The organism is Bacillus sp. NP247 (assembly GCF_018966865.1).
Lineage (GTDB): Bacteria > Bacillota > Bacilli > Bacillales > Bacillaceae_G > Bacillus_A.
Genome location: NZ_CP076653.1, coordinates 57,672 through 114,813, shown reverse-complemented (window position 1 = coordinate 114,813; position 57,142 = coordinate 57,672). Strand labels below are relative to the sequence as shown.

Sequence of the window (57,142 nt, the reverse complement as noted above, 5' to 3'; positions counted from 1 at the left end):
TTGGATTTTCAGAAAAGGCTTCAGCTCATGGGTATGTAGAATCACCAGCGAGCCGATCCTATTTATGTAAGCAAGGGATAAATGTAAATTGCGGTCCAGTTCAATATGAACCACAAAGTGTAGAAGGAATAGGTGGCTTTCCGCAATTAGGACCTTCTGATGGACAAATTGCAGGTGCTGGTCATTTTCCTGCTTTAGACGCTCAATCAGTAGATAGGTGGAAGAAAGTTACGTTAAACGGCGGGACGAATACATTCAAGTGGAAACTAACGGCTCCTCATAGTACGAAAGAATGGAAATACTACATTACAAAGAAGGATTGGAATCCAAATATGCCTTTAACAAGGTCTAGTTTAGATTTAGTGCCGTTCTATGTGAAAAATGATGGCGGAGTTAGACCGGGGACAACAGTAACGCATGAAGCAAATGTACCAACTGATCGTAGTGGTTACCATCTTATTTTAGCTGTTTGGGAGATCGCGGACACTGGAAATGCGTTTTATCAAGTTATTGATGTGAACCTTGTGAATAATGGTTTAAATTCCAATTTTGCGTTTAACAATGTAGTGCAAGTTCCTACACTATTTTAAATTAAATATACATTTTGATCATCTAATTCATTTTAGATGATTTTTTTATGAAAAATATAGAAGAAAGTACAATTATTTATAAAAAATTCGGCTTTAAATATTGTCATATTTGCTTCTTTAAGATATCCTTTTCATGAAGAGGTGGAAATCATGGAAAAAGTACTAGTTTTCGGGCATAAAAACCCAGATACAGATGCAATTTGTTCTGCGATTGCTTATGCAGAATTGAAAAAAGAATTAGGAATGAATGCTGAGCCTGTACGTTTAGGCGAAATCAGCGGTGAAACTCAATTTGCTTTAGATCATTTTAAAGTAGAAGGACCGCGTTTTGTTGAGACAGTAGCAAACGAAGTGGACAACGTTATTTTAGTTGACCATAATGAGCGTCAACAAAGTGCTAACGATATCGAATCTGTTCGTGTGTTAGAAGTTATTGACCATCACCGTATCGCTAACTTTGAAACAAGCGATCCTATTTACTACCGTTGTGAGCCAGTTGGATGTACAGCTACAATCTTAAACAAAATGTACAAAGAAAATGGCGTTGCAATTCGTAAAGAAGTTGCAGGTTTAATGTTATCTGCAATTATTTCAGATTCTTTACTATTCAAATCTCCAACTTGCACAGAACAAGACGTAGCAGCAGCTCGTGAATTAGCGGAAATCGCTGGTGTAGATGCAGATAGCTACGGCTTAGAAATGTTAAAAGCTGGTGCTGACTTAAGCGGAAAAACAATGGAGCAATTAATCTCTCTTGACGCTAAAGAATTCCAAATGGGTAATGCGAAAGTTGAAATCGCACAAGTAAACGCTGTTGATACAAACGACGTTCTTGTACACCAAGCGGAACTTGAAAAAGTTATCTCTGCAGTAGTAGAAGAAAAAGGTTTAGACCTATTCTTATTCGTTGTAACTGATATCTTAACTAACGATTCTGTCGGTCTTGCGATCGGTAAAGAATCAAACGTTGTTGAGAAAGCATACAACGTAACACTACAAAACAACACAGCTACTTTAAAAGGTGTTGTATCTCGTAAAAAACAAATCGTTCCTGTATTAACAGAAACATTCCAAGCTTAATATTATTGAGTACGGATAAACAGAAAAGACAAGTAGTCGGATTGGCTACTTGTCTTTTTCTATCTATAAAAAACAGAAAATTGAAATTAAAAACAGGGGGATTGTGTATGTTTAATGATTTGGAAACATCGAAAAGTAAATTACAGGCACTTTTCGAGCGGAATATTACTTCTGTTTTAGAATTAGAGAGTTGGCTTTTGGATGAACAGTGTTTAAACGCTGAAATAGAAGAGGAGTTAACTAATAGTTTAATTGCTATATATAGAGATGCAGACGATAGTAATTTACGTGATTTACATATGTATAATCAAAATACAATTCAACCACTTTTAAAAAGATACAATGCAAAATTTGACCAGAAATTTAAAGATTGTCCGTTTGTCGATTTATTAGATGAGCAGAAATATGGATTTATGAAAAAAGCAAGATTGGTGAAAAGTAAAATATTTAATGAAAAGAACATTGCTCTTTCCATTAAAGAGCAAGAGCTTATAACGAAGTATAGAGAAATAATGTCTAACATAGCTATTCATTGGGAAGAAGAACAAAAGACGTATGCATACGTAAAAGCACAGCTAGATAACCCAGATAGAGCTATTCGAGAAAAGGCATGGTATGCTTTATGCGAAGCAAGAAGTGTAGTGAAAATAGAAATAGATTGTATTATGAAGGAACTTGTACAATTACGGAATCAGATAGCGTTAAATGCAGGATTTAATAATTATAGTGAATATGCTTTTAAACAAAAAAATAGAGATTACAGTATTGAAGATTGTTATAAGCTTCATGAATCTATAGAGAAGTATGTTGTACCAATTTGGAAACAGTTAGGAAGTCATTTCAAAAAGAATCTCGGTGTAAAAACGTACCGCCCTTGGGATCTTGCTCCTTGTAATTTGCAAAAAATTCCGTTTGAAAATTCCATTGATTTATTGGGTGGGGTTGAAGAAATGTTACGGAAGACAGATTCGTGCTTTCATGGGGAATTTACTCATATAAGGAAAGCGGGATTAATTGACGTAGAAGAACGAGAAAATAAAGCGCCAGGAGCTGCTTGTTTTACCTTACCTCATAGTAAAGATGTTTTTGTGTATTCTAATTTTAGTCCTTCATTTTATGCAATTAATGCACTAATACATGAAATAGGGCATGCATTACATTTTTATAAACAATTTAACAATGAAAGTAGCATGCAGGAAAGATATCTTCGTGAAGAGGTGGCTGAACTTTATTCCCTTAGTCTTGAGTTACTATTAATGGATAAGCTTAATATTTTTTATAAGCAAGAGGGTGAGTATAAGGAAGTGCAGCAAGTACAATTGTTTCGTACGTTGTCTTTATTAATGTCGTCAGTATCAGGAGATGTATTCCAACACTGGCTCTATACAAATCCAAACCATACACCAGAAGAGCGTGGTAAGAAATATGTTGAACTATGTAAAAGGTATCAATATTCATCGGTCGATATTGCAGGATTAGAGTATGAAATCGGTGCAAGCTGGTTAGAGCCATTTCACTATTTTCAGTTTCCTTTTTATAAAATTGAATATGCAATTGCACAAATAGGAGCAATGCAATTGTTTCAAATTTATCGGGAAGATCCAGAAAAAGCGATTGCTTTCTTTAAAGTGGGAGCGAGTTCAGATTGGAATTTATCTATACAGGAAATATATGAAAATACAGGTGTTAAGTTTGACTTTTCGGAAGAAAGGATAGAAAGTACTGCTAGCGCTATTCTGGATCTGATTAACGAATTAAAATAAGGATAGCCTTTAGCTATCCTTAAAAACGTTTATTCGTAAGACTTTTTCTTGTTTATATAAAATGTAATAATAGCAGCAATAATGAAAATAGGTATTGCGTACGCTTGCGCAACAAACAACTTCCAGCTAACATGATTATAGCCTTGAGACGCTGGAGCAAGTATAGCGATTATGCAAATAATAATATAGAGTACTAGTGCAGGGAGAAGATTCTTCATATGTTCACCTCCTTTTAATAACATCAATACACATATATTTATATAATACATTATAATTTGGGATAAGGGATATGTTTTTTACAGTTTTTTGAATAAAAGGGTTATTTTTAAGTGGAGTAGAAGTGATATATGTAGAATGAAATAGGTGGGGATATAATGGACAATATATTAAATAAAATAAATCAAGATATAAATATGGATTTATTGTATGAACTATGGCCTGGTTTTATGGGGGCTGCATTTGCATTATATAATGATGAACATGTGTATGTATTTCATCATCCTCTATTTTTGAAAGATGATGATGAGTATACCGTATTAAAGTGGGATGAACAATTTAAAGGTGATACATGTATTTTATTCAAAGATTATCCAACTGCAATCGTGAATATGAATAGGTATAAAGACTATGAAAGTTTACTTGCGATTGTGGTGCATGAACTTTTTCATTGCTATCAATATTTGAATAAAGAAAGTAGATTTCCAAATGAGTCTTTAGGATTTCAATATCCTATAACAGAAGAAAATATAGAATTACGAAATAGAGAACGAATTTGTTTATATGATGCTGTTCATTGTAAATCACAAGCTGAGAAAAATAATTATATTAAACAATTTATTGAACTAAGGGAGCAAAGAACTAGTTTTATGAAAGAAGAGTTTATAACATATGAATGTATGGTTGAAAGCATAGAGGGGCCTGCTTGGTATGTTGAAATGAACTCTTACATTGCAGTATGTAAAAGTGATGAAAGCGAAACGTTACGAAAATATAGCGGATTTATTTTAGATACATATGATGCTAATTGTAACATTAGAAGGAGCTGCTATAGCTCAGGAATGCTTTTATGTTTATTATTAGATGAAATCCTTCCTGAATGGAAAACATGCTTCTTTAATAGTGATAAATCGTTATATGCTTTTTTAAAACAAAATATAAATGTGGATTTAAGTTTAAATAATGAAATTGCAATAAGTAAAGAAACGAAGCAAATCTTTCATTTTGTACAAAACGAAAAAAACAAGGATTTCAACCACTTTTATGAGTGGAAAGGGTATCATCTGTATATTATAGGCAATATAAAATTAAATTCGTTTAATCCAATGAAGGTAAATTTAAACGGAAATAAAGCATTACATAAAACTTTTTTAAGTGTAAGTATACGTAATAAAACATATATGATAAATCAGCCTGTTTTATCATCTTTTGAAGAAGATTTTAAAAATATAACACAAGTTCATATTATAATGAATGAAAAGCCGATAGAAACAAATAATGGTTGGAACGTAGTGGGAATTGGAGATATAGAAGCTGAGTATGAAGAAGTAGAGGGTTCTATATTTTTATATTTAAAAAGTTAGAAGTGAGGTAAGAAATATAAATGAAAAGGTTATGCATAATTCCATGTGGAAAAAAGAAGATTTGGGATAAGTATCCGGATTACGGACCGATGGAGGCGAAAGATGTATACATTAGTCCGTTTGGAAGAGCATGTCAGGCGTATGCAACTATGTTTTTCGAGAATCGGGTTATATTATCGGCAAAGCATGGGTTTTTAAGACCAAATGATATTGTACTAGAAAACTATGATCTTGCCTTTGATTCAAAGAGCGATGAGATTATTAGTATTGAACAATTAAAACAACAGATGATTGAAAAAGACTTGCATCAGTTTGATGAAATTGTTTTACTAGCAGGAAAGAAGCATAAGAAAGTAGTGACACAATTATATCCAGAAGAAATTATTACGTATCCGCTAGCTGGGTGTAAAGGAATTGGGTATATGTTGCAGAGGTTGAAGGGGGCTGTGGGGGAAGGGAAGGAGTTATAGGGGGATGGCTGTTAAATGTGATTGGTCACAGTTTAAGGGTCTTTTCGAATTTGTCATTGCGAATTGCTCTAGAGATTAAATATATAAACCTAATGTCTGTAAAGTAAGAAAAAAATTAAGCATGTGTAATGCAGTACCTATCCAATTAGTATGCGAATAACAATTGGGTGGGTACTTTTTATGTATTCCATAATAGGGACAAATGTAAGTACATGGGATAACTAACTTAATTGTGAGTATGCAGTTATCTCAATTAAACCTGTATAAGTATGGGAAGTTAGAAAATAGAATCCAGTTTAAAAGTTAACGGACTATGTTGTTGAAATTTTCATTTGGATTTATAAAAATGAATAACGAAATATATTATTGTATAGATTGGAAATTATTCACTTTATTTTATGTTTTGAAGAAAGGATGTATCCTATAATGCTATTATTGTTACTTTTTCTATTATTAATCGTTCTTGCTTTAGGTTTATGTATAGGATTAATAAAACCACAAAAGGGATTGTTTTGGAAGAATCCTGAGCAGCAAACAAGAAAGGAAGTTCTTAAATTTTATAGTATCACTATATTTGTTTTCATTCTATTCGCGTTCTATTCAATATTTTTTACAATTTCAACTTTCAAAGGGTTCATGCAAATGCTTTGTATTGGTCTATTATTCCTTACGCTCATAGGGTTCTTAGTTGGTTTGTTGTTTCCAAAATGGGCGATTTTTTGGAAAGATGAATATGAACGAACACGTCGACAGGTGAGTACCTATTATGGGGGAGCTTTTGTAATTCTAATGGTTCTTGGTTTTTTCATTGGGAAAATGCCAGGAGACACTGTATCTGCATATCAAAAAGAATTACGAAAAGAAAGTGAAACAGCTTTAGCAAAGCAAGAAGAGAAAAGTATTGAAGAAAAAAAGAAACAACAAGAAGAGTTGCAACAAGAGAAAAAAGAAAAGTTGAAAAGAGAAGAAGAGAATAAAAAAAGAGCTGTAGAAGAGGAAAAGAAAAAAAAAGAAACTGCAGAAAAAAAGAAAAATGAGGAAAAACAAAAAGATTTAGAAGAAAAGAAAAAGAAAGAGGAAGAATTAGCTACAGAAGAAAAATTGAGAAAAGAAGAGGAGAAAAAAGAAAAGAAAGAGCAGAAAGAAAAAGAAAAAAAAGTAACGCCAGTGAAAACGAAAAATGGCTATAATTTTGAAAAAGAAAAGAAAGAGATATTAGATACGATTCAAAAACAAAAAGAATCCATTAAACCAGAAAAAATGGCGAAGCATGATCATTGGTTTACTGGACCGAGTTTTGAAACAAGTGACGACGACACGTTCCTATATTTCGGGAAAATCAAGGACGGAAAACCGCATGGAATTGGAGCGTTATACAAAGAAGGAAACGAAAGCTATGACTTATATTATGCAGGGTATTTTAATAAAGGTTTTTTTGATGATTTTGGATTGCGTTTCAAAAGAACAGAAGAAAGTTATGCACTGAAACAATTTATTTCAAATGGCATCAATCTTCCTCCTTATTTAGCATATGAAGGATACTTCAAAGATGGAGAATACGAGGGAAAAGGAAACGAACATGATCCGGTTTTATTCATTGATGTGATTTCTACTTCCTTAGGAGAGGAAGTGCCAGAACGATCTTACCGTTATTTAGAAAAAAATGATGAAATGTTATCAGCATGGGGAGAGAACGAACATACAGGTGTCGTCTTTACTGAGGAGAAAACTGTCCCTATGGACACATTTGTTTCCCGCACAGGAAATTTTAAAGGCGACGAATTAAATGGCAAAGGAAAAAGTTATAGAGACGAAACCACCCTTACATATGAAGGTGATTTTAAGAATGACGAGTATCACGGTAAGGGTACAAGCTATATAAACGGAAAGAAAGAATATGAGGGTTCGTATGCAAAGGGAAAATACAACGGTAAAGGCACGCTTTATGACAAAGATGGGGAAGTTGTACATTCAGGAAAGTTTGCAGATGGTGTATGGAAAGGAAGTAACTAAAAGAAAAAATGATAAAACCATTCACCTGAAGTGTGTGTGAATATCAATACAGCACAATGTGAGAATCAAAAGCTGATACAACAGTGTTTTTCGCTGAGCTGTGTCAGCTTTTTCTTTGTTGTTTTTCCTTTGTTTATGTAAGAAAGTGTAATACTTATAACACTAGTTTTAAAACTAGAATATAGACTAGCAAACAAGCCTTTTTACGCTTTTAAACATAGAATATGATGAATTCTAATATTGTATTAGGGGGAATCATATTCATGTGTAATAATTGTGGTTGTAGACGTAGAGATTGTAATAGATTTTGGGATGATTTAATGTTTGGTAGATGTAGACGTAAACGTGACTGTGATTGTGATGATTGCCGTCGCAATCGTAAACGTGACGACGATGATGACAAATGCCGTAAGTGGTAATTTTCTTTGAAAGAGTACTTTGAAGTAAAGTACTCTTTTTTGTATGAACCTTTTAAATTCCTTTTTGAACGGATTTCTTTTCAATTCCCCATGAATCTTGTTTTATTATTTTTAAAGCTACATTCGTACCATTAGATTCTGTATAAAAGATGTATCCGTGGTTTGATTTAACGTAAGTTGAAGGCTCACTTGTGCAATCTTGTGAACAAGATTTATTGATGAGCTCAATTAATGATAGTTCGCTCGGATCGGTTTTACTTGCATCTATTACGATATCAAGGCTCGTTTTACGATAACCTTGTAAGTTTACATGAAAAGTGTTTTCAATTTCTCCTGTAATGCTAGTATTCATGACTTCAACTGAATTTTTCTTTTCTTGAAGAAATCCGTTTTCATAAAGTAATTTTGTATATCCAAGCCATGCGATTAAAACTAGCATGAAAAACATACCAGCCATTTTTAGTGTTCGAAGCCGTTTACTAACAATTGTTTCTGAGTATTTCATTCGGTCTAATCCTCCAATGTTTTTAATTTAAATTATGCCTGGGTACATACATTTAGAAGAGGATGAAAGGTAACGAGTTCTTGATTCAAAAAAGAAAACATCAAAAATTAGATGCTTTCTGTTTGAATAATTATTGTTATCTGTTAGTTACTTGTTTCATAAGCGGTCTTATTTCTTTAACAGGTGGTTTTTTATCATAGGCATCAACGTAAGAAAAATAATAATTTAAGTTTCTAAGAAGTCCTTTTCCTATTTTAGCACTTAAGAAGGGGAATACTTGTCCAGTATAATCATCGAGAGATTTACAGTAGTATTTTTCGTCTAAATATATACTGTATTTACATGTTAGTTCTACTAATGAGTTTCCTTCATCATCAAATACTTCTTTAGAATCAATAATGTCTATTAATGCGAATTTTTCATTCAGATACACTTTCTTCTTTTTCTCGTGTTTATTTGTGAGTATAAATACGAGACCAATGGCGTTAATCAAACTATTTCCTCCTATAAAAAACGGATATTAATAAAATATATCGATATACGTTAAATGTAAAGAGGAGAGGTGAAATATGATTGATAGAAAGCTAAATAAGCCGATTTTTTTGAAATCGGCTTATTTTTATCACACATATTCGGCTTAACCAGAGAAGTTAGGCGGGAGATTAACTGTTCGTAAAAGTCCGATTGGTGTGGGCTAATAATTAGTTAGGATGGACAAAATACCCACTGATTAAAATTTCACTTTATTGAAATACTTGCGGAAATTGTTTTACGATTGCATCTGTTATAGTATCAGCCATTTCTAATGCTTCTTTTTCAATTTTATCGTACAGTTTTATGCTTGCCTCATAATCTTTATTTAGGAAGGCAAGTGCTTCCGCTTTCGTAAGCGCTAAATGTTCATAAAACATTTTTCGAAATTCTTCTTTTTCTATATATGGATTGATACTGTTTAGAAACTCAACAATTTCGTCGGCATTAGAATACCATTTTTTTTCTATAGATGAAGCGGCATTTTGATCGCCAGCTTTTGCGGCTTTAACAAGATCAGCAGCGATTGTTAAGTGATCCTTAATTAATGCACTATATTTTTTCACTGCATCTTCACCATAGAATGGTTCAAGTGAAAGTCCCATGTGAATTGCGTTTTGTAGAAGACGTCCAACAGTAGCGTTTACGTCTGGTAAATTAAAGATGATACTTATAATAGCTAATCGTGTCCAAGCGACGTGTTGTTCCCATAAAGAACGCATATATCCTTTTAAAAAATTTTCGTTTTTACTAATCCGGTAACTTCGTACGAATGAATCAAAGCTGGCATTAGTGATGTGGTAAGGGGAGTAATATGATTGCCAATAAGTATACATAAATAGTTACACTCCTTTGAACATGTATACTTCACAATATGATAAACGTTATTTTTAAGTTACGTGTCCAAGAGTTTTTTTGAGAGTTGGAAAAGGAGAAAGCTGAAGGTTGAAGGGGAATAAAAACATGATTATGATATATATGAATCAAAAGAATTTTAAATTAATAGAGGTCCTGCAAGGGAAATTGCAGGACCTCTAAAGGGTATTGCCGAGATGTCGGACTCGACTACGTAATATTAACATAAAATTCTTTCAAAATAACCTGGTAAATGTGTCCAAATGAGAAGGGTGCTTTTTAATAAAGTTAAAGGGATCTGCCTCCCGCGGCAGATCCCTTTAACTAGATAATGTTGATGAGCAAAAACTCATCTGGAGTACTTTTATAGTAACAAAGGAAATTCACTTTGTGTATTGAGAAAAAATGAATTGCTTGTATGAATGTAACTGATTTATATTTTACTTTTTGGAATTATTATCATTTGTGGAGAGCGGAATAGGGTTCTAAAATGGAGGAGAAACTTGTAAGTCAGAATGGAATACATTGCAATATACAATTATAAAAAAGACCTGCTAATTTAAACAGGTCAACATAAGGGATTTATCCAACAGATTATAATATAAGGTAACAACTGTAATGTAGTAAGTCTATACGTTTTATGTTGAGAAAATTTGTATGAATGATATATTTTTGGCACATGTATTAACGTCTAAAGATTTGAGAAAGGAAATTAAAAAGCTTTCTATATGAAACTAAGGGTTGATACTTATAAAATGATTCATATTTCCACGCATCATTATTAGAAAATTGGAGTTTTTCATTTGACTCTTTAGGCTTGATAGAACTATTGTAACTACGTTTCATAATTTAACCTCCTAAATTCACATGTATACGATTAGTAATATTCTATGAAGGTAAATAAAATGAATATATATTGAAATTCTTTCTTTATGGGTACTAGATTTGTGTTTTAAATGTTGTAAAGCATAGAAAGTAACTTAAAACAGCGATATTAATTAATATCCAAAATGAAGAGAAGCTTAGAATAATGAAAAAGCATGCTATTAAGTTTAAAGAGAGTACTTTGTTAAAGAGTTCAGGTATTAGTTTGTATGCAGCGAAAACCTCACAAATCGCATATCACAAAAACAAGTGGATTTCCCCAGCTTTACAAGAATTATTAACAATTGTACGTGATCATGCAAAAGGATGGTGAGAATCAGTTTGAGGATAGATTATATAACTCTGTCATTCAGCACTTTCATGACGCAAAAGTGATGATATAATAGGAATAGATGAAAGATAAAGAAAAGCAGGTGACTCTTTTTTGTTTACAAAAGCACAAGAACTTTTAGCGTCTTATTTCGGTTATTCGTCATTCCGAAGAGGACAAGATGAAACAATTAAAAATGTATTAGATGGGAAAGATACAGTTTGTATTATGCCAACGGGCGGTGGTAAGTCAATTTGCTATCAAATTCCCGCATTAGTATTCGAAGGAACGACATTAGTTATATCACCTTTGATTTCACTTATGAAAGATCAAGTAGATACATTAATACAAAACGGTATTTCCGCTACATATATTAATAGTTCTATTTCTATTACAGAAGCGAATCAACGAATTCAATTGGCGAAACAAGGACATTACAAATTGCTTTACGTGGCGCCTGAGCGTCTTGATTCTATGGAGTTTGTTGACCAACTTATCGATATGAAAATTCCAATGATTGCGATTGATGAGGCGCACTGTATTTCGCAGTGGGGTCATGATTTCCGTCCAAGTTATTTGCATATACATCGCATATTAGATTATCTTCCAGAAAAACCGCTCGTTTTAGCTTTAACGGCAACGGCAACACCACAAGTACGTGATGATATTTGTAGCACGCTTGAAATTAATCAAGAAAATACAATTATGACAACGTTCGAGCGCGAGAACTTATCATTTTCAGTAATTAAAGGACAGGATCGTAATGCGTATTTAGCAGATTATATTCGTCAAAATCAGAAGGAATCTGGGATTATATATGCAGCTACAAGAAAAGTAGTCGATCAGTTATATGAAGATCTAGGGAAAGCAGGAGTTTCGGTATCGAAATATCATGCAGGTATGAGCGATCACGATCGAAATGAACAGCAAGAACTCTTTTTACGAGATGAAATCAGTGTGATGGTAGCGACATCTGCGTTCGGGATGGGGATTGATAAATCGAATATTCGCTACGTTATTCATTATCAACTTCCGAAAAATATGGAAAGTTACTATCAAGAGGCGGGACGTGCTGGTCGTGATGGGTTAGATAGTGAATGTATTTTGTTATATTCTTCTCAAGATGTGCAAGTGCAACGCTTTTTAATTGATCAATCAACTGGAGAATCACGTTTTTCAAATGAACTAGAAAAATTGCAAAATATGACCGATTACTGTCATACAGAACAATGTTTACAATCATTTATTTTGCAATACTTTGGAGAAGAGCCGAAGGAAGATTGCGGCCGTTGTGGTAATTGTACGGACGACCGTGAAAGTATTGATGTAACGAGAGAATCACAAATGGTTCTATCTTGTATGATCAGGACAAACCAACGATTCGGAAAACAAATGATTGCACAAGTATTAACTGGATCGAAAAATAAGAAAGTCATTGAATTTAATTTTCATACTTTGCCAACGTATGGTCTTTTATCAAACCGTAGTGTAAAAGAAGTCAATGAGTTTATTGAGTTTTTAATTTCAGACGAGTTGATTGCAGTTGAACATGGTACATATCCGACATTAAAAGTAACGGAAAAAGGGAAAGAAGCACTACTTGGTAAAGTGAATGTTTTACGCAAAGAACGAGTAGAAACGAGACAAATTGTTCAAGACCATCCTTTATTTGAAGTGCTTCGTGAAGTGCGTAAAGAAATTGCGCAAGGAGAAGGTGTACCACCGTTTGTTATTTTCTCTGACCAAACGTTAAAAGATATGTGTGCAAAAATGCCACAAAGTGACTCCGAACTCCTAACTGTAAAAGGAATCGGAGAACACAAGCTTGTGAAGTACGGGTCTCACTTCTTACAAGCAGTTCAGCACTTCATTGAGGATAATCCAAACTATGCTGAAACAATTAAGACAGAAGTTGTTTCAGAGCGTAAAAAATCAGGAAAAGCTTCAGCGAATTCTCATATAGAAACGTATGAAATGTATAAACAAGGCATTGATCTAAATGAGATTGCGAAAGATAGAGGTCTATCAAGACAAACGATTGAAAACCACTTAATCCGCTCTTTTGAAGATGGTATGGAAGTAGAGTGGCAAAGCTTTGTTCCAACAGAGTATGAAGCTCTTATTGAAACTGCCGTACAAAATGCAGAAGGTGGTTTGAAATCTATTAAAGAACAGCTTCCAGGTGAAGTGAGTTACTTTATGATTCGGGCATATTTACAAATTAGAAAGTAGAGAGCAATAAAAAGGGGATAGGGATATATGTATCATGTTTTCGTGTATGGCACGTTAAGAAAAGAGCAAACGAATGCTCATTATATGCGAGGTGCAACATGCATCGCAGACGGAGCATGGACGTATGGCAAATTATTTGATACAAACGAAGGGTATCCTGCAATGGTTTGTTCAAACGAGGAAAAAGTATATGGGGAAGTTTATGAAGTAAATAGTGATGTTCTACAAAAATTAGATGAGCTTGAAGAATATACAGGTAATGCAGAGAGTGATTTATATGACCGGATAACGCAAACAGTATATTTTACTGATAAAGAAATACATGCGTATGTGTATGTTGCTCAGGATAAAAAGATGTTAAAGAAAGTTATTGATTCTGGGGATTGGCTCGTGTACAAAAAAGTATAATAAAAGCAGCTAAGGATAAATTGGTAAGCAGATAATGGAATAATTCATTATCTGCTATTTATTTTGTTTTCAGTTGAAATTCTCAAACCAATAGAGAATAAATTACGTTTGAATATTCTGTTTAATTTGGTAATATAGAAATGTAGGCGATAAATAAGGGGGATTTTTAATGGGTATCAGAAATTTAGTTTCTAACCTGTAGTAGAAAAAACTATTACAGGAGGAGAATAATAATGAACGAATTAAATGTGAAGGAATTTTACAAAAAACAATTTGAACTGTCGAATTATGATGTAAATACAGAAAGCTGGATAGAGCAGGTTGCTAAAGAGGTGCAAGAACAAGTTGGATATCCGTTTCAAACGATGTTGGAACTTGGTGCAGGGAATGGTGGATTTGCACGAGCGATGTCTAAGTTACATGTGAGAATGACAACTGTTGAACTTGTATCAGAGCTGGTTTCCTTTGCAAAAGAACATTCTAGTAGTGATATTGCCATTTATTGTGGAGATTTTTATCAAATTAACTTTGAGGAAAAATTTGAGGTGGTTAGTTATTTGGATGGATTTGGTGTAGGAACAGATGATGAGCAATTGTTTCTACTAAAACGGATTAAAGATTGGATGAAGGATGAAGGATGAAGGATGTGCACTTATTGATATTTATCAACCTTTGTATTGGAAAAAGGTAAGTGGACAAGAAATGTCATTAAGTTCAGCTATGCGAAAATATGAATATGATAGTATAAATGAAAGAATGTTAGATCATTGGTGGAATCCTAATAAACCTAATGAGATTGTGACACAGTCTTTACGTTGTTATACAGTAGAAGAGATTAGTGATTTATGTGCTAAAGCAGGTTTAAGTATTGTAGGATTCTTCCCAGGCGGAGCATTTGATTTTGAAAAATGGAAATATAAAGAACTAGCAAGTTTAAATGAATGTTTGTCATATCGAATTAAAATAAAGAAGAGTAGAGATTAATCTCTACTCTTCTTTATTTTAGAAAATTCTTACTTAAACTATTGACTTTATGAATGGATTTTTAATACAATTGTATCTCGACTGAAAAAATTGGAACGGACAGGAGGGAATCATCAAATGAGTAACATATTTGAAGAAGAATTACAGAAAATGAAAGATATTTTATGTACGATGGATGAGCAATTAGAGCAAATTGAAAAAATCCCAGTTTATTATGGAGAAGATTTTAAAGAGCAAATTCTTGAAAGTATGAGGGAGTCTAATAGGCAAAACTTACGTATCGGTGTGCAAGAGCCATACTTTGGAAGATTAGACTTCCAGGAGGATGGAAAAGAAGATGTTATGCCGATTTACATCGGTAAAGTAGGGGTTTCAGATAAAGATACGATGAAACCGATGGTCATTGATTGGCGAGCACCTGTCGCTAGTATGTTTTATTCATTTACTGGTGGAGAAGAATTAGCATTTTATCATTCACCAGACGGATTAGTAGAAGGCGATGTTTATTTAAAACGAAACATTTCCATTCGACAGAGAGAACTAGAACGTGTTGTTGATACATATGTAAAAGGAAATGAAGATGTCTCGCATGCTGATGATTTTCTTCTATATCGATTAGGTGAGAATAAAGATAATAAATTAAAAGATATCGTTTCGACTATACAATCGGAGCAAAATGATATTATTCGTGCGGAAAGAAACTTACCATTATTAATTCAAGGGGTTGCAGGGAGCGGAAAAACAACGATCGCTTTACATCGCCTTGCTTTTTTAATTTATGAATATCGTGAACAACTTGAAGCGGAGAGAATGATCGTATTCGCTCCAAACAGTTTGTTTTTAGACTATATTTCAAGTGTACTTCCTGAGTTAGGGGTAGGAAATATTAGTCAAACAACGTTTCCAGATTGGGCATTACGTACGTTAGATGGTTCGGTGAAACTAAAGCAGACAGAAGAAAAATTGAAAGAAGCTTTTTCAATTAATCGCGATGAAAAAAAGGTTATGCTTGGCAAATTAAAAGGCACGCTGGAATTTAAGTCGTTTATTGAAGAAAGAATGATTCAATTTGAAAAAGATTTAGTGCCGACAAAAGATTTTGAGGCATGGGATAAAGCAGTTATTCCAGTGGAAGACGTTAAAAAATGGATGCAAGTTGAATATAAACATTATCCATTAAAGAAAAGAAGAGAACGTTTAGTCGGCCGAATGAAGCGCTGGATTGAAATTGAACTTAAAAAGTTTGGAGAAACGAACGAGAAAAAGTTACTAAAAAAAGAAGCAACAAAGAGATTAAACACATATATGAATTTTTGGCCAAAAATGAGCCCGCTTTCACTATATAGTTCGATGATGAAGAGTAAAGAAATACTCGAAGTATTACCTGAAGAACTTGTTCAAGAAACAGAAAAGAATTGCCGTAAAAAAGAAGTATATGTAGAAGATTTACCAGCTTTAATTTACATATATCATCGTATAAATGGAATTGAAATCGGACAGAAGTTTCATCATGTCGTTATTGATGAAGCACAAGATTTTTCACCATTCCAAGTGTATGTATTAAAAGAAATTACACTAGGTAATTCTTTCACCATATTAGGTGATTTATCTCAAGCGATTTATGATTATCAAGGAATTGAAGACTGGAATGCTTTTAAGGAAGTATTCCAAGAAACAGGTTATTATGAACTGACGAGAAGTTATCGTTCTACAAAAGAAATTATTGAATTTGCGAATGAAATAATTAAAAATGCAGAGATTCCAGTGGGACTGGCAACACCAGTTTTCCGTAGCGGTGAAGACGTTAAGGTAATCCATGCAGAAGATCAATTCACTGAAATTATGAAGACTTTACAGCACTTGCAAAATGAAGATGTGAAAACAATCGCGGTAATTGGAAGAACAGACGATGAATGCCGTGTTATATATGAGAAGTTAACAAATGCAGGATTAACTGTTAACGTGATTGAAGCAGATCAAAGTAAATACGAAGGTGGTATTTCGGTAGTACCTGTATATTTAGCAAAAGGCTTAGAATTTGACGCAGTACTTCTTATCGATGTTGATGAGGAACATTACAAAAATACAAAACATGATGCGAAGTTATTGTATGTCGGATGTACAAGGTCACTTCATGATTTATGGATTTTCCATAGCGGGGAAGTATCTCCGTTAATTAAGAGATAAAAATTCAAGAGGCTTTTCTAGTAATGAATAGAAAAGCCTCTTATTTTTTTATAAAAATATATAGGAGAAATGATAATGATTACAAAAGTAATAACAAAAAGAAATTGGGAAATCGCAAAAACAACTGGAGAAATTAATGAAGCCTCGCTTAAAGATGAGGGATTTATTCATTGTTCATTATTAGAGCAAGCTTTAAAAGTTGCTGAAAAACATTTCAATCATGAAAAAGATGTTTTATTACTTACAATTGATCCATCCTTGGTAAAAGCAGAAATAAAATATGAACTTGCTTCTAACGGTCAAGAATACCCACATGTATACGGAGTAATTAATGTTGAGGCGATTGTAGATATTGTTCCATTTTCTAAAGAAAAAGGAGAATTTATATTACCAGAGGTGCATAGTTAAAAGTATTATTGGTATTTAAGTTTGTTAGTGAGCTGCCAGAAAATAAGAAAAGCACAAATTATATAGTTTGTGCTTTTCTTATTTTCTGATTTTTATAAAAATAGGTTGTTTTTGTCACAACTATACTGTACGATACATAGTATAAAACATATACTGTATGACATATAGTAATGGGAATGAGGTGGGTAAATGGATACTTTATTAAATTCATTAATTACTGAGCTAAGGAGAGGGACATTGACATTAGCGGTTTTAAGCCAATTAAGAACGCCGCAGTATGGATATTCACTTGTCCAATTATTGGAGCAATCAGGGATTACAATTGATCAAAGTACTTTATATCCACTACTTCGTCGATTAGAAAAGCAGGAGCTAGTGACGAGTAGTTGGGATAAAACGGAGAGTAGGCCTCGTAAGTATTATGTTTTAAGTGAATATGGATTAGAGATATTTTTGCAATTGAAAAAGGAATGGATAAAGGATTCGAAAGAACTTTATAACCTATTAAAGGAGGAGGACGAGAATGAGTTTGATTGATATGTACGTCCAAGAAGTTTCGAAGAGATTACCTGAAAAAAATCGTGAAGATATTACGCTTGAGCTACGGTCGACAATAGAGGATATGTTACCTAATGATTATAATGAGGAAGATGTAAAGAGCGTTCTCGAAAAATTGGGGAGTCCGGTCTCATTGGCTAATGGGTATTTGGATAGACCGATGCATTTAATTGGACCACGTTATTTTGATGTATATACGACGTTATTAAAAATGATTATACCAATTGCAGCTGTTATCGCACTCATTGCAATGGTTGCAGAAAATTTTATAGGCTATAGTGGTGATCAAGCAGTATTAGATGTTATTTTAAAATTGATAGGTAAAGGCATTGGGGAAATTGTCGAAGTAGGCCTTCATGTATTTTTCTGGTTGACACTTGTATTTGCTATTTTAGAAAGAACAGATAAAGACAAAGGTACCCAACCGTTGACGACAAGTTTAAAAAAATGGACTCCTGATGATTTGAAAAATATCTCGTATGTACCAAAGAAAAAGGCGATCTCGAAGTTTGAAGTTTTTGGAGGTTTAATGTGGACAGCAATATGGGCTACACTGTATCTTTATGCGAATCATCTTGTAGGCGTATATAATGGTACGGAAAACGGACTGAAGTTTATCGCGCCAACGTTTAATCAAGATGTTTTACTTCAATATTGGCCAATTATTTTGCTTATGATCGTTTTCGAAATGGGTATATCACTTTATAAGTTAGTACAAGGACAATGGACGAAAAGATTGGCAATTGGGAATGCTATTCTTCAAGTAGCTGGAACAATAGTATTCATTGTAATTGTAGTAAATCCGCATTTATTTAACGAAGGATTTATTACGTATGTGGCAAATGTGTTTACTATTTCCCCAGAGGGATTTAAAACGTGGTTAGTTGGCGGTGGAATTATCATTTATACGTTGTCCGCTGCGATTAATATATTTGATGGTTTCCGAAAAGCTAGTATTTGTATGTGGAAATGAATCAGAAATTCCGATAATATGAAACCATTTAGAAGATAACCATTATGAAAGGAAGAAAACAATGATAAGGGAAGCAACGAAAAAAGATTTAGCATATATTTTAGATATTTATAATGATGCAATACTTTATACAACAGCTGTATATGCGTATAAACCTGTAACCCTTGAAAATAGAATAGATTGGTATGAACAAAAAAAGGCTGATGGCTATCCAATTTTCGTATACGAACTAGATAATAAAGTAGTAGGATTTGCGACATTCGGCCCATTTAGAGCGTGGCCTGCCTACAAATATTCAATTGAACATTCTGTGTATGTTGATAAGGAATATAGAAAAAATGGTATTGGGTCCTCTTTGATGGAAGAATTAATCACATTTGCAAAAGAAAGAGAATATATGACCTTAATTGCTGGAATTGATGCGGAAAATGAGAAAAGTATTGCCTTGCATCAAAATTATGGATTTGTTCATGCCGGAACAATACAAAAAGCTGGTTATAAGTTTAATAGATGGCTGGATTTAGCCTTTTATCAATTGGAGCTTAACGGGCCTGAAAATCCTATAGAAGAATAGAAGTTTTTCGTGGAAATTTATATTTTTAGGTAGCAAGGAGTAATTCATGCTACCTCTTTTTATTGTAGTAACAAATATAACCTGTCAAAAAAGGTTTTTTATATTCTATATTGAATTATTAGAAGGTGATATAACGATGTGAAAAGAGGAATGGAAATGGAAACTGTCATTCGAAAAATGAAAGAGATACAATCTGGTCATGTAGGAGTAGTTATTTATTCTACAAAAAACGAACGTATAGTTGCTTCATATAATGGTGAATTATATATTCCTTTAGCATCGGCAGCCAAAGTAGTAATTGGATTTGTAGCAGCACAAATGGTGAAGGAAAATAAATTTAATTGGAATGATATACTTCATCACATTAAATTTAATCCACATGAAGATAGTGCACAGTTATATCCACATCTACAAGGAAGAAGTACTTTAACACTTAGTAAAGCAGTAGAAGTGATGATAGCTTGTCACGACAGTTATATTGCTCACTCGGTTGTAAAGCACTGCGGTGGATGGGATGCTGTGAAAATAAATGCCCAAACGTACTTTTCAAAAATTTATATACAAGAGAATGCTAGAGATGAGAAAAATGTTGGAGAATTAAATCAAGTTCTTTCGCTTTTAGTACATATTTTTCAAGGTTATAAATCAGAACCAGCAGTATGGGAACCAATTATTAATGGAATGGTAAGACAACAAAGTGATTATGAAAGTATACCGTATTATCATTTAGCTCATATGACAGGTGGATTGCCCACAGCTACAATAAATATTGGTATAATGGGAATGTTTAATGAACTCCCGTTTCTTTATGTAATTGGAGGAAAAGATTTACCCGAGCGAGTTCATAATATAGAGGTTGATGAAACTATTACAACAGCTTTGAAATACATATACAAAAAATATAGTGAAAGCATGCTAGGAGTGAGCGATTGAAACGAAACTTAAAAACTTCAACAATTATTATTCTAATTGTAACGATTATTGCTCTTGAAGTTGGAATTGCACTATACGATCACACTTTGTCATTAGATACAATTTACTTTGCAGCGATTCTTATTTGTATTGTATTGCTTTTTGGCACACGTGTTTCTGAAGAGAAAGAAAGTACATCGAAACAGAGACGAAGAAAAACGGCTCTTATATTTTGGCCATCTATTTTAATATTAATTACTAGTTTTGCAGTTATAAGTTATGTAAGAATAGGCTATGTCTCTGTACCTGGGATAATTGGTTTTTCGTGCTTTGTTACATATGGTGGATTTGTGTTCATTAGTATTTTAAAGAGACGAAATACAAATTAAATGTAACTTACTAAGTTGAAAGGAAGCAATGTATATGAAACATATAGAGAACGGTACACGCACTGAAGGAGAATACATTAAAAATAAAGTAATTCAATATAATATGTCCATCTTAACAGATGAAGTAAAACAGCCGATGGAACAAGTAAGCTTTGTAGTGAAAGATGAGGAAGGGAAAATCTTTGGCGGCGTTACAGGAACGATGTATTTTTATCATCTTCATATCGATTTTTTATGGGTTGATGAATCGGTTCGTCATGATGGTTATGGAAGTCAACTGATACATAAAATCGAAGACATTGCGAAGGAAAAAGGATGTAGACTCATATTACTAGATTCATTTAGTTTCCAAGCACCAGAATTTTATAAAAAGCACGGCTACCGAGAGTATGGTGTCGTTGAAGATCACCCGAAAGGGCATAGTCAGCACTTTTTAGAAAAGAGATTATAATAATGTTATGTAAACTGTTTGACAGGAGAAAGAAAAATGTACACGTATAAATTTCAACATGAACAACCGATTTGTGAAGGGAAAATAAAGCAGCTTTATGATTCTGTCGGCTGGTGGCCAGAAAGAAAAGAAATCGATATTGAAAAAATGTTAAAGAATAGTATAGCAATTGGAGTATGGGAAGAAAATGAATTAATTGGATTTGCTAGAGTCGTTTCAGATGGTGTTTTTCGAGCGTACATAGAAGATGTTGTCGTACATGAAAGTGTAAGAAATAAAGGTATTGGAGAGAATATGCTTACAATATTACTGGAAGAGATATCTCATATTGATATTGTTAGTCTATTTTGCGGAGAGAAACTAATAAAGTTTTATGGTGAACAGCAATTTAAAGCGACGAAGCAAATTGTGATGCATCGTAATCAAATAGTGGAAGAATAAGAGGTGCCAGAAGAATGAATGCGACGAGAGAGTATTGTTTATCGAAAAGAAAAGCGACAGAAGATTCTCCGGATGGCTGGAGTGCAACATGTATGAGGCTCAATAATAAAATATTTGCGATAGTGAACCATGAAGAAGGTGAAAAAGCTGCAATTACATTAAAATGTGATCCAGAACTCGCATTAAGAATAAGAGAGGATTACCCAGAAACAATAATTCCTGGATATCATATGAACAAAAAGCATTGGAATACAGTGTACATACATAAAGATGTAGGACAAGAACAAATTAATAAGATGATAGATTGGTCGTATGATTTAGTACTACAATCATTTTCAAAGAAAAAGCAGCAAGAGTTATTGGGTTAATATGTATTAGGAGTGGATGTAATGAAAGACTCGATCAAAGATACGTATGATAAATTAGCGAGTACATATAAAGAAAATCTAGATTTGGCAAATCCATATAACAGTTATTATGAAAGACCAGCGATGATGGAGATTATTCCAAAGAAACTAGAAGGGAAGAGAATACTAGATGCTGGATGTGCAGCTGGATGGTATACTTCTCAATTCGTAGGAAAAGGAGCAAACGTTACAGCAATTGACGTAAGTTCTGAAATGGTAAAAGCCGCAAAGGAAAGTACAGGTGATAAAGCAACGTTTCTTTGTCATGACCTTCAAGAAACATTACCATTTGAAGATAACTCTTTTGATATGATTGTAAGTTCGCTTACTCTTCATTACTTGCAAAATTGGAGTAATGTATTTCAAGAATTTCATCGCGTCCTTAAACCAGGTGGTTTATTTGTGTATTCCGTTCATCACCCATTTATGGATTTTACAAAGTTTCCGTGTGAAGATTATTTTAAAACGCAATTGTTAGTAGATACTTGGCGGAAACCCAATATTACAATTGAAGTAAGTTTCTTTAGAAGGTCACTTCAAGATATTATTAATGAAACAACGAGTAATTTTATATTAGAAGAGTTAGTCGAGCCGAAACCGATTGAAAAGATGAAGGAAGTAGATGGAAAATCATATTATTATTTAAACACTAACCCGCATTTCCTTATTATAAAAGCGAAGAATACAAAGTGAAATCGTATATAAATAGCTAGTAAAATGATTATATTTTACTAGCTATTTGCAGTTTTACATTATATATTAGGAGATTTTGAAATGAATACGAAACGAAATAGATTACTATATGCAATGTTTACTATAGTTGTTATTATTTTAGGTCTTAGTTCAAGAAAGTTTGCTTTTGCGTTACCTGATTTATTAAATGATTACTTAGGTGATGCTTTATGGGCGCTAATGATTTTCACGGGATTTGGTTTCTTATTTCCTAAAATAGAAACGAAGAAATTAGCTTTTATTAGTTTGATATTTTGCTACGGGATTGAAATTAGCCAATTGTACCATGCATCTTGGATTGATAATATTCGTGCAACGACTATAGGTGGACTCGTATTAGGTTACGGATTTTTGTGGAGTGATTTAGTTGCTTATACAATTGGTGTGGGAGTAGGAGTGCTTTGTGAATTTATTTTACGGAAGAAATAAGTGAATTTTAAAAGGGGTATTTGTATATGGAGGATATATTAGAAATTGCTAAGTTTTGGTTTCAAAATGAACATGTAACGGCCACAGTAATTCAATCGAAAGTCACGAAGGTTACGTGTAATAATAAAGCGTATATTTTAAAGGAAAAGGGATCGATAAAGCAGCTTCTAGTTGAACTCAATATATTGGAGCAGCTGTATGAAAAAGGAGTTAAGGTACAAAGAGTAGTAAAAACCGAAAGTGATAAAAAGTATGTATTATATAAAGAGAAATATTATTGCTTATATGAGTATGTTGCCGGAAATGTTTTAGAAATAAAAGATACGGACAAACTCATAGGGTTAGCCAGCATAATTGGAGAAGAAATAGCTAATCTGCATCAAGCACTTAATTCGGTGAATAGTGCTAACGAGTTAATAAATAGAGATTTATATAAGGTGGTATATAAATGGGCTTTACCGATTTTAGAAAAGCATGAGCATGTTCATCAGGATGTGATTCGAAAAATGGATCAAATACATACAGCTTTCAAGGAAACGGTGCACTCATTACCGAAACAAATTATTCATCGTGATATGCACTTATCGAATGTTATCTTTCAAGAAAATGAATTTCAAGGGTTTATAGATTTTGAGCTTTTAGAAAGCAATGTAAGAGTATTCGATTTATGCTATTGTTGTACGAGTATTTTGAGTGAGTTATATAGTGATGAAACCCTAAGAGGGAAATGGTTTCAAATCGTAAGCAAAATCTTTGAAGGGTATTATAAGCAAAATATTTTAACGAGGGAAGAACTACAATCCATTTGGTATGTCATGCTTTCTATTCAAGTTATATTTATTACTTATTTTGTTCGGTTATCAGATTTATTAAAGGTGAATGAAGAAATGTTCTTCTGGATTTTTGCTAATAAGAAAGATATTGAAGAATCTATAGAAAGGACCATACTAATATGAAAAAAATAATATTAATAGGTTCTGGCGGTTCAGGAAAATCTACATTAGCTAAGCAGTTAGGAAATAAACTAAATATTAAGGTGCATCATCTTGATGTATTATTTTGGAAACCGAATTGGGAAGGTGTTCCGAAAGAGGAGCAAAGAATAGTTCAAAATAACTTAATTCAAGATGAGAATTGGATTATTGATGGGAATTATGGCGGAACAATGGATATAAGACTGAATGCAGCTGACACAATTATCTTCCTTGATATTCATAGAACGATTTGTGTTTATCGCGCTTTTAAAAGAATTGTACAATATCGAAATAAAACAAGACCGGATATGGGGGCTGGGTGTGAAGAAAGGTTTGACTTACAATTCTTCAAGTGGATATGGGAGTATCCTAAGACGAAAAGACCTTCAATTTTCAAAAGACTAAATCAATTAAGTCAGGATAAAGAAATTATTATTTTAAAATCTTCAAATGAAGTTAAGCGATTTTTAAAAGAAGTGCAGCAAGTATAAACTTATGCACCCAAAGAGTAAATTTTGTTCCATTTTAAAATGGAGGGGATAACATTGAATGAAATCATTCGCTCGATTGATTCTTATATGGTGAAAATTCCAGCAGGAGAAGTAACATTAAGAGATGATCGTATAAAAAAAGAATGGCAAGTTCAAATTAAACCATTTCTTCTTGCAAAGTATGCTGTAACAATGGAAATATATTATGCTATTACAAATAGTACACCAAATAATAATAAAGATAAGCATAAACCAGTTGTAAATATTTCATGGAATGATGCAATCGCTTTTTGTAATTTACTTTCTAAAAAAGCGGGATTAACAGAGTATTATTCTATTAGTGATGACGGCCAAAAAGTTAGTTGTAATTTAGAGTCAAGCGGTTACCGATTACCATCTGAGGCAGAGTGGCAATATACATGCAAAGCAGGTACAACGGGATATACGTATGGGGAACTTCAAAAAATAGCATGGTATAATGAAAATTCAAGTGGACTAATTCATGACGTTGGTAAAAAGGAACCGAATGCATGGGAACTTTACGATATGTTAGGGAACGTTTGGGAATGGTGCTATGATTTGTATGATGAAAAAGTGTACGGATCATACCGAGTTTTTCGTGGCGGTAGTTGGGCTGAAGCAGCTAGAGGTTGCGGTTCTACTTGTCGCCGTCGTAGCCATCCTACATTTCATATAGATGATCTTGGTTTTAGGCTTGCTAGGTCCATTTAGCAGGAAAATGATACAAATAACAAAGAAAGGAGTATGGAGGGTATCCATACTCTAAACAACATAGAAATGATTTAACGTAAGGAGTGTATTTAATGGCTAGAGTTTTATTCATTAACGCTGGATCAGAAGGACATATAAATCCAACATTGAAAGTTTTGGAGGAACTGATTTCCCGCGATGAAGAGGTCGTTTGTTTTTCAATAGAAGCCTTCAGGGAGCGTATTGAGAAGACAGGTGCTACCGTACGAACAATTGATGATCAAAAATTTTTACAAGCTTTTCTTTCCGGTGGCCGAAATTATTTACCAGAAAGAATAAATGGTCTTTTACATACAGCGGAAGTTGTAATACCTAGCGTTCTAGAACAAATAGAAGGTGAACATTTTGATTACATTATTCATGATTCTATGTTTGGCTCGGGCCATTTAATTGCTCAAATTCTAAAGCTTCCAGCAATTAATTCGTGTACATCTTTTGCACAGGATGAAAAATCGTTTACAAGAATGCTAGAACATCTTTCGGAAAATATCCCAGCGGAAGTTCATGATAAAATAAATGATGATTTTCAATACTTAACAAAAGGAATTGCAAAAAAATATGGTGTAGAAATAGCATCACCGTATGAAGTTTTTTGTAATCCAGCACCACTTACTATTGTGTATACAATTAAGAAGTTCCAACCTTTTGGGGATATGTTTGATGAAACATTTAAATTTGTAGGACCATCTATTTCTACACCAATAGTAAAAGATAATTTTGATTTTAATTTAATGAAAGAGAAGAGCCCGATTTATATTTCATTAGGTACTGTTTTTAATGAAGCAATTGATTTTTATAAACTTTGTTTTAAAGCATTCGAAAATAGTGAGCATACAATTGTAATGGCTATTGGGAGTAAAACGCAAATAAGTGATTTGGGGGAGATTCCTAAAAACTTCATTGTGAAAAATTATGTTCCGCAAACTGAATTGCTTACATATACAAAAGTATTTATTACACATGGAGGAATGAATAGCACACATGAAGGCTTATATAACGGAGTTCCGCTCATTGTAATTCCGCAAAGTGCGGACCAGCCAGTAATTGCAAAGCAAGTAGCAGATCTTGGAGCGGGAGTTACATTGCAAATGCAAGGATTAACTGCGGATCAACTAAGTGAAAGTGTAGAGTTAGTGTTAAATGATTTATCGTTTAAGGAAGCAGCTTTGAATATGAAGGAATCTTTCCGGAAAACAGGTGGTTATAAGCAAGCAGTTGATGAAATTTTTAAATTTACAGGTCGTTATTAAAACTATACATGTGAAAGGGTGTCTATATTAAATGATATAGACACTTTTATGTTATATGAAGCGAAGAATTGATGAAATGGAAAGAATGAAAATACTAGATGTAAATTTTGCTGATATGACAGCTACACCATTTTTTCAAGTGGAGGCGAAAAATAGAATTAGATTCGATATAGAATTATTTGAGGGTAATTTGAGAGGATTAAGAGGGATTTTGACTGAACTTTTTAAAAGTCCTGATACAATTGATGTTTCATTTATTTCCGGTATATAACATATGGTAAAAGTAAGAGAGTAAATGAAAAAACGAAAATCGGAAGGTTCATAAAAATTAAAAATTAGACAGAAACGCAAGTAGACGTTGATGATCTTGAAAGTACAATCATATTTACTACAATTAAAGGTGTCCATGAAGATGAAGTATATAAGTATTGCAAGCATGTCGTTAATGGTGGTCAGCAAGCTTATCTTTCTTTTTATAACGATACTTATTTGTTGTATATAAGTACAGACGTAATTGATATTATTTCACCAGATACAAGTTTAATAGAAAAATTAAAAATCCAATACTATAAAGAGTATGACAAGTTTTATGAAACTATTTTGAAACATTAGGGATTATTCACAAAATATAAGTAATCTCACGTACCCGATAGAGACATATATTAAATATGGAGAAGGAAGGGTGTTTCAAAAAAATATAATCTCACATCGCTATGCATATCAAGTTGATTAAGAAGTATTTCGAGAAGACTTGGTGCAATCCATCCGCTTATACAAAATGCCTTTATATGGCCTTTTTTTTACAAGATTTATAATTTCTATTGCGCACTTTTACTTTATAATTTTAAGATGTAGTTATATGTGTTAGTAATAAATTCACTGTTTCTGCACAACTTCTGCACATGTTTAGATAATTTCTATGTCATGATATATTCAGTAAGTGAAATGTATCACAAGGAATGAAATATTTCTTTACTACGGTGTATGCATAACTTACGCATACATCACTACAAGATTGTCTCTTGTTATTCTTTTACATCAAAGCCCACATTACACTACGAAGTATAACAAGAAGGGGACATGAACATGAATAATCGAATTTTAAAACATCTACAGAACATGAAAATGAACAAAAAAAGTCTAGGAGCTGTTGTATTAACAGCTGGAATTATCGGCACGACACTTATTCCTCAAAATGCTTACGCGCACGGTTTTGTTGAAAAGCCTGGTAGCCGTTCCGCTTTATGTAGTCCAACTTATGGTGCACTAAATGTAAACTGTGGAAGTGTTATGTATGAACCACAAAGCTTAGAAGCACCAAAAGGATTCCCGCAAGCTGGCCCAGTTGATGGACAAATCGCTTCTGCAGGCGGAAAATTTGGTGGTATTTTGGATCAACAAACAGCAGATCGTTGGTTTAAAAATACAATCACTGGCGGAGAAAATACGTTTACTTGGAAGTTTACAGCGCCACATTTAACAAGCAAATGGCACTATTACATTACTAAAATAGGCTGGAATCCAAATAAAGCGCTAACAAGAGCGGATTTTGAGCCAATTGGAACTGTACAACATGATGGTTCCGCAGCTTCAAATAATGTAGCACACAAAATCAATGTACCTACGGATCGTAATGGCTACCATGTGATTTTAGCTGTATGGGATGTAGCTGATACAGCAAATGCGTTCTATAATGTAATTGATGTGAATCTCATCAATAATGTGAAACCAGACACAGAAGCGCCAAGTATTCCAAATGGAATTCAGGCGCAAAAAGTAACAGCGAATAGTATAGAACTAACATGGAACACTTCTACGGATAATGTAGGAGTAAAAGGGTATCAAATCTTCCGTAACGGAGAGATGATTGACACAGTACCAGGCACTCATTTTATTGATAAGAAATTACAACCAAGTACAGAATACTCTTATACTGTAAAAGCAATTGACGCAGCCGGCAATCTATCGAAAGAAAGTACAGCGCTTACAGTAAAAACAACAGTTGAGGCTCCTGATGCAGAAGCACCAACACAACCAAAAGGATTACATAGTATGGGGACAACAGCGTCAAGTGTGGATCTTATGTGGAGTCCATCTGATGATAATGTTAGTGTAGACCATTACGATATTTATAGAGAAACAGATGGATCAATGAAAAAAATTGCAACATCCAATACGACTTCTTATATAGATAAAAATTTACTCGCTAATACGACTTATAAATATGTAGTGAAAGCTGTTGATGTAGCTGGAAATGAATCCGTACAAAGTGATATATTCACAATTACTACAAAAACTGAAAGCGCTTCATATGGAGAGTGGGATGCAAAGAAAGCGTATAAAAAGGGTGATAGAGTTCTAAATGAAGGAAAAGTGTATGAAGCAGTACAAAATTATCAAGGAAATGGGGATCCAAACTGGATTTATGCTTTATCCTTATGGAAAGCAGTGTAAGCTTTACCTCAAAATGAAATGAAAGATGATGGGCTTTGATGCAAAAAAAGGAAGCTTGAGAATTAACTTTTCTGCTTATAAAAAAGACGACGTATTCAGCGTCGTCTTTTTGTATTAATCTAGAATATTCATCAAAGAGACTTTCAAACGAATAAGCTACAGATAGGTTACTATACGAATACATAATGTAGAATCATATAGTAACCTTTCTATTATGATAACACTTTCGTCATAAGAATGTGCGGAATTCCATCTTCCATAAATACGTCGGAAGAAGTTTGATATCCTAATTTTTTATAAAATCCTTCAGCTTGTGTTTGCCCGTGTAGTTTTACCTTTGAAGCTTTTTTGTTAAGAGCAATTTCTTCTAACGTTTGAATGATTACTTTACCTAATCCGTATGTACGATAATCTTTTAAAATACAAATGCGCTCTAATTTTCCGATTCCATCAACAAATCGTATACGACCTGTACCTACAGGAAGTTCATTATAATAAACTAATATATGTTTGCATGTCTCGCCAATTTGGTCGTATGTATCGAATTCATCTTCAAGAGGAACACCTTGTTCTTTTACAAATACTTCTTTTCGAATATGAAAGGCAGTTTCTAAATCTGTAAGTTCTGTTATGAGTTTGGATTGCAAATTGTTCAGCCCTTTCTAGTGTGATATGAATGTGTTTTCATAGTATATCATACTGTAATGCTATAAAAGAAAAAACTGACTTGAAAAAGTCAGCCTTTAAAATGATTAATATTCTTTTATACCGTTTTCTGTTCCGATGATCACTTTGCTCGTCATATTGATAAATAATCCTGTTTCAACTACACCGGTAATCATCTTTAACTCTGTATTTGTATCATTTGGATTCAATATTTTGTTTGTAAAAATACAATCAATAATGAAATTACCGTTATCGGTTATAAATGGTCCACCATCTTTCATACGTAAACATGTTTCGCATCCTATAGATTGAACTTTCTTTTCAGTTTGTTTCCAAGAGAAGGGGATGATTTCAATAGGAAGTGGAAAAGTGCCTAAATGTGAAACGATTTTGGATTCATCTGCAATAATTATAAGCTTTTCAGAGGAGGTAGCGACAATTTTTTCGCGAAGTAATGCACCACCGCCACCTTTTATTAATTGTAAATCATTATTGATTTCATCTGCACCATCGATTGTAAAATCGAGTATGTCGATTTCATTTAAAGAGATTAAAGGAATAGCTAGTTGTTTAGCTAATACTTCAGTTTCTTTTGACGTTGGTACAGCTTGAATGGATAAACCTTCTTTTACACGTTGACCTAATTTTTGTATCATCCAGTATACTGTAGAACCTGTACCAAGCCCAATCTTCATTCCATCTTTTACAAAGTTAGCAGCGTATTCACCAGCGAGCTGTTTTAAATTCATCGCTTTACTCCGCTGGACGTGGTCCAGCATCAAGACCTGAATTTTCGACTGTAAGTACCGGACGAACGACTATATCTTTATGTACGCGCATTTGACACGATAAGCGTAAATGATCTTCAATTCCTTTTTCCGTCATCGCATTTTTTTCATTAGTGTTTGCTTCACAAAAATCACCTGCTATAATTTCTACTCTACAAGTTGTGCAACGTGCTTTTCCACCACAACGATGGAGTATGTGTACACCGTTATCTTCAATTGCTAATACTAACTTTGTACCTTCTTTTACAGCAAACGTTCCCGCACCTTCAATTGTTAATTTTGGCAAATTTATTCCTCCTCACGTAAAATTGTACATAACATATTTATGACCGCGAATTATTGAACATAAACATTATTTTTTTATAAGTCCCGTAACTTTTTCGTTTAATCGATCGTTTATTAAGTAAGCGCTGAAAAGGAGTGGTTATTTTGTGCACAAAAGTAACTCAGATTTTAAAGAATCATATCGATATGAATCATTCAAATATAAATTTTTTAACTGAGAACTATGCAGAGTTAAAAAGGTATTGTACCTTTTTAACGAAAAACAAATGGGACGGTGAAGATCTCGTCCAAGAAACAGTTTGTAAAGTTCTTCATAAATACGGTAATAAAGATATTTGTATGACGCTGCTATATAAAATAGCTAGAAATCGTTGGTTAGACCAGATGAAGTCGAAATCAGTTCATGAAAAAATAAAGGAACAAATTATTGTTGAAGAACTACATGAGAAAATTGCTGATTTGCATGAAATGGTAATGAAAGTACTATCTTCATTAAATGTACAGCAATCCGCAATTTTATTATTAAAAGATGTGTTTCAATATAGTATCGCTGATATTGCTAAAGTATGTTCTGTATCGGAAGGTGCAGTGAAAGCCTCTTTATTTCGGAGTAGAAATAGGCTGAAAACTGTAAGCGAAGAAGGGTTTGAAATAGTCGAATTCACAGATGATATTGAAATTGTTGTATCGTCTATTCGTGAAGAAAGGCCGGAATTATTAACAAAGCTTCTTCCAACAATAGATTTTACTAAGTTACCATCTAAACAGCCAGTCTTATTATTTAGTGCGAAAAACCCTTCTTCCTACAGTTGTATGCTGTGCGTAGCATAACAATTATTGGAGGGATTAAAAATGAATACAATTCCATACGTTGTAGAACAAACAAAATTAGGTGAACGTTCCTATGATATATATTCAAGGTTATTAAAAGACCGAATTATTATGATCGGTTCAGAGATTAATGATCAGGTTGCGAGCAGTGTAGTAGCACAATTATTATTTTTAGAAGCGGAAGATGCAGAAAAAGATATATTCCTGTATATCAATAGTCCAGGCGGTTCAACGACAGCAGGATTTGCAATATTAGATACGATGAACCTTATTAAACCAGATGTGCAAACACTTTGTATGGGTTTTGCGGCATCATTTGGTGCGCTTTTACTATTAGCTGGCGCAAAGGGAAAAAGATTTGCGCTCCCTAACAGTGAAATCATGATTCATCAACCTCTCGGCGGTGTAAAAGGGCAAGCAACGGAGATTGAAATTACAGCAAAAAGAATATTAAAGTTAAAACATGATATTAACAAAATCATATCTGATCGAACAGGGCAACCAGTAGAAAAGGTAGCTCATGATACAGAAAGAGATTATTTTATGACGGCAGTAGAAGCGAAGGAATATGGAATTGTTGATGCAGTTATTGAGAAAAAATAACCTGAAACAGGCTAGAGAATATGATAAATTCTCTAGCCTGTTTTTGTCATTCTTTTACCCATTCATCAACTAAAGCTTGATTTTTTTTAATCCATTTTCGCGCGGCTTCTTCCGGATCTTTCGTTTTATTTAGCATGACCATTAAAGTACCTAGTTGTTCATCGTTCATTTTCCATTGATCAAAGTATTTCACAATATCCGGATGATCTTTTTCGAAACCTTTGCGAACGGAGTAATAAATGTCATCTTTTTCACCATATACTTTCTTAGGGTCTTTCAAATATTTCAAGTCAAATTCTGAAAAACCCCAATGCGGATTCCAAAGCGTAACAGCGATTGGTTTCTTTTTCGTATATGCCTTCTTTAGTTCGCTCATCATCGCAGCTTCTGAAGATTGGACAAGTTTTAATTTTATATCATATGCCTTCATTGCTTTATCCGTTAAATTCATAAGGCTACTACCTGGTTCAATCCCAACAATTTTATTATCTAGCTCATCTTTATGTGCGTTTAAATCTTCTATGCTGTTTATGTTTTTCATATAAGAAGGGACGACTAAACCTAGTCCAGTGCCTTCATACCATTTTGATTTTAAGACAATATCATCTTTATAACGAGCATTTAGCGGTTTATCCGTAACAGGCAGCCATACTTCTAAATTTGCATCGACATCACCACGAGCAACACCAGTCCAAATCGCAGCTTTTTCTAAATACATGAGCTCAACTTTATAGCCTTTTTCTTCTAATAAAACTTTCCACATGTTTGCAGTTGCAATATTTTCTTTCCAACTTGTTACACCAAGTTTAATTTTTCCTTTCGAATTTGCATTTGTTGCATTACATGAAGTGAAAATCATAGTAATAAATAATGCAAGGCATATAAGCCATATTTTCTTTTTCATTGAAACCCTCCTAAGAAACGTTTGCCTCTTTAAATAAATGTATAAGTAAGCATTCTTATTATGAACGGAAACGAAAATTTTAAAGAAAGCTTATGAATGTCATTTTTATGTAATATTTCTTTGTAAAATCGCAACACTATGTAAATAGATGGGTAGAAAAGGAGTAGTGACATGGATAATACAAAGGTACGTGTTGAAAATGTAACAAAAGTATTTGGGAAACATCCGCAAAGAGCGCTTACCTTATTAAAAGAAGGAAAAAGCAAATCCGAAATTTTAAAAGAGACAGGAATGAACGTTGGTGTGAAAAAGGCAACGTTTGAAGTATACACCGGAGAAATTTTCGTGATTATGGGTTTATCCGGTAGCGGGAAATCAACGCTAGTTCGAATGCTAAATCAATTAATCAAACCGACAGCGGGGCATATATACATAGATGGTGAAGACATCGCAACGATGGGAAAAGAAGAGTTACGAAGAGTGAGAAGAACGAAGATGAGCATGGTGTTTCAAAAATTCGCTTTATTTCCGCACCGTACAGTGATACAAAACGTTGCGTACGGGTTAGAAATTCAAGGAGTTCCAGTAGAGGAACGAGAAAATAAGGCGTTAGAATCGCTACAGTTAGTAGGGCTAGATCATCATAAAGATAATTACCCAAGTCAACTTAGTGGTGGTATGCAGCAGCGTGTTGGAATCGCAAGGGCACTAACGAATAATCCAGATGTATTACTAATGGACGAGTCATTTAGTGCATTAGATCCACTAATTCGAAAAGAAATGCAAGATGAATTGTTAGAGTTACAAGATAAAATGGAAAAAACAATTATATTTATTACACACGATTTAGATGAAGCTCTTCGAATTGGAGATCGTATCGCATTAATGAAAGATGGAGAAATCGTTCAAATTGGAACGCCGGAAGAAATTATGATGAGCCCTGCCAATGAGTTTGTAGAGAAGTTCGTGGCGGACGTGAATTTAGGAAAAGTAATTACGGCGGAATCTATATTAAAACGACCGGAGACTTTATTAATTGACCGTGGACCTCGTGTAGCACTTCAAATTATGAGGAATGCGGGCGTTTCTACAGTATATGTTGTAAACAAAAAGTATGAGTTTTTAGGTATATTAACCGCAGATGATGCAAGTAAAGCAGTACAAAAACAGTGGCCGATTGCTGACTTATTACTTAATGATATTCCGCACGTTTATTTAGATACTTTACTTGAGGAAACGTATGCAAAAATGGCGGAGATGAAATATCCGTTACCCGTAATTGATGAGAAGAAAAGGTTAAGAGGAATTATTAAACGTGAAAGTGTCATTCAAGCTCTTGCAGGAAACATTGAGGAAGAGGTGAAAGACGATGAGTAGTATACCACGTATCCCATTAGGCGAATGGGTCGATTCATTTGTTGCAAGTTTATATGAGCACTTTGAAGGCTTATTCCGAGGGTTCTCTTATATTATCGGCGGATTCGTCGATTTACTCACTAATTTTTTAACAATAATACCAGCTATATTGATGATTATTATCCTATGTTTCCTCATTTGGTACACAACGAGGAAAGTATCTTTAGTAATTTTTACGCTCATCGGATTATTATTTATTTTAAATATTAACTACTGGGCACAAACGATGCAAACATTAGCACTCGTACTTACGTCTGTTATTATTTCAATTATTGTCGGAATTCCAATTGGCATTTTAGCATCTCAAAATGAACGTTTCTCAAAATTTTTAAAACCGACATTAGATTTTATGCAAACAATGCCAGCATTCGTTTATTTAATACCAGCCATTACGTTTTTTGGTGTAGGCGTTGTTCCTGGTATTATTGCTTCCGTTATTTTTGCAATGCCACCGACAATTCGTTTTACTGATTTAGGAATTAGACAAGTTCCGGAAGATTTAATTGAAGCAGCGAATGCGTTTGGTTCTACCGCATCACAAAAATTATTTAAAGTACAATTACCACTCGCAACTGGAACGATCATGGCTGGTGTGAACCAAAGCATTATGCTGTCGTTGTCGATGGTTGTAACGGCTTCACTTGTAGGAGCGCCAGGACTTGGAGTAGATGTGTACCGTTCTGTTACACAAGTAAATATTGGAATGGGATTTGAAGCGGGACTAGCCATTGTTGTCATTGCAATTATATTGGATCGCATTACACAAGGATTTCATCAAAAAAGAAGATAACAAAAAAACACACTTTATTATACAAAGTGTGTTTTTTTGTTTGAAAAGATTACATACGAACAATAACAGAACCGCCAGCTGGTGCACAAACTTGGTTTTGCTGTTGTTCCATTGATTTTATTAAATGATTGTTTTCTTCGATTAAGGAGATTAACTTAGCTAATTGGCTTTCAAGGCTTGCGATGCGCTGCATCATATATTGAGAATCATGATGCATTGTATTTCTTACTGGATGGGGGGAGTAAGCATATTGTTGATTTATATTTGGATTCCAATGAGGATACATTTGAATCGTTCCTCCTTTAATAAATTAAGAAGCTTTCTTATAGTAAATGCCTATATATATTCAATGGTTACTTGAATTTTTTCATTATAAAAGGAGTATGTACAGAAAATAGAAAAGATTATATGTGAAGTTAAAGTACATTTTTTGGAAATATTCAAGTGAGATAGTGAATATATTAATACATTCAAGTAAATGTATGTTATTTAGGGAGAAAAGATGGGAGGAGATGCAATTTTGGCTAAAAATAATAAAAAAAATGATGCCTTGGCAATAGGTATCGGTATAGGGATTGTAATTGGTGTGTTTCAAGGCTTCTTTACTAATAATTTAGTAATCGGAATTGTGATAGGAATTGTAATTGGGATTGCGTTTTTGAAGAAATAGTGAGTTGTAAATTTATTTAAAAAATCGCCTCGTTAAAAGAATGAATTTTCGGAATATAAATCCTGTTTTTCCTTTTTTTATGATATTATATATAAAAAGGATGGTGATAAATATGTCAACAAACAATCAAGTAGAACGAAACTGCTTTATTTGCGAAAAACATAAAGGAAACATTACAGTTCCAGGTGGAGCTATTTACGAAGATGAACTCGTTTACGTTGGGCATGTCCACTGGGATAGTGAAGAAACATACCTGGGTTATGTAATGATAGATATAAAAAGACATGTACCTGGCCTTGCTGAACTAACAGATGCAGAAGCGAAAATGTTCGGACTTATAACAAGTAGAGTAAGTAAAGCGCTAAAAGAAAGTGAAGGTGCAGAGCATATTTACACTTTTGTTTCAGGGAATGGTGTACCACATATGCATATGCACATCATACCGCGTTATCCAAATACACCCAAAGAGTTTTGGTCACCAACCGAAGTAGCGAAATGGACTGGTGCGCCATATGGCGACGCAGAGAAAATCAAAAAACTATGCGAAAGAATACGAGAGTATATGGTGAATGAGGATGCATACAACAAATAATAGACAATATTCATGGGTTGGAAGTACGAAAATGTGTTTAGACGAAGTTTCAGTAAAACAATATGGTGACATCGTGCTCGGTAAATATGGCGGGAATATAAGCGCCGGAGCAAAAAAGAATGAAGACGGTGCCTTAGTTTGGTCGAATGGTGATTGGGAATTTTCGGTTATATTAGACGGACATAATAGTGTAGAAAGTGTTGATTTAGTAGTAAATACAATCGAAAAAGAATATGAAAATATAAAAGTAATTTTGAATGAACCAATTGATTCAGTATTTCGATCTATTGAAAATCATATACTTACAATTTTTCAATCTTCTTCATTTAAGGAAGAGTGTCAAAGAATTAAAGGTGAAACAGCTTGCTTACTATGTGTAAGAAAAGAAAACTATATATGGTGGCTATCTATTGGAGACTGTTTAGTTTATGTATTTCATGAAGAGTTACATAGGTTAGGACAATATGCATTAAATCAACGTCATTTTTACGAATGGATTGGAAATGTAAATACATTTAATTTACCGGTTCCGTGCTATTCAACAGGAATTCGTGAATTACGTACTGGAAAAAATCGAATTGTAATGGTTACAGATGGAGTATTAGAATGCGGAAAACGTCATTATGAAACACCATTGAATCTATATAATGACATGAATAGAAAAAATATAGAACTTGACGAAAGTGTTCACCATGTATTAGAGCACGTTCATCTTCAATTCGGACGAGATAGTGCTACAATTATTAGTTGGGACGTTGAAAACAAAATACATGCTACGTACCCAAGTGATCAGCCGGTGAAAAGGTAAAGGAGGAGACATCGCTGCTTTTAGTTAAAGGGGTTTTATTAGTATTATGGATCGTATTCTTAGTTTTTTTGGAAAAAGTAGTGAGAAAAAAATTAAATATACCGAAACAAACTGACTGGAATAGTAAATATGTAAACAACGCTCATAAATGGGGTACTAGGGTTCTTATCATTTCTTATATAATTGTAACGATGATATGTGCCACTTTAAATCCCGTTTATATTAGTAATTTACCCCTATTATTTTTAATAACTTTATACTGCTTTCAATCATATATGGAGTGGAAATATGATAAAGAATCGAGGGAATATGTCATTTCTTTAGGAACAGTTCTATTATTAATAATAACAGGAATTATGATTAATCTTTTCTTTTATAGTTATTGGATTTAATCCTATGTGGAATGAATGGGGAGACAAAATGAAAATACCTAAATTACGTGCTGAAGTAATGATTTTAAATGAAGATCATTCTAAAGTACTTGTACAATGTGATTTAAGTGAAACATTTTATCGTTTTCCAGGCGGTTCTATAGAAATTGGTGAAATAGCAAAAGAAGCAATAATGCGAGAATTAATGGAAGAATACGATTTGAAGATCGATGTTCAAGAGTTAGCTGTTGTAAATGAGCATATTTTTGAGTGGAACAACGGAAAAGGACATCATTGCACATTGATACGTAGAGGGACTGTTCAAGAGAGAATTACAAATGAAATAAGACATAAAGAACATGAGGATATTATTTTAATATGGAAAAGTCTAGAGGCATTAAAGGAGAAGCCCACATTTCCTGAAGGAATCGTAAGTTATTTAGAAGAGGATAACCGTAATGTAGTCCACTTTATTTCAAATAATTAAATGAAGTAATAGGAGGGATGATAATGGGAACTTCTACTTTTTGGATTATAACTATTATTTTTTGTATAGCTGTCTATTTGTTTGATAAGTTTTTAAGAAAAAAATTGAATATGCCAAAGAGTGGTTTTTGGGGATATAAGAAGCATGTAAATAGTTTACATAAAAAATTGGAAATAGAACTACTTTTTATTTATTTAATAACTAGTTTTATTTTTATCTTTAAATTCGAAAGTGTTAATATTGCTTATGTCATTTTCACTTATTTAGGGGGTACGTTAATCTTAAGAGCATTGATGGAATGGAAGTATGATAGAGAATCGAAAGAGTATATATTTTCGATAATTGGAGTATTTACATTTATTTTTATGACTTCGATGCTATTTTACTTCGTTCCACCTGCGACATAATAAAATGATTATTGATGGTACAAATAATGAAATGATGAAGTAAATAATAACCATTTATCTGTTCGATGATAAATGGTTATTATTTACGTTAAAGTTACATCTTCTTAAAACTCCTCAAAACAAGAAACTCCCACAATCTCCAAGGAAGAATCTTCTTCGCAAAAATCATAAATTTTACACCTTTCCCAATTGGGTATCGTAATGTAGTTCGCTTGGATTCTGCAATTTCAACGATTTTATTAGCAACATCTATCGGGTTTCCTAATGTATCGCTTCCGCTATTAATATGTTTTTGAATTTTATCCATATATTCTTTGTAAGGAGAGGTAGTATCAGATTTGTTTTCAGCTAGTTGTTTACCAACTTCCCATATGTTCGTGTTATAAGAACCTGGTTCAATTAAGGAAACATCTATTCCAAAAGGTTTTACTTCTAAGCGAAGCGATTCACTCCAGCCCTCTAATGCATATTTTGAAGAAACGTAAGGTGATAGACCAGGGAATCCAACTTGGCCACTAATGCTGCTTATATTAATGATTTTTCCACTTTTCTGCTCTCTCATATATGGTAAGACAAGTTGAGTGATTGATATAGCTCCGAAAAGATTCGTTTCAAATTGTTTACGATATTCCTCTACTGGAATTTCTTCTACAAAACCACCGTTTGCATATCCAGCATTATTTATGAGAAGGTCTACTCTGTTTAATTCTTTTAAAAATAATTGGAAGCTATGTATAGAATTCTGGTCTGTTATATCTAATTGTTGAACTTGTATATTTTGTTGTAAGTTAATTTTAGTAGCTTGAGATATTAAGTCTACTTGTTTTTCAAGATTTCGCATTGTAGCAATGACTAAATAGTCTTTTTTCGCAAGTTCAAGTGTCGTTAATAGGCCAAATCCACTTGATGCCCCTGTAATAACCGCGATTTTTTTATTCATTGGTCGCTCGCTTTCTTTTTCTTTTATCATAACGAGTTATGGGGATAAAATCTATTTATTGTATAGAGACATTTGTTATAATTGAAAATAGTTATCAATTAAATTTAGTTTTCACATAAAAGGAGTGTGGATTTCATGGAGACTAACGGTTTTCATGATATTTTTCATAAATACTTTCATGGTTTACAAGTTGTAGAGGAAAGACATATGAATATGCCCAAAACAATAGGTAAGGGTGAAATACGAAGATGGACTTCATTTTCAGGAATGGAAATTGTGTTATCAAATTATCAATTTCATAATAATCATCGCATCCAGTTTGCATCTGATGCAGCAATGGTGGAGCTTAATTTTTGTTTGCAAGGATCCGGAGAAGTGCAAATCGGTCATTCTTCGTATGAATTAGTGTCTGGACATAGCTATTTATATTTTATGAATGATTTTGATGTTTTATTTGAATATGAAAAAGAGAACCCTCTATATTCATTAGCGATTGGGATTCCTGTACAATTGTTTAATCATTTCATGATGAATAATGCTATTGAAAAAAGTTTTGATTTTCATTCTATATTAGGAAATCAATCTTTTAAAAAGTTTCAAACCCCCATTGATGCCCTAACATCTAATATTATTAAGGGAATGTTAAAGAATCCTCAAAAGGATCGTATTAATCAACTCGAAATAGAAAGCAAAGCGCTCGAATTGCTTTCTATATACTTTGGGAAAGTATTACTTAATGATCGTGACGCAAATAAAAGGAGTCAATTATCCAAAAAGGATTTGAATAAAATAAAACAAGCTGAAGAAATTTTACTTCAAAGAATGGAGTCACCCCCATCGTTATTAGAATTGGCTAAAATAGTAGGATTAAATGATTATAAATTAAAAATTGGTTTTAAAGAATTATTTGGCACGTCCACATTTGCATATTTAAGAGAACAGCGAATGGAAAGAGCGATGCTTTTATTGCGCTCAGGAACTAGTAATGTGACCGAAACGGCAGTTGCTGTTGGATACAATAATATTAGTCATTTTTCAGAGTCATTTAAAAAGAAATATGGAATGAAACCTTCTGAGATTTTGCGTATGTATTAAAAATCCGTTATACGGTAAACTCCTCCGCCATTTGGTAGTTGTATTTTGTCATAATCATTATAATTACAATCAACATCCAATTGGAAATAACTTTTTATGGAGGAATTTAAATGAAAGAGCGGAATGAAAGTCATTTTTGGCTATTTGTATTAACAGGGATGTTTCTTATTATAACAACGACTGGATTTGCTCGTATGGCATATGGAATTATATTGCCATTTATGAAGGAAGGACTCAGTTTGTCTACAGCTCAATCAGGTATGCTAGGAGCCATACTCTTTTTAGGCTATTTATTAACAGTAGGAACATCTGGAATACTGACCATTCGTTTTGGAGCAAAATCAGTTTTATTAATAGGGAGTTTGCTCGTCGTTATAAGTTTAATAGGATTGGCATTTGTTTCTTCATTTTTGTTAGCTTCTATTTGTATGTTATGTGCTGGAGCAGGTAGTGCTCTTGTATATACACCACTCATGTCAATAACTGTGGGATGGTTTCCAGACAAAAGAGGAACTGTAATGGGACTATTATTAAGCGGTGCTGGCATAGGCATGTTATTTAGTGGAATAATTGTTCCTTATGTAGTATGTATATTTCCAGAGTATAGTTGGCGTGGTGCATGGTTTTTGTTTGGTATTATTACATGTATCGTTGTATTCGTCACTTCAATTGTTTTGAAAAATCCAGGAGTTACTGAAGAGGAGGGGAAAAGGAATAATAAATCATTTTTATGGAAAACAAAAGAATTATATGTTATTGCGTGTATGTATTTTATTGTTGGTTTAGTTTATTTAATCCCGAATATATATCAAACTAGTTTTATGATTGATAGTGGTATTTCGGCATCAATTTCGGGAACTGTTTATGCGATTGCTGGTATGTTTTCAATCGCAGGAGCTCCTGTCTGGGGATTGATTTCGGATCGGATTGGTATAAAGAAGGCATTAAGTATTGCACTTTTATTAGCTGTAATAGGTGATATGATTCCAATTATATTTGGAAATATAACTGGATTTATTATATCAGCAATTATTTGGGGTTCTAGCCTAGGAGGTATCCTTTTATTAATTCAAGTTGCGGCATCAAAGCAAGTATCTCTCAAATATGTCTCAATGGCAATTAGTTTTATATCCGTTTTCTATGCAGTTGGTCAAATGATCGGACCAGGACTTGCGGGATGGATTATTGGAGAAATTGGTTATACAGCAGCGTATGGATTAGGTGCTTTCGGTTTCTTTATGTGTATTTGTATGGGATTGACACTAAAAAGAGGGAATGTTGCAAACTCAGCGTATATAGAGAAGTGAGTATTGTCATGAAATGAATCTTTTTAACGGGGGGAAGCAACGTGTTCCATGTTAAAGACGTATTAGCAGATCAGTTATTAGCAAATGCGAATGATCCCAGTTGGTATATTCCATTTTCAGATGCAGTAAAAGATTTATCTGAGAGAGAAGCTTTCTGGAAACCGAATGAAGAGTGTAATAGTATAGCTGAAATTGTACAACATTTACTGTATTGGAATACGACGTGGCAAACAAGGTATAAAGAATCAAATGTTAATGCCGTGCCGGCTATTGGTGATAATAACAAAAGTTTTATGCTATCAGATAATCAAACATTTGAAGAGTTAAGAGAAAAACTATTAGAGAAACTGTTACAGTGGCAAAGTCTAATAAATGAAGACAAGGTTGAAAGTGATGTAATTGGATTTCCTGTATCTGCGAAGTGGTGGGAAGTATTAGCTAATGTAACGACTCATAATGCGTACCATATTGGTCAAATTATTTACATTCGGAAATTGCAGAAGAGTTTTGATAGTGAATAATGTCATGATTCTCAAATTAGGTGAACAAAAGTGGACAAAACGAGACAGATGTCTCATTTTGTCCACTTTTTTATTATGAAAGAAAAGAGAAAACCTATTAAATTAGGGATTAGAATTTGGCACAGTACTTGCAATGTAAAAGATGAACAAGAAAATAGGAGGGCTGGACATGTTAAAAACAACTGAAAGTAAAGGGAATGAAATTACGAAAGAACAAGCTCGTTGGATGTACGAAAAAATGTTAGAGATTCGTAAGTTTGAAGATAAGGTGCATGAATTGTTCGCGCAAGGCGTTTTGCCAGGTTTCGTTCATTTATACGCAGGTGAAGAAGCGGTAGCGGTTGGTGTATGTGCCCACTTAACGGATAGTGACAGTATTACAAGTACACATAGGGGTCATGGACATTGTATCGCAAAAGGTTGTGATTTAAATGGTATGATGGCTGAGCTTTTCGGGAAAGCGACAGGGTTATGTAAAGGTAAAGGCGGTTCCATGCATATTGCCGATTTAGATAAAGGAATGCTTGGTGCAAATGGGATTGTAGGCGGAGGTTTTCCACTTGCTTGCGGTTCAGCATTAACAGCTAAATATAAAGGAACGAAAGATGTGAGTGTTTGCTTCTTCGGTGACGGAGCAAATAATGAAGGAACATTCCATGAAGGGGTTAATTTAGCAGCGATTTGGAAGTTACCAGTTATTTTTATCGCAGAAAATAACGGTTATGGTGAAGCAACAACATTTGAATATGCGTCAAGTTGTGATTCCATTGCAGATCGGGCGAAAGCTTATAATATTCCAGGTGTTCAAGTAGATGGAAAAGATTTACTTGCAGTGTATAAAGCGGCGGAAGAAGCAGTAGAACGTGCGCGTAATGGTGGTGGTCCAACAATAATTGAATGTATGACATATCGTAATTACGGTCATTTCGAAGGTGAAGCGCAAACGTATAAGACTTCAGAAGAAAAAGAAGAACATTTAAATGAAAAAGATGCGATTGTGAATTTCCGTAAGCATTTAATTCATGAAGCTTTATTAACTGAATCTGAACTTGTGGATATGGAAAAGGCAGTAGATGATGCAGTACAAAAATCAATTGAATTTAGTGAAAATAGTCCATATCCAGAGGATGAAGAATTATTAAAAGATGTATACGTTTCTTACAAATAAGAGGAGGGTGAAAAATAATGACTAGAACAGTAAGTATGTCAACTGCAATCAATGAAGCGATGAAAATATCAATGCGTCGTGATGAAAATGTAATTTTAATCGGAGAAGATGTTGCAGGCGGTGCACAAGTGGATCACTTGCAAGATGATGAAGCATGGGGTGGTGTACTCGGTGTTACGAAAGGACTTGTACAAGAATTTGGTCGAAATCGTATTTTAGATACTCCAATTTCAGAAGCGGGTTATATGGGAGCGGCGATGGCAGCTGCTGCAACAGGTTTACGTCCGATAGCTGAATTAATGTTTAATGATTTTATCGGTAGTTGTCTTGATCAAGTATTAAACCAAGGTGCAAAGTTCCGCTATATGTTCGGTGGTAAAGCGAAAGTGCCAGTTACAGTACGTACGATGCACGGTGCTGGATTTAGCGCAGCGGCACAGCATTCACAAAGTTTATATGCGTTATTTACGAGCATTCCAGGTATAAAAGTTGTCGTTCCTTCCACTCCTTATGACGCAAAAGGCTTATTATTAGCGGCAATTGAAGATGACGACCCAGTAATCTTCTTTGAAGATAAAACACTTTACAATATGAAAGGCGAAGTACCAGAAGGGTACTATACAATACCTTTAGGAAAAGCAGATATTAAACGTGAAGGTTCTGATGTAACAATTGTTGCAATTGGAAAACAAGTTCATACAGCACTTGCAGCTGCAAAGCAATTATCGAAAAAAGGACTTGAGGTAGAAGTAATCGACCCACGTTCTTTGTCACCGCTTGATGAAGATACAATTTTAGCATCTGTTGAAAAAACAAATCGCCTGATTGTTATTGATGAAGCAAACCCAAGATGTAGTATCGCAACAGATATTGCGGCAATTGTAGCGGATAAAGGATTCGATTTGTTAGATGCACCTATTAAGCGAATTACAGCGCCACATACACCAGTACCGTTCTCGCCACCACTTGAAAAGTTATATTTGCCAACGCCGGAGAAAGTAATTGAAATTGTATCAGAAATGATGAGAGACCAATCTTTATTACATGTGTAATGAAACGATGAGAAGGGAGAGAGAACTATGGCTGTAGAAGTTGTAATGCCGAAGTTAGGTATGGCGATGAAAGAAGGTATTATTACGAGCTGGAATATTAAAGCAGGTGATAATGTAGCAAAAGGTGAACTAATTGCTAGTATTAACTCGGAAAAAATCGAAACTGAAATAGAAGCACCAGCTGATGGAACTGTTCTTGATATAGCTGTAAGTGAAGATGAAGGAGTTCCACCTGGTACTGTAATTTGCTACATCGGTAAGCCGAACGAAAAAATAGAAGTCTATGAAAGTACAAATGTTGTAGAAGAAAAAATACCTAATCCAGAACCTAAAAATGTACAACATCCAGAACCATATGCGAAAGAAATAGCAAATCAAAGAATCAAAATTTCACCTGTTGCGAAGAAAATTGCAAAGTCTGAAAATCTGGATATCATGTCATTAGTTGGTACAGGTCCTGGTGGAAGAATTATAAAGGTAGATGTGTTAAAAGCACTTGAAGAAAGAGTGATGATTCCAGAAGTACTTGAACAAGAAGAAAGTAAAGTAATTCCGGTTACTGGTATACGGAAGGCAATTGCAAACCGAATGCATGCAAGCTTGCAAAATAGTGCGCAATTAACATTAACGATGAAAGTAGATGTTACAGATTTAGTGGCTTTACATAAAGAAATAGCGGAAGTTGTACAAAAGCGATACGATAACAAACTAACCATTACGGATATCGTTTCTCGTGCTGTAGTATTAGCGCTTGGGGAGCATAAAGAAATGAACAGCGCGTATATAAATGATGCCATTCATCAATTTGAACATGTTCATTTAGGTATGGCGGTCGCGTTAGAAAAAGGATTAGTCGTTCCAGCTATTCGCTTTGCTAATAATCTATCTTTAGTAGAGTTATCTAAAGAGATTAAAAATGTGGCACAAAAGGCACGAGCAGGCAGTTTAAGTAGTGATGATATGCAAGGGACAACATTTACAATTAGTAATTTAGGTAGCTTCGGTATTGAATATTTTACGCCAGTATTAAATACACCTGAAACTGGTATTTTAGGTGTAGGTGCAATTGAACATGTTCCTGTATATAAAGGGAAAAAATTAAGAAAAGGAAGTATGTTACCTTTAAGTTTAACATTCGATCATCGTGTACTAGACGGTGCACCAGCAGCTGCATTTTTACGCACAATTAAACAATATTTAGAAGAACCTGTAACAATTCTTTTATAAAGAGAAGGTGAGAGAATGAGTAAATTAGTTGTAATTGGAGGCGGCCCAGCTGGTTATGTAGCGGCAATTACCGCGGCTCAAAATGGAAAAGATGTCACTCTTATTGATGAAGCTGATCTTGGCGGTACTTGTTTAAATGTCGGTTGTATGCCTACGAAATCATTGTTAGAAAGTGCTGAAGTATACGATATTGTTAATCATGCGAATCGTTTTGGAGTATTAGTAGATAAGCAGAATATATCAATTGATTGGAAACAAATACAGACGAGAAAATCACAAATTGTTACGCAGCTCGTACAAGGTATACAATATTTGATGAAGAAAAATAAAATAAAAGTTGTACAAGGTAAAGCGAAATTTGAAACGGATCACCGTGTGCGAGTTACACACGGTGATAAAGAAGATGTAGTAGATGGAGAACAGTTCATTATAGCGGCAGGATCAGAACCAACTGAATTACCTTTTGCTCCATTTGATGGGAAGTGGATTTTAAACAGTAGTCATGCAATGTCCCTAGAAAATATACCGAAATCATTATTAATCGTTGGCGGTGGTGTAATAGGTTGCGAGTTTGCAAGCATTTATAGTCGTCTTGGAGCAAAAGTTACGATTGTTGAAACGGCATCGCAATTATTACCTGGTGAAGATGAAGATATCGCACAAATTTTAAGGGAGAAACTAGAAAATGATGGCGTGAAAATATTTACAGGAGCTGCTTTAAAAGGATTAAATAATTATAAGAAGCAGGCTTCATTTGAATATGAAGGAAGTATCCAAGAAGACAATCCGGAATTTGTTCTCGTTTCTGTCGGTCGAAAACCACGTGTACAAGAATTAGATTTAGAAAAAGCAGGCATTCAATTTTCAAATAAAGGAATTTCTGTGAATGAACATATGCAAACAAACAGATCACATATTTACGCAGCGGGTGATGTGATTGGTGGAATACAGCTTGCTCACGTTGCCTTCCATGAAGGAACGACAGCAGCATTACACGCGAGCGGAGAAGATGTGAAAGTAAACTATCATGCTGTACCTCGCTGTATTTATACAGCTCCAGAAATTGCTAGTGTCGGTTTAACAGAAAAAGGAGCAAGAGAGCAATATGGGGATATACTAATTGGAGAATTTCCTTTTACAGCGAACGGAAAAGCGCTTATTATTGGAGAACAAACGGGGAAAGTAAAAGTTATTGTGGAACCTAAATATCAAGAGATTGTAGGGATTTCTATTATCGGTCCTCGTGCAACCGAACTAATCGGACAAGGAACGGTGATGATTCATACAGAAGTAACCGCTGATATAATGAGAGATTATATTGCAGCACATCCAACTTTATCTGAAGCAATCCATGAAGCATTATTGCAGGCGGTAGGACATGCTGTGCATACTTGAAGGTAGAAAGACCAGTCTAAAATGACTGGCCTTTCTACTATCTAATAATATTTAAGTAGCAATTTGTGTGAAACAATATAAAAACATAGTTCCACCTATTCAATTGAAATGTCCTGTTACTATTTAATTTCAATAGCTGAAGTTATATCGTTCCAATCCGCAGCTAAATTAGCAGTTTGACCATACCAATCAGAGTGTCTAAAGGAGACACCTTTTCCATATCCTTGTGTTGAAGTATGTTCCCATAGCGTTGTTGAATAACTTGCAGAAGGTGAGGCTGTACTTACAGAAGAAATTCTGTCGTTCCAGCTAGAAGGTAAGTTTTTAAAGCCGCTGCTCCAGTAAATATATTGGCCACCTTTATTTTGATGCTCATAAAAATCGGTACTACCAGCACCACTACCTAAAGGGTTAATTTGATTTTTAAGTGCCTTTTTATCCTTTTCAATAAAAGCATTCAATGTTTCTCTGCTAGTAAAGCCATAAGCTAACCAATCTCCATTTTCATTTTGCTTAGGTAGTACCATAGTAATTTGGATGTCTTTTTTTGATTGATCGCTTAATTTTGTGAATGAATTAACATTCTTTTCATCAACTTTTAAATAATCAAATGATTTAATTGTATTATCTTTTTCTGCAGCACTTACTACTCCTAATCCTCCAGTTAATGCAAAACCTGCTACTAATGTCCCTGCTACTAATTTCTTCAACATATAACCATCCCTTTTTGTTTAGATTTTTGTACAGGTGAATCTTTGTACTAGTAAAATGTATTCTAATTACTTATTATTGTAAATATTCTGAGGTTTTATAAATAAAAGGCGTAATATTTACAGTTTTGCATTTTTTCTTTAGAAAAAGTAGTTATTAGAATGATATAATAAATAGATATATCGCTTTTGCTGGATGTTAAAATGTTTTAGGAGGAAAGCCATTGAAGTATTTCAATAAAGATTGGTATAAAGAAATGCAAGTATCTGGATTTTTAATTTTCCCAGCAACGTTGGAGGAATCGGAAGAGATGTTGCGAGAGAGCGAAAAGATAGGAATGGATTATAAGCAAAGTTTAAGAGAAGACGTGGAAGAAAAGAAAGAAGATTTATTAAAGTTTCTACCTAAGTCAATACATCCATACATTCATGACAATACAATTAAGTCAGAATACCCATCGGAAAAATTAAAGAAACTTATGCTTGAGTGGACAGAAGATTATGAGAAAAGAATGGATGATTTAGAACAAGCATATATAGATAATTATAATAGTATAAAAGAAAAGCTTGCGCAGAATGTCGTTCAACTACATGAATACTCGCTACATGATAGTGTAGTCAAATCAGTAGAGAGAAGATCAGAAGATACACTAATAATAACTATAGATTGCAGTGGTACTTTCAATGAATTTGATAAATTGGAAGTAACTTTTACAGGAGTAACGAAATGTTTTATTCCGGAAAATTTTGAAGGTGCTTGGTGGTTATGTCATGAAATAGACCTTACTAATGAAGGTTTCGAATTGGGTATTTTATTTGATTGTCCATTTGAAGAAGTTATGATTTGTGCAAAAGATGTATTGTTGGAGATAGGTGACTAGTAAACTTTATAACTTTACAAATAAAAAAACAGTCTTATATGACTGTTTTTTTATTTAGATGCTAAATTATCAAGTTTCCAATATGTATCTGTTAACGGCGCAGCTTTGCTATCTATATATAAATACATATTATTTAAATCTTTTGGTGAAGTTTTCATATTAAATACAATGTCAGTAGTTAAAGAGAACTCAGATGGAATCTTTTCAGCGTTCTCATTTTGTATAAATTCACCTTCGTATTTTTCACCAGTTTTTTCATCTTTTATGAAATATTTTATTTCTGTAAGATCTATTGTTTGTCCGTCAGCACGAGCGTTATTAATTGTAACACGTGCTGTAAGACGCCACTCTTTGTCTATTTTTTTAAATTTTGCATTTTCAACTGTCGCTCTATAGTATTCGTTTTTAACTATTTCCCCATAATGCATTGCATTCTTTTCGAGAGCGCTCTTTTCTTGTTTTGGTGTAGTACTAACATTACATCCTGCCATTATTCCTGTAAATATTAATGCTGTACAAGTTACTTTAATTATAGATTTCATAGTAATCCCTTTCTGTATTAAAAAGTAAAACATAGGAATAATTTTACAACAACAAGGAGGTAAATAGAAGTATTTTAATAGAATATGCAAATGTACATTTATTTGGTGTTGAATGTAATGGGATAGAAAGAAGGAGAAAACCTGTATAAAGCGGAAAAAATAAGAATTGAAAATATTGTAAAACTGAAAAAGCATGCATATAATGAAAATAAAGATAAAATTTCTGAATCTTCAATAACGGTGGTGGGAAGATGTTTACTGAAGAGCGTAGAGAGAAAATTTTAGAGTTACTTAAAAAAGACGGAAGAGTAATCGCAAAAGATCTGGCAGAAAAATTTGATATGTCTATTGATTCTATAAGAAGAGATCTATCTATTATGGAGAAGGATGGTTTTTTAAAAAGAACTCGTGGAGGTGCAATAGAGTTTGCCCGAGTGAGGAACTTAGCCGCAGAGCCATCTAAACGTTATAGTAATGGCTCTAAATATGAGGATGCAATTGCAAAAATGGCTGCTTCGTATATAAAAGAAGGTGATTCAATTTTTATTGGCGGGGCTTCTATCCATTATGCAATGTTAAAGTATTTACCTGAAACATCATTTACAGTGATTACGAATGCTTTAGAAATTGCTAGTAAGTTACGGGAGTATAAGAATGTAGATACGTACTTAATTGGTGGAAAAGTGAAGCCATCAGGAAATATGACAGATACACTTGCCTCAGAATTGATAAGTCGATTCTCAATTGATCTGTATTTTTCTACAGGTGGCGGCATTTCATTGAATGGTATAAGTACTGCAACGCCGGAAGTTGCTTATTTTGGAAAAATAGTAAGTGAAATTGCTAGAAGAAACATTTGTTTAGCTCCTCATAATAAACTCGGAATAAACTGCTTTATAGAAGGAGAGTCACTGAGAGAAATTGACCTTATAATAACAGATGAAGAGGCTAGTAAAGAAACAATTCAAGAATTTGAGAAACAAGGTAAAGAAATTTTGATAGCATCAATAGACTGCGTTTAAAAGGAGTTTGAAATGATTATAAAAGGACAAGAGTTTCATATAAATGGATTAACTTATACAATTCGTTCTGCAGCTGAAACAGATGCAGAGCAGTTAGCGAAAATTAGAGTTCAGATCGATGGCGAAACTGAAAATATGGATAGAGAAGCTGGAGAGGGATTTATAGATAAGGTAGGGTTTCAAAAAATAATAAAAACAGATAGTGAAGAACTGAAGAATCTCTTTTTAGTTGTAGAAGTGCACAATCGAATCGTTGGATTTTCAAGATGTGAAGGATCAAATTTGAAGAGATTATCTCATAAAGTAGAGTTTGGCGTTTGTATTTTAAGAGAGTTTTGGGGATATGGGATGGGTAAGAGTTTATTGCAACAATGTATTCAGTGGGCTGATGAAAATGAAGTGAAAAAGATATCATTACAAGTGTTAGGGACAAACAAAAAAGCCATTCAGCTTTATAAAAAATTAGGGTTTGAAGTAGAAGGTGTTTTGAAAAATGATAAAAGGCTGTCGGATGGGAAGTATTATAATACGGTAGTAATGGGAAGATTTATTCATACATTTCATAAAAGAGGTGTAGTGGAATGTTTTACAGAAGAAAGTACTATATAGTAGAGAATAAATTTGTAGAAATATTTAATGAGCATTTTACTAACACGAACTTACCTAATCAGTTAAAGCATGGTTCCAGACTAATAGGACGCTGGATGAAAGATAATAATGATGGTACAACAGAAATATTCGCCATATGGGAATATGATAGTTATGATCAGTATAAAGAAATTGAATCAAAAATTAGAAGTGACGAGATTCATGTTAAAAGAATACATGATTGGTATGAAAAATATGGCGGAAGAGAATATGTTTTAAAGAAGTACATATTAGAGTTAAAAAATGAAGAGTTAGTATGCACTGAAAAGTGAAGAGAGGTGAGCGAAAATGGGAATTAAAACAAAATTATATTTTAGTTTAGCATCCAGCATTTTATTTGCCATAGCGGTAATAGTTTTCTTTATAGACGGCAATCCGCAACAGTGGTTTTGGTTATGTATTTTCTTTGCGTCCATTATACAAAATATAGTTCTACTAAAAAAGAATAAAGAAGTTCATTAATATATTCTAATTATTAACATATTTGTGTCGTCTTTCTAGTTTTGTTGAAAACGCTTTTATTCAGTTTTATAATAAAAGTATGTTTTTACAGATCTCCAAAACAATGAATAGGGAGATGATACGATGTTAGCTTCACCGTTTTACTTACATACATGGAAAAAGTTTGTTGATGAAGGTGTCCTTGATTCGAACCGTATAAACGAAAGAATTTCAGAGTCATGGCATCGATGTAAACAAGCAAATGTGAACCCTCATATGAATAAAGGTCAGAAAATTTTGTCTTCTAATATTTTTCAGGATCAAAAGAAAAAAAGTGAAATCTTCCTTGATATAGCAATTCCTCAAATACAAAATATGAGAAAAACCATTGATGAACTGCAAATGATGGCATTATTAATCGATCCAGATGGTTACGTTCTATCGTTAAGTGGAAATCAACAAACGTTGAAACGAGCGAAACATATTAATTTTATTGAAGGTGTGAAATGGACGGAAGCAGCTGTTGGTACAAATGCGATAGGAACCGCGTTACAGATTGAAGAGGCTATTATGATAAGTGGTACAGAGCATTATTCTATCGCATCTCATAGTTGGAGCTGTGCGGCCTCTCCGATTCATAATGATGACGGGAAATTAATTGGGGTTCTAGATTTCTCCTGTCCAATTGAGTTTTCACATCCATATATGCTCGGAATGGTAACTTCGATCGCACATGCGATTGAACGTGAATGTAGTATTCGAGTACATCAAAATGAACTGCATTTAATCCATCGTTTTTTAGATGTAATTGACAGTGATGAACAAGTTGTTATTTGTAACCATCGTGACGTTATCGTTTCCGCGAGCAAGAGGGTTCGTGAACGAGTATGTAATTGGTCACGAATGAAACTTGAAGATTTAATACACAATGGATTGAAATCTAAAATAGAAGTACCAGTATATAGTAATGATAGAATGATTGGGAAATGTATTTATTTAAAGGAAAATAAACAGGCGAATTTATTTTCTAATTTCCCATTTATAAACGGAATTACTTTTCCTGGAGTTATTGGGACAAGCAGCGTATTTCAACATACTTTAGAAGAAATTAAGCTTGTTTCACCGACTGACGCTAGTGTATATGTATGTGGTGAAACAGGTGTAGGGAAAGAATATGTAGCGAGAGCGATTCATGAAAATAGTCCAAGAAAAAATGGTCCTTTTATAGCTGTTAACTGCGGTTCATTACCGAAAGAATTAATGGAAAGTGAATTATTCGGTTATGCTGAAGGTGCGTTCACAGGTGCGCGGCGCCAAGGATATAAAGGGAAATTCGAACAAGCAGACGGAGGAACAATATTTTTAGATGAAATTGGTGAAGTGCCGCCAGAGATGCAAGTGGCATTATTGCGTGTTTTGCAAGAACGAACAGTAACCCCAATTGGTAGTTCAAAAGAGGTACCAGTAAATATTCGTGTTATTACTGCGACACATAAAGATTTACTACGATTAGTAGAAGAAGGGAAATTCCGTCAAGATTTATATTATCGTTTACATGTTTATCCCCTATATGTTCCGTCGTTAATAGAAAGAAAAGAGGATATTCCGTACTTCATACAACATTTTTGTGAACGAAAGGATTGGAATGTTGTATTTCCAAAGAGTATTTGTAATCAATTTTCACAGCATACATGGCCCGGAAATATTCGAGAATTATTAAATGTATTAGAACGCATATACATTTTGTCGCAAGGAAGGGAAATATGCGAAAAACAAATCTCTTTTTTATTACAAACAATGATGGGAAATCAACATCAACTTGAATTGCAAGCAGAAAATAAAACAGAGCATACATTAAATTTCCGTAAAAAAATACAGCGTGATAGTATGATTGAAGCGCTAGAAAAGACGAATGGAAATGTTTCGTTAGCTGCAAAACTATTAGATGTGCCACGCAGTACATTTTATAAACGTATGCAAAAATTTAGGCTATAAAAGTAGATTTTTGTAATCTACTTTTTTTTATGAGCTCACGTTCTGTCGGAATGTGCGCTTGCCGGGGAAATAATAGAATAGTTAGAAAAAAGATTTCCTGAAGGAGAGTTGTAAGTGAAGTATATTGAAATTGGTATCGGGAATAGGTGGTTCGTTCGAACGGAAACTGAAAATAAAGATGGAACTGAATTTGAGGAACGAGGAATTATAAAACCGATTTATTTTGAGTCTTTATATGTACGAATTTGGTTACGGAAAACGTGTTTTATTTTAGATACGAAAGAGGGCTTTAAGAAAGTAAGAAAAAGTAGAGCTGAGTATAAGTTTATTGTTGGAATGGTGAGTAGGTTAAACCAATAGAATCAAACTGGGGGTGTTCTTATGATTAGAATTACCACATTCATACTCGCTATTATTATAATGGGCTATTCTATTTACAGTTGGAATGATGACTCGAAGCAAAGTATGCTTATTTTGCAATTATTGTTAGGATTTATGCTTGCTGGTATCGGGATACAAAACGTTAAGAAGGAGGAAAAAGAGAATAAGAATATGGGGTTGTTGTTTTTACTTACATCGCTATTTTGTATCATTGTACCGTTAATAAAATATTTAAAATAAACTGTTACTTAACATGTTGAGTAACAGTTTATTTTTTTGAAGTTTTCTCATTAAAAATATTAGTTGCTGTTTGGTACATTTCTTTATCAATACAAAATCTTTCTGTTATCCAATAAGCAAGTTCAGAAGAGGTAAGGCTATGTTCTCTTTTCTTACCTTGGAAATATCGTTTTAAAACATTATCATTAATAGAAGTTGGAATGCCATCGATATAACCGAAAATCTGAATTTTCTTTAATACAGGAGAAGAATTCCAGTCATTAGACTTTTTAATGAGTTCTTTCATACTTGTTAAATGTATTGGCTCTGTATTTAAGATTTTTGCTGGACCTGGATCTCTAGTAATTTCAATCCTATTATTTGAAACTTCATAAGAAAAAGTCTCTCTTACATTACTTACTTGAAATGATTCATATAGTGGATAAGCTTGGAATAAAGGTGCACAGTAACCAACATCAACGTAGTAAGGCTGCTCTAAGTTAACGCGTAAGCATAAATGTCCGGGATTCATATACAAATAATGAACGTCAAAACCACGGTTTGATAATAACCAATGGAATCCAATCGAGCACGTCCAACAAGTACCCCCCAGACCTTTTGTTGTAATACGGTTTATGTATGTCTCAATGGAAGGAAAATAATTACTTGTTTCATTACCTTTTTCCCAGTCAATTATTTTAGTAAGAGTTTCCCACTTTACTTTCTCTTGATGAGCTTTAACAAGTTCATTTAAAAAATTTAAACTTACAGGCTTTTTTGTAACGGATAAAAACGATAGAAACTGATTTGTTGGTTTCTCTTGTGACATTTGATCTTCCTTTCTTTATAGAAGTTGATATTAATAATATTATATAATAATTGTTAGAAAATACAGTTATTTGTTGTGGAGGGAGAAAATCAAATGCCAATGTCATTATATTATAAAAGACTTCGTGAAAAATTAGGATCTGAACTTATTTTTATGCCGAGTATAGCTGCTGTTATTAAAAACGAGCAGGGGGAAATCTTATTCCAATATCCTGGAGGAGTACACTGGAGTTTGCCAGCAGGGGCAATCGAACCAGGAGAAACACCAGAAGAAGCGGTTGTTAGAGAAGTGTGGGAAGAAACAGGATTAAAAATAAAAGTAAAAAAAGAAAAAGGGGTATTTGGAGGGAAAGAGTTTCGTCATACATATTCGAATGGGGATCAAGTAGAGTATATTGTTGTTGTATTTGAGTGTGAAATTATCGGAGGTGGGTTAAAAGCAGTTGATGGAGAATCTGTAGAACTAAAATATTTCCCTTTATCTGAAAAGCCACCTCTAGCATTACCGTATCCCAATAAAATATTTTTATAGATGTAAAATAGCACACCTTATGAATAAATGGTGTGCTATTTATATAGACCTGTCGTATACATCACTGTCAATGTATGTACAACTTCTTCTAAATTTAGCTCTTTATCATTTTGTACGATTTTCCAAAGAAACGTTTCATTCATCGCGAACCAACCACGTGCTACAATCTCTTTATTTAATTCAGGCTGCGCCAATCCACCTTCTTGAGAGTAAGTAATATCCTGTGTAATACTTTTTATAAAGCGTTCACGAATCTCATCCCATTTTTGACTTATCTCTCTTGATAATCCTATTGCTTCTTCGACAACTTGCAAAATATCCCGTTCTTCTTCCGCTAATTGTAAGAATGCTCTAACTTGACTTTGAATCATATCACATGCTTCTAACTTTGTTTGAGGGGAAAAGGAGCGATCTGCAATATCATAAAAGCGATTCATCACACCTTCCATCAAAATAATGAGGAGAGCATCTTTGTTTTTAAAATATACATATGCTGTTCCATAACCAGTTTCTGCATGTTTAATAATTTGCGTGATTGTAGTTTTCTGAAATCCGTTTTTTATAAAAATAGTATAACCGGAATGTAATAGTTTCTTTTTTGTTTCTAAGGAGCGGTGTTTTCTTGTTGAACGAGTAGAATTTTTCAAGGAATCACCTCTTTATACTGAAATATCTGAAAATATAATTGTATTGTAAAAGAAGTTCGTATATAAAGTCAACTGACATAATATCATTGACGTTATATCAATTTAAGTGATATATTTCAATTAGTTAGAATAAAAAGAAAATTAAAAGAAGGTGACACCATGTATAAAGAACCATTTCAACCAACTTATGAGTATGCGCTTGAATGTGATAAACATGATGAACTGAAAGATTTTCAATCTGAATTTTATAAAAAAGAAGGAACAATATATTTAGATGGTAACTCTTTAGGGTTGCTTTCAAAAAGAGCAGAGAAATCGTTACTTACTTTGCTAGATTCATGGAAAGAGTTTGGAATTGATGGATGGACTGAAGGTGAGCATCCGTGGTTTTTCCTTTCGGAGAAATTGGGTGAATTGACAGCACCTCTTATTGGGGCTTTACCGGAAGAAACGATTGTAACCGGTTCCACGACTGCGAATATACATCAAGTTATTGCGACTTTTTATGAGCCAAAAGGAATACGAACAAAAATTCTTGCGGATGAATTAACTTTTCCGTCAGATATTTATGCACTTCAGAGTCAAATTCGTTTAAAAGGCTTAGATCCAGATGAGCATTTAGTACGAGTGAAAAGCCGAGATGGAAGAACACTTTTTGAAGATGATATTATTCATGCGATGACCGATGATATCGCTTTAATATTATTGCCTTCTGTACTATATAGGAGTGGACAAATTCTTGATATGAAGCGATTAACAGCTGAAGCTCATAAGCGTGGTATTCATATCGGTTTTGACTTATGTCATTCAATCGGCTCCATTCCGCATCATTTTAAAGAGTGGGATGTAGATTTCGCTATATGGTGTAATTATAAATATTTAAATGCAGGTCCTGGTGGTGTTGCAGGCCTTTATGTAAATAATAAACACTTTAATAGACTCCCAGG

Annotated in this window: 67 protein-coding genes and 2 pseudogenes (2 of these 69 only partly in view); 54 read left to right on the top strand and 15 right to left on the bottom strand. The window is 33.7% G+C overall.

Going from position 1 to position 57,142, the window contains the following annotated elements; translation table 11 throughout:
• The 3 genes from KPL75_RS00640 to KPL75_RS00630 all read left to right on the top strand — a co-directional run.
• Positions 1-590, top strand: the 3' portion of a protein-coding gene (locus tag KPL75_RS00640; protein WP_219918977.1) for a lytic polysaccharide monooxygenase. 76 nt of this gene lie to the left of the window's left edge; 590 of the gene's 666 nt are visible here — the last part of the coding sequence; the start codon falls outside the window, past its left edge; it ends in the stop codon at positions 588-590.
• A gap of 105 nt (positions 591-695) precedes the next feature.
• On the top strand, positions 696-1,670 hold the full coding sequence (gene ppaC / locus KPL75_RS00635; protein WP_375141022.1) for a manganese-dependent inorganic pyrophosphatase: 975 nt from the start codon (positions 696-698) through the stop codon (positions 1,668-1,670).
• A gap of 107 nt (positions 1,671-1,777) precedes the next feature.
• Positions 1,778-3,433, top strand: coding sequence for a M3 family oligoendopeptidase (locus KPL75_RS00630; protein ID WP_219918975.1), 1,656 nt, complete (start codon positions 1,778-1,780; stop codon positions 3,431-3,433).
• A gap of 29 nt (positions 3,434-3,462) precedes the next feature.
• Here the strand turns inward: KPL75_RS00630 and KPL75_RS00625 are convergent, their stop codons facing one another.
• A complete protein-coding gene (locus tag KPL75_RS00625) occupies positions 3,463-3,651 on the bottom strand; it encodes a DUF4017 family protein (RefSeq protein WP_219918974.1) in 189 nt (62 codons plus the stop codon).
• A gap of 156 nt (positions 3,652-3,807) precedes the next feature.
• On the opposite strand from KPL75_RS00625, the gene KPL75_RS00620 reads away from it, so the two are divergent.
• From KPL75_RS00620 to KPL75_RS00610, 3 genes are all read left to right on the top strand, one after another.
• Positions 3,808-5,013: a peptide ABC transporter permease gene (locus tag KPL75_RS00620; protein ID WP_219918973.1), complete on the top strand. Its 1,206-nt coding sequence runs from the start codon at positions 3,808-3,810 to the stop codon at positions 5,011-5,013.
• 20 nt (positions 5,014-5,033) lie between these two features.
• Positions 5,034-5,483, top strand: coding sequence for a DUF6884 domain-containing protein (locus KPL75_RS00615; RefSeq protein ID WP_219918972.1), 450 nt, complete (start codon positions 5,034-5,036; stop codon positions 5,481-5,483).
• A 426-nt stretch (positions 5,484-5,909) separates the two neighbouring features.
• Positions 5,910-7,496: a hypothetical protein gene (locus KPL75_RS00610; protein WP_219918971.1), complete on the top strand. Its 1,587-nt coding sequence runs from the start codon at positions 5,910-5,912 to the stop codon at positions 7,494-7,496.
• A gap of 471 nt (positions 7,497-7,967) precedes the next feature.
• Here KPL75_RS00610 and KPL75_RS00605 read toward each other — a convergent pair whose 3' ends face one another.
• From KPL75_RS00605 to KPL75_RS00590, 4 genes are all read right to left on the bottom strand, one after another.
• The gene (locus tag KPL75_RS00605) at positions 7,968-8,420 is read right to left on the bottom strand and encodes a hypothetical protein (protein ID WP_219918970.1); all 453 of its coding nucleotides are present in this window, start codon (positions 8,418-8,420) and stop codon (positions 7,968-7,970) included.
• Positions 8,421-8,556: 136 nt separating this feature from the next.
• Positions 8,557-8,913 (bottom strand): hypothetical protein, encoded by a 357-nt coding sequence (locus KPL75_RS00600; protein WP_000606233.1) that lies wholly within the window; start codon positions 8,911-8,913, stop codon positions 8,557-8,559.
• A gap of 250 nt (positions 8,914-9,163) precedes the next feature.
• Positions 9,164-9,787, bottom strand: coding sequence for an acetylglutamate kinase (locus KPL75_RS00595; RefSeq protein ID WP_219918969.1), 624 nt, complete (start codon positions 9,785-9,787; stop codon positions 9,164-9,166).
• Positions 9,788-10,490: 703 nt separating this feature from the next.
• Positions 10,491-10,652 (bottom strand): hypothetical protein, encoded by a 162-nt coding sequence (locus tag KPL75_RS00590; RefSeq protein WP_219918968.1) that lies wholly within the window; start codon positions 10,650-10,652, stop codon positions 10,491-10,493.
• A 184-nt stretch (positions 10,653-10,836) separates the two neighbouring features.
• On the opposite strand from KPL75_RS00590, the gene KPL75_RS00585 reads away from it, so the two are divergent.
• The 22 genes and pseudogenes from KPL75_RS00585 (at position 10,837) to KPL75_RS00480 (ending at position 29,026) form a co-directional block, all read left to right on the top strand.
• Positions 10,837-11,004: a hypothetical protein gene (locus KPL75_RS00585; RefSeq protein WP_219918967.1), complete on the top strand. Its 168-nt coding sequence runs from the start codon at positions 10,837-10,839 to the stop codon at positions 11,002-11,004.
• Between the two features lie 111 nt (positions 11,005-11,115).
• A complete protein-coding gene (recQ, locus tag KPL75_RS00580) occupies positions 11,116-13,233 on the top strand; it encodes a DNA helicase RecQ (protein WP_219918966.1) in 2,118 nt (705 codons plus the stop codon).
• 27 nt (positions 13,234-13,260) lie between these two features.
• Positions 13,261-13,641, top strand: a complete 381-nt coding sequence (locus KPL75_RS00575; RefSeq protein WP_219918965.1) for a gamma-glutamylcyclotransferase family protein — start codon at positions 13,261-13,263, stop codon at positions 13,639-13,641.
• A 233-nt stretch (positions 13,642-13,874) separates the two neighbouring features.
• Positions 13,875-14,625, top strand: a pseudogene (locus KPL75_RS00570) (methyltransferase domain-containing protein).
• A gap of 117 nt (positions 14,626-14,742) precedes the next feature.
• Positions 14,743-16,812: a HelD family protein gene (locus KPL75_RS00565; RefSeq protein ID WP_219918964.1), complete on the top strand. Its 2,070-nt coding sequence runs from the start codon at positions 14,743-14,745 to the stop codon at positions 16,810-16,812.
• Positions 16,813-16,887: 75 nt separating this feature from the next.
• Complete coding sequence (locus KPL75_RS00560) at positions 16,888-17,220, top strand: DUF952 domain-containing protein (protein WP_219918963.1); 333 nt, start codon at positions 16,888-16,890, stop codon at positions 17,218-17,220.
• A 189-nt stretch (positions 17,221-17,409) separates the two neighbouring features.
• Positions 17,410-17,757, top strand: coding sequence for a PadR family transcriptional regulator (locus KPL75_RS00555; protein WP_144465260.1), 348 nt, complete (start codon positions 17,410-17,412; stop codon positions 17,755-17,757).
• Entirely contained in the window at positions 17,744-18,751 is a 1,008-nt protein-coding gene (locus KPL75_RS00550; protein ID WP_219918962.1) for an HAAS signaling domain-containing protein, read from the top strand. The genes KPL75_RS00555 and KPL75_RS00550 overlap by 14 nt, the downstream gene beginning before the upstream one ends.
• Positions 18,752-18,812: 61 nt before the next feature.
• Entirely contained in the window at positions 18,813-19,325 is a 513-nt protein-coding gene (locus tag KPL75_RS00545; protein ID WP_219918961.1) for a GNAT family N-acetyltransferase, read from the top strand.
• Between the two features lie 156 nt (positions 19,326-19,481).
• A complete protein-coding gene (locus KPL75_RS00540; protein WP_219921046.1) occupies positions 19,482-20,258 on the top strand; it encodes a serine hydrolase in 777 nt (258 codons plus the stop codon).
• Positions 20,255-20,626 carry a hypothetical protein gene (locus KPL75_RS00535; RefSeq protein WP_219918960.1) on the top strand — a complete coding sequence of 124 codons (372 nt, stop codon included), beginning with the start codon at positions 20,255-20,257 and terminating at the stop codon, positions 20,624-20,626. The genes KPL75_RS00540 and KPL75_RS00535 overlap by 4 nt, the downstream gene beginning before the upstream one ends.
• A gap of 34 nt (positions 20,627-20,660) precedes the next feature.
• Positions 20,661-21,077: a GNAT family N-acetyltransferase gene (locus KPL75_RS00530; RefSeq protein ID WP_033734050.1), complete on the top strand. Its 417-nt coding sequence runs from the start codon at positions 20,661-20,663 to the stop codon at positions 21,075-21,077.
• Positions 21,078-21,113: 36 nt separating this feature from the next.
• Positions 21,114-21,518, top strand: a complete 405-nt coding sequence (locus KPL75_RS00525; protein WP_219918959.1) for a GNAT family N-acetyltransferase — start codon at positions 21,114-21,116, stop codon at positions 21,516-21,518.
• 14 nt (positions 21,519-21,532) lie between these two features.
• Positions 21,533-21,886 (top strand): MmcQ/YjbR family DNA-binding protein, encoded by a 354-nt coding sequence (locus tag KPL75_RS00520; protein WP_219918958.1) that lies wholly within the window; start codon positions 21,533-21,535, stop codon positions 21,884-21,886.
• A gap of 21 nt (positions 21,887-21,907) precedes the next feature.
• Positions 21,908-22,618 (top strand): class I SAM-dependent methyltransferase, encoded by a 711-nt coding sequence (locus tag KPL75_RS00515; protein WP_219918957.1) that lies wholly within the window; start codon positions 21,908-21,910, stop codon positions 22,616-22,618.
• Positions 22,619-22,699: 81 nt separating this feature from the next.
• Positions 22,700-23,086 (top strand): ribosomal maturation YjgA family protein, encoded by a 387-nt coding sequence (locus KPL75_RS00510; protein WP_219918956.1) that lies wholly within the window; start codon positions 22,700-22,702, stop codon positions 23,084-23,086.
• Positions 23,087-23,112: 26 nt separating this feature from the next.
• Positions 23,113-24,042: a phosphotransferase enzyme family protein gene (locus KPL75_RS00505; RefSeq protein ID WP_219918955.1), complete on the top strand. Its 930-nt coding sequence runs from the start codon at positions 23,113-23,115 to the stop codon at positions 24,040-24,042.
• Positions 24,039-24,551, top strand: a complete 513-nt coding sequence (locus tag KPL75_RS00500; protein ID WP_219918954.1) for a DNA topology modulation protein — start codon at positions 24,039-24,041, stop codon at positions 24,549-24,551. The genes KPL75_RS00505 and KPL75_RS00500 overlap by 4 nt, the downstream gene beginning before the upstream one ends.
• A gap of 54 nt (positions 24,552-24,605) precedes the next feature.
• Positions 24,606-25,283 carry a formylglycine-generating enzyme family protein gene (locus KPL75_RS00495; RefSeq protein ID WP_002085108.1) on the top strand — a complete coding sequence of 226 codons (678 nt, stop codon included), beginning with the start codon at positions 24,606-24,608 and terminating at the stop codon, positions 25,281-25,283.
• A 92-nt stretch (positions 25,284-25,375) separates the two neighbouring features.
• Complete coding sequence (locus KPL75_RS00490) at positions 25,376-26,572, top strand: macrolide family glycosyltransferase (RefSeq protein WP_219918953.1); 1,197 nt, start codon at positions 25,376-25,378, stop codon at positions 26,570-26,572.
• Between the two features lie 76 nt (positions 26,573-26,648).
• Positions 26,649-27,184 (top strand): annotated as a pseudogene (locus KPL75_RS00485) (phosphatase).
• Positions 27,185-27,658: 474 nt separating this feature from the next.
• The gene (locus KPL75_RS00480) at positions 27,659-29,026 is read left to right on the top strand and encodes a lytic polysaccharide monooxygenase (RefSeq protein WP_219918952.1); all 1,368 of its coding nucleotides are present in this window, start codon (positions 27,659-27,661) and stop codon (positions 29,024-29,026) included.
• A 212-nt stretch (positions 29,027-29,238) separates the two neighbouring features.
• Here KPL75_RS00480 and KPL75_RS00475 read toward each other — a convergent pair whose 3' ends face one another.
• From KPL75_RS00475 to KPL75_RS00465, 3 genes are all read right to left on the bottom strand, one after another.
• Positions 29,239-29,673 carry a GNAT family N-acetyltransferase gene (locus KPL75_RS00475; RefSeq protein ID WP_219918951.1) on the bottom strand — a complete coding sequence of 145 codons (435 nt, stop codon included), beginning with the start codon at positions 29,671-29,673 and terminating at the stop codon, positions 29,239-29,241.
• Between the two features lie 105 nt (positions 29,674-29,778).
• Positions 29,779-30,441: a ribose 5-phosphate isomerase A gene (gene rpiA / locus KPL75_RS00470; protein ID WP_219918950.1), complete on the bottom strand. Its 663-nt coding sequence runs from the start codon at positions 30,439-30,441 to the stop codon at positions 29,779-29,781.
• Between the two features lie 4 nt (positions 30,442-30,445).
• Positions 30,446-30,766, bottom strand: coding sequence for a 2Fe-2S iron-sulfur cluster-binding protein (locus KPL75_RS00465; protein WP_071746158.1), 321 nt, complete (start codon positions 30,764-30,766; stop codon positions 30,446-30,448).
• Positions 30,767-30,909: 143 nt separating this feature from the next.
• Here KPL75_RS00465 and KPL75_RS00460 point away from each other — a divergent pair, with 143 nt between their 5' ends.
• Both KPL75_RS00460 and clpP read left to right on the top strand, forming a co-directional pair.
• The gene (locus tag KPL75_RS00460; protein WP_219918949.1) at positions 30,910-31,596 is read left to right on the top strand and encodes an RNA polymerase subunit sigma-70; all 687 of its coding nucleotides are present in this window, start codon (positions 30,910-30,912) and stop codon (positions 31,594-31,596) included.
• Positions 31,597-31,617: 21 nt separating this feature from the next.
• Complete coding sequence (gene clpP / locus KPL75_RS00455) at positions 31,618-32,199, top strand: ATP-dependent Clp endopeptidase proteolytic subunit ClpP (protein WP_071746156.1); 582 nt, start codon at positions 31,618-31,620, stop codon at positions 32,197-32,199.
• 46 nt (positions 32,200-32,245) lie between these two features.
• Here clpP and KPL75_RS00450 read toward each other — a convergent pair whose 3' ends face one another.
• Positions 32,246-33,103: a glycine betaine ABC transporter substrate-binding protein gene (locus tag KPL75_RS00450; RefSeq protein ID WP_071746155.1), complete on the bottom strand. Its 858-nt coding sequence runs from the start codon at positions 33,101-33,103 to the stop codon at positions 32,246-32,248.
• 171 nt (positions 33,104-33,274) lie between these two features.
• Between KPL75_RS00450 and KPL75_RS00445 the strand changes: the two genes are divergently transcribed.
• A complete protein-coding gene (locus KPL75_RS00445) occupies positions 33,275-34,480 on the top strand; it encodes a quaternary amine ABC transporter ATP-binding protein (RefSeq protein WP_000370622.1) in 1,206 nt (401 codons plus the stop codon).
• On the top strand, positions 34,473-35,309 hold the full coding sequence (locus tag KPL75_RS00440) for an ABC transporter permease (RefSeq protein WP_073515292.1): 837 nt from the start codon (positions 34,473-34,475) through the stop codon (positions 35,307-35,309). Before KPL75_RS00445 ends, KPL75_RS00440 begins: the two co-directional genes overlap by 8 nt.
• 49 nt (positions 35,310-35,358) lie before the next feature.
• On the opposite strand, the gene KPL75_RS00435 is transcribed toward KPL75_RS00440, so the two are convergent.
• Positions 35,359-35,595 (bottom strand): hypothetical protein, encoded by a 237-nt coding sequence (locus tag KPL75_RS00435; protein WP_219918948.1) that lies wholly within the window; start codon positions 35,593-35,595, stop codon positions 35,359-35,361.
• A 216-nt stretch (positions 35,596-35,811) separates the two neighbouring features.
• On the opposite strand from KPL75_RS00435, the gene KPL75_RS00430 reads away from it, so the two are divergent.
• The 6 genes from KPL75_RS00430 (at position 35,812) to KPL75_RS00405 (ending at position 38,644) form a co-directional block, all read left to right on the top strand.
• Complete coding sequence (locus KPL75_RS00430; protein ID WP_219918947.1) at positions 35,812-35,979, top strand: glycine zipper domain-containing protein; 168 nt, start codon at positions 35,812-35,814, stop codon at positions 35,977-35,979.
• 40 nt (positions 35,980-36,019) lie between these two features.
• Positions 36,020-36,571 carry an HIT family protein gene (locus KPL75_RS00425; protein WP_375141015.1) on the top strand — a complete coding sequence of 184 codons (552 nt, stop codon included), beginning with the start codon at positions 36,020-36,022 and terminating at the stop codon, positions 36,569-36,571.
• Positions 36,555-37,379, top strand: coding sequence for a PP2C family serine/threonine-protein phosphatase (locus KPL75_RS00420; protein ID WP_219918945.1), 825 nt, complete (start codon positions 36,555-36,557; stop codon positions 37,377-37,379). Before KPL75_RS00425 ends, KPL75_RS00420 begins: the two co-directional genes overlap by 17 nt.
• Before the next feature lie 80 nt (positions 37,380-37,459).
• Positions 37,460-37,771, top strand: coding sequence for a DUF4181 domain-containing protein (locus tag KPL75_RS00415; RefSeq protein ID WP_258236999.1), 312 nt, complete (start codon positions 37,460-37,462; stop codon positions 37,769-37,771).
• 28 nt (positions 37,772-37,799) lie between these two features.
• A complete protein-coding gene (locus KPL75_RS00410; protein ID WP_219918943.1) occupies positions 37,800-38,237 on the top strand; it encodes an NUDIX domain-containing protein in 438 nt (145 codons plus the stop codon).
• A 23-nt stretch (positions 38,238-38,260) separates the two neighbouring features.
• A complete protein-coding gene (locus tag KPL75_RS00405; protein WP_219918942.1) occupies positions 38,261-38,644 on the top strand; it encodes a DUF4181 domain-containing protein in 384 nt (127 codons plus the stop codon).
• A 94-nt stretch (positions 38,645-38,738) separates the two neighbouring features.
• Here KPL75_RS00405 and KPL75_RS00400 read toward each other — a convergent pair whose 3' ends face one another.
• Positions 38,739-39,584, bottom strand: a complete 846-nt coding sequence (locus KPL75_RS00400; RefSeq protein ID WP_219918941.1) for an oxidoreductase — start codon at positions 39,582-39,584, stop codon at positions 38,739-38,741.
• Between the two features lie 135 nt (positions 39,585-39,719).
• On the opposite strand from KPL75_RS00400, the gene KPL75_RS00395 reads away from it, so the two are divergent.
• The 7 genes from KPL75_RS00395 (at position 39,720) to lpdA (ending at position 47,349) form a co-directional block, all read left to right on the top strand.
• On the top strand, positions 39,720-40,679 hold the full coding sequence (locus KPL75_RS00395; RefSeq protein ID WP_219918940.1) for a helix-turn-helix transcriptional regulator: 960 nt from the start codon (positions 39,720-39,722) through the stop codon (positions 40,677-40,679).
• A gap of 110 nt (positions 40,680-40,789) precedes the next feature.
• The gene (locus KPL75_RS00390) at positions 40,790-41,986 is read left to right on the top strand and encodes an MFS transporter (RefSeq protein WP_219918939.1); all 1,197 of its coding nucleotides are present in this window, start codon (positions 40,790-40,792) and stop codon (positions 41,984-41,986) included.
• A 41-nt stretch (positions 41,987-42,027) separates the two neighbouring features.
• On the top strand, positions 42,028-42,507 hold the full coding sequence (locus KPL75_RS00385; RefSeq protein ID WP_219918938.1) for a DinB family protein: 480 nt from the start codon (positions 42,028-42,030) through the stop codon (positions 42,505-42,507).
• A 169-nt stretch (positions 42,508-42,676) separates the two neighbouring features.
• A complete protein-coding gene (gene acoA, locus KPL75_RS00380) occupies positions 42,677-43,675 on the top strand; it encodes an acetoin:2,6-dichlorophenolindophenol oxidoreductase subunit alpha (protein ID WP_219918937.1) in 999 nt (332 codons plus the stop codon).
• A gap of 17 nt (positions 43,676-43,692) precedes the next feature.
• Complete coding sequence (acoB, locus tag KPL75_RS00375; protein ID WP_219918936.1) at positions 43,693-44,727, top strand: acetoin:2,6-dichlorophenolindophenol oxidoreductase subunit beta; 1,035 nt, start codon at positions 43,693-43,695, stop codon at positions 44,725-44,727.
• A gap of 27 nt (positions 44,728-44,754) precedes the next feature.
• Complete coding sequence (locus KPL75_RS00370; RefSeq protein WP_219918935.1) at positions 44,755-45,954, top strand: dihydrolipoamide acetyltransferase family protein; 1,200 nt, start codon at positions 44,755-44,757, stop codon at positions 45,952-45,954.
• Between the two features lie 15 nt (positions 45,955-45,969).
• The gene (gene lpdA, locus KPL75_RS00365) at positions 45,970-47,349 is read left to right on the top strand and encodes a dihydrolipoyl dehydrogenase (protein WP_219918934.1); all 1,380 of its coding nucleotides are present in this window, start codon (positions 45,970-45,972) and stop codon (positions 47,347-47,349) included.
• Between the two features lie 119 nt (positions 47,350-47,468).
• Here lpdA and KPL75_RS00360 read toward each other — a convergent pair whose 3' ends face one another.
• Positions 47,469-48,062 (bottom strand): hypothetical protein, encoded by a 594-nt coding sequence (locus KPL75_RS00360; RefSeq protein ID WP_002147420.1) that lies wholly within the window; start codon positions 48,060-48,062, stop codon positions 47,469-47,471.
• Between the two features lie 221 nt (positions 48,063-48,283).
• Between KPL75_RS00360 and KPL75_RS00355 the strand changes: the two genes are divergently transcribed.
• The gene (locus KPL75_RS00355) at positions 48,284-48,940 is read left to right on the top strand and encodes a DUF4085 family protein (protein WP_219918933.1); all 657 of its coding nucleotides are present in this window, start codon (positions 48,284-48,286) and stop codon (positions 48,938-48,940) included.
• Between the two features lie 50 nt (positions 48,941-48,990).
• Here the strand turns inward: KPL75_RS00355 and KPL75_RS00350 are convergent, their stop codons facing one another.
• Positions 48,991-49,482, bottom strand: a complete 492-nt coding sequence (locus KPL75_RS00350; protein ID WP_219918932.1) for a hypothetical protein — start codon at positions 49,480-49,482, stop codon at positions 48,991-48,993.
• 251 nt (positions 49,483-49,733) lie between these two features.
• Between KPL75_RS00350 and KPL75_RS00345 the strand changes: the two genes are divergently transcribed.
• The 6 genes from KPL75_RS00345 to KPL75_RS00320 all read left to right on the top strand — a co-directional run bounded on the left by KPL75_RS00345 (position 49,734) and on the right by KPL75_RS00320 (position 54,209).
• Positions 49,734-50,504 (top strand): DeoR/GlpR family DNA-binding transcription regulator, encoded by a 771-nt coding sequence (locus tag KPL75_RS00345; RefSeq protein ID WP_219918931.1) that lies wholly within the window; start codon positions 49,734-49,736, stop codon positions 50,502-50,504.
• A gap of 12 nt (positions 50,505-50,516) precedes the next feature.
• Positions 50,517-51,113, top strand: coding sequence for a GNAT family N-acetyltransferase (locus tag KPL75_RS00340; RefSeq protein ID WP_219918930.1), 597 nt, complete (start codon positions 50,517-50,519; stop codon positions 51,111-51,113).
• Positions 51,086-51,424, top strand: coding sequence for an NIPSNAP family protein (locus KPL75_RS00335; protein ID WP_219918929.1), 339 nt, complete (start codon positions 51,086-51,088; stop codon positions 51,422-51,424). Before KPL75_RS00340 ends, KPL75_RS00335 begins: the two co-directional genes overlap by 28 nt.
• A 313-nt stretch (positions 51,425-51,737) precedes the next feature.
• On the top strand, positions 51,738-53,588 hold the full coding sequence (locus KPL75_RS00330; protein WP_219918928.1) for a sigma-54-dependent Fis family transcriptional regulator: 1,851 nt from the start codon (positions 51,738-51,740) through the stop codon (positions 53,586-53,588).
• Between the two features lie 114 nt (positions 53,589-53,702).
• Positions 53,703-53,948 carry a DUF3977 family protein gene (locus KPL75_RS00325; RefSeq protein WP_219918927.1) on the top strand — a complete coding sequence of 82 codons (246 nt, stop codon included), beginning with the start codon at positions 53,703-53,705 and terminating at the stop codon, positions 53,946-53,948.
• Between the two features lie 21 nt (positions 53,949-53,969).
• Complete coding sequence (locus tag KPL75_RS00320) at positions 53,970-54,209, top strand: YczI family protein (protein WP_219918926.1); 240 nt, start codon at positions 53,970-53,972, stop codon at positions 54,207-54,209.
• A gap of 28 nt (positions 54,210-54,237) precedes the next feature.
• Here the strand turns inward: KPL75_RS00320 and KPL75_RS00315 are convergent, their stop codons facing one another.
• A complete protein-coding gene (locus KPL75_RS00315) occupies positions 54,238-55,017 on the bottom strand; it encodes an arylamine N-acetyltransferase family protein (RefSeq protein WP_219918925.1) in 780 nt (259 codons plus the stop codon).
• Between the two features lie 93 nt (positions 55,018-55,110).
• Here KPL75_RS00315 and KPL75_RS00310 point away from each other — a divergent pair, with 93 nt between their 5' ends.
• Entirely contained in the window at positions 55,111-55,548 is a 438-nt protein-coding gene (locus KPL75_RS00310; RefSeq protein WP_219918924.1) for an NUDIX hydrolase, read from the top strand.
• Between the two features lie 35 nt (positions 55,549-55,583).
• Here KPL75_RS00310 and KPL75_RS00305 read toward each other — a convergent pair whose 3' ends face one another.
• Positions 55,584-56,195: a TetR/AcrR family transcriptional regulator gene (locus KPL75_RS00305; protein WP_219918923.1), complete on the bottom strand. Its 612-nt coding sequence runs from the start codon at positions 56,193-56,195 to the stop codon at positions 55,584-55,586.
• A gap of 159 nt (positions 56,196-56,354) precedes the next feature.
• On the opposite strand from KPL75_RS00305, the gene kynU reads away from it, so the two are divergent.
• On the top strand, positions 56,355-57,142 hold the 5' portion of the coding sequence (gene kynU / locus KPL75_RS00300) for a kynureninase (protein WP_219918922.1). Its footprint extends 499 nt past the window's final position; 788 of the gene's 1,287 nt are visible here — the first part of the coding sequence; it begins with the start codon at positions 56,355-56,357; its stop codon lies off the right edge, out of view.

Excerpts from the sequence above, each read along its gene's own strand:
- KPL75_RS00630 (WP_219918975.1), top strand. The coding sequence starts at position 1,778 with ATGTTTAATGATTTGGAAACATCGAAAAGTAAATTACAGGCACTTTTC.
- KPL75_RS00625 (WP_219918974.1), bottom strand. The coding sequence starts at position 3,651 with ATGAAGAATCTTCTCCCTGCACTAGTACTCTATATTATTATTTGCATA.
- KPL75_RS00620 (WP_219918973.1), top strand. The coding sequence starts at position 3,808 with ATGGACAATATATTAAATAAAATAAATCAAGATATAAATATGGATTTA.
- KPL75_RS00615 (WP_219918972.1), top strand. The coding sequence starts at position 5,034 with ATGAAAAGGTTATGCATAATTCCATGTGGAAAAAAGAAGATTTGGGAT.
- KPL75_RS00610 (WP_219918971.1), top strand. The coding sequence starts at position 5,910 with ATGCTATTATTGTTACTTTTTCTATTATTAATCGTTCTTGCTTTAGGT.
- KPL75_RS00605 (WP_219918970.1), bottom strand. The coding sequence starts at position 8,420 with ATGAAATACTCAGAAACAATTGTTAGTAAACGGCTTCGAACACTAAAA.
- KPL75_RS00595 (WP_219918969.1), bottom strand. The coding sequence starts at position 9,787 with ATGTATACTTATTGGCAATCATATTACTCCCCTTACCACATCACTAAT.
- KPL75_RS00590 (WP_219918968.1), bottom strand. The coding sequence starts at position 10,652 with ATGAAACGTAGTTACAATAGTTCTATCAAGCCTAAAGAGTCAAATGAA.
- KPL75_RS00585 (WP_219918967.1), top strand. The coding sequence starts at position 10,837 with ATGAAAAAGCATGCTATTAAGTTTAAAGAGAGTACTTTGTTAAAGAGT.
- KPL75_RS00575 (WP_219918965.1), top strand. The coding sequence starts at position 13,261 with ATGTATCATGTTTTCGTGTATGGCACGTTAAGAAAAGAGCAAACGAAT.
- KPL75_RS00565 (WP_219918964.1), top strand. The coding sequence starts at position 14,743 with ATGAGTAACATATTTGAAGAAGAATTACAGAAAATGAAAGATATTTTA.
- KPL75_RS00560 (WP_219918963.1), top strand. The coding sequence starts at position 16,888 with ATGATTACAAAAGTAATAACAAAAAGAAATTGGGAAATCGCAAAAACA.
- KPL75_RS00555 (WP_144465260.1), top strand. The coding sequence starts at position 17,410 with ATGGATACTTTATTAAATTCATTAATTACTGAGCTAAGGAGAGGGACA.
- KPL75_RS00550 (WP_219918962.1), top strand. The coding sequence starts at position 17,744 with ATGAGTTTGATTGATATGTACGTCCAAGAAGTTTCGAAGAGATTACCT.
- KPL75_RS00545 (WP_219918961.1), top strand. The coding sequence starts at position 18,813 with ATGATAAGGGAAGCAACGAAAAAAGATTTAGCATATATTTTAGATATT.
- KPL75_RS00540 (WP_219921046.1), top strand. The coding sequence starts at position 19,482 with ATGGAAACTGTCATTCGAAAAATGAAAGAGATACAATCTGGTCATGTA.
- KPL75_RS00530 (WP_033734050.1), top strand. The coding sequence starts at position 20,661 with ATGAAACATATAGAGAACGGTACACGCACTGAAGGAGAATACATTAAA.
- KPL75_RS00525 (WP_219918959.1), top strand. The coding sequence starts at position 21,114 with ATGTACACGTATAAATTTCAACATGAACAACCGATTTGTGAAGGGAAA.
- KPL75_RS00520 (WP_219918958.1), top strand. The coding sequence starts at position 21,533 with ATGAATGCGACGAGAGAGTATTGTTTATCGAAAAGAAAAGCGACAGAA.
- KPL75_RS00515 (WP_219918957.1), top strand. The coding sequence starts at position 21,908 with ATGAAAGACTCGATCAAAGATACGTATGATAAATTAGCGAGTACATAT.
- KPL75_RS00510 (WP_219918956.1), top strand. The coding sequence starts at position 22,700 with ATGAATACGAAACGAAATAGATTACTATATGCAATGTTTACTATAGTT.
- KPL75_RS00505 (WP_219918955.1), top strand. The coding sequence starts at position 23,113 with ATGGAGGATATATTAGAAATTGCTAAGTTTTGGTTTCAAAATGAACAT.
- KPL75_RS00500 (WP_219918954.1), top strand. The coding sequence starts at position 24,039 with ATGAAAAAAATAATATTAATAGGTTCTGGCGGTTCAGGAAAATCTACA.
- KPL75_RS00490 (WP_219918953.1), top strand. The coding sequence starts at position 25,376 with ATGGCTAGAGTTTTATTCATTAACGCTGGATCAGAAGGACATATAAAT.
- KPL75_RS00480 (WP_219918952.1), top strand. The coding sequence starts at position 27,659 with ATGAATAATCGAATTTTAAAACATCTACAGAACATGAAAATGAACAAA.
- rpiA (WP_219918950.1), bottom strand. The coding sequence starts at position 30,441 with ATGAATTTAAAACAGCTCGCTGGTGAATACGCTGCTAACTTTGTAAAA.
- clpP (WP_071746156.1), top strand. The coding sequence starts at position 31,618 with ATGAATACAATTCCATACGTTGTAGAACAAACAAAATTAGGTGAACGT.
- KPL75_RS00450 (WP_071746155.1), bottom strand. The coding sequence starts at position 33,103 with ATGAAAAAGAAAATATGGCTTATATGCCTTGCATTATTTATTACTATG.
- KPL75_RS00445 (WP_000370622.1), top strand. The coding sequence starts at position 33,275 with ATGGATAATACAAAGGTACGTGTTGAAAATGTAACAAAAGTATTTGGG.
- KPL75_RS00440 (WP_073515292.1), top strand. The coding sequence starts at position 34,473 with ATGAGTAGTATACCACGTATCCCATTAGGCGAATGGGTCGATTCATTT.
- KPL75_RS00435 (WP_219918948.1), bottom strand. The coding sequence starts at position 35,595 with ATGTATCCTCATTGGAATCCAAATATAAATCAACAATATGCTTACTCC.
- KPL75_RS00430 (WP_219918947.1), top strand. The coding sequence starts at position 35,812 with ATGGGAGGAGATGCAATTTTGGCTAAAAATAATAAAAAAAATGATGCC.
- KPL75_RS00425 (WP_375141015.1), top strand. The coding sequence starts at position 36,020 with ATGAATTTTCGGAATATAAATCCTGTTTTTCCTTTTTTTATGATATTA.
- KPL75_RS00420 (WP_219918945.1), top strand. The coding sequence starts at position 36,555 with ATGCATACAACAAATAATAGACAATATTCATGGGTTGGAAGTACGAAA.
- KPL75_RS00410 (WP_219918943.1), top strand. The coding sequence starts at position 37,800 with ATGAAAATACCTAAATTACGTGCTGAAGTAATGATTTTAAATGAAGAT.
- KPL75_RS00405 (WP_219918942.1), top strand. The coding sequence starts at position 38,261 with ATGGGAACTTCTACTTTTTGGATTATAACTATTATTTTTTGTATAGCT.
- KPL75_RS00400 (WP_219918941.1), bottom strand. The coding sequence starts at position 39,584 with ATGAATAAAAAAATCGCGGTTATTACAGGGGCATCAAGTGGATTTGGC.
- KPL75_RS00395 (WP_219918940.1), top strand. The coding sequence starts at position 39,720 with ATGGAGACTAACGGTTTTCATGATATTTTTCATAAATACTTTCATGGT.
- KPL75_RS00390 (WP_219918939.1), top strand. The coding sequence starts at position 40,790 with ATGAAAGAGCGGAATGAAAGTCATTTTTGGCTATTTGTATTAACAGGG.
- acoA (WP_219918937.1), top strand. The coding sequence starts at position 42,677 with ATGTTAAAAACAACTGAAAGTAAAGGGAATGAAATTACGAAAGAACAA.
- acoB (WP_219918936.1), top strand. The coding sequence starts at position 43,693 with ATGACTAGAACAGTAAGTATGTCAACTGCAATCAATGAAGCGATGAAA.
- KPL75_RS00370 (WP_219918935.1), top strand. The coding sequence starts at position 44,755 with ATGGCTGTAGAAGTTGTAATGCCGAAGTTAGGTATGGCGATGAAAGAA.
- lpdA (WP_219918934.1), top strand. The coding sequence starts at position 45,970 with ATGAGTAAATTAGTTGTAATTGGAGGCGGCCCAGCTGGTTATGTAGCG.
- KPL75_RS00360 (WP_002147420.1), bottom strand. The coding sequence starts at position 48,062 with ATGTTGAAGAAATTAGTAGCAGGGACATTAGTAGCAGGTTTTGCATTA.
- KPL75_RS00350 (WP_219918932.1), bottom strand. The coding sequence starts at position 49,482 with ATGAAATCTATAATTAAAGTAACTTGTACAGCATTAATATTTACAGGA.
- KPL75_RS00345 (WP_219918931.1), top strand. The coding sequence starts at position 49,734 with ATGTTTACTGAAGAGCGTAGAGAGAAAATTTTAGAGTTACTTAAAAAA.
- KPL75_RS00340 (WP_219918930.1), top strand. The coding sequence starts at position 50,517 with ATGATTATAAAAGGACAAGAGTTTCATATAAATGGATTAACTTATACA.
- KPL75_RS00335 (WP_219918929.1), top strand. The coding sequence starts at position 51,086 with ATGTTTTACAGAAGAAAGTACTATATAGTAGAGAATAAATTTGTAGAA.
- KPL75_RS00330 (WP_219918928.1), top strand. The coding sequence starts at position 51,738 with ATGTTAGCTTCACCGTTTTACTTACATACATGGAAAAAGTTTGTTGAT.
- KPL75_RS00320 (WP_219918926.1), top strand. The coding sequence starts at position 53,970 with ATGATTAGAATTACCACATTCATACTCGCTATTATTATAATGGGCTAT.
- KPL75_RS00315 (WP_219918925.1), bottom strand. The coding sequence starts at position 55,017 with ATGTCACAAGAGAAACCAACAAATCAGTTTCTATCGTTTTTATCCGTT.
- KPL75_RS00310 (WP_219918924.1), top strand. The coding sequence starts at position 55,111 with ATGCCAATGTCATTATATTATAAAAGACTTCGTGAAAAATTAGGATCT.